Origin of the sequence: Streptomyces sp. NPDC049915 (assembly GCF_040656475.1) — a bacterium.
Classification (GTDB): domain Bacteria; phylum Actinomycetota; class Actinomycetes; order Streptomycetales; family Streptomycetaceae; genus Streptomyces.
Genome location: NZ_JBFAMH010000012.1, coordinates 55578 through 111784 on the forward strand (window position 1 = coordinate 55578; position 56207 = coordinate 111784).

A 56207-nucleotide genomic window follows, 5' to 3' on the forward strand; every position below is an offset into this window, starting at 1 on the left:
GTCGTCTTGCCCGTGCCGGGGGAGCCGGTGAAGACCAGATGCCGTTTGACGGAGGCCGCCTTCAGCCCGGCCTCCCGGCGGCGCCGGCCCACCTCGATCATGTCGGTGAGCGCACGGACCTCCCGCTTGACGCTCTCCAGGCCCACCAGCGCGTCGAGTTCACCGAGCACGTCCTTGCTGGTGCGCACCGGCTGCGCGGGGTGCTCGGCGGCGGGCGTCTCGGGGGCGGCGGCGCGCTGGTCCGGGACCGCGCCGAGCAGCCCGGTCGAGCCGCTCACCGACTGCACGGCCGCCTCCCGCACCACCGGCGGCCGCAGGCTCGCGCTCTCGTCGCTGGTGCAGTCCTCGACCAGCGGCCCCGTCCCCGAAGCGGCGTCCGGGCCGCCGTCGGCGAACTCGTAGCCCCCGCGCGCGCAGCGCTCCGTCCGGCACTTCTTCAGCGTCGTACGGCAGCCGTCGATCACATGGAAGCCGTAGCCGTCGCTGCCCGACACACGGCAGCCGAGGAAGCTGCCGCGGCCGCCCGCCGAAACGTAGAAACCGGCCTCGGCGGGGGAGTCGACCGTGCACCGCTCGATGGTCGGGTCCGCGCCCTTGGTGACGATCACACCGGTCTGGGTGCCCGCCACCGTGCAGGAGTTGAGCGTGCCACCGCTGCCGTGGTCGCGGAACCATGCCCCGGTCGCCGCGTCCCGGATCCGGCAGTCGTCGAGCTGCGCGGTGGCGCCGTCGCTGACCGACACGGCGGTGTTGCGCACTTGGAACAGGTCGCTGTCGACGACGTCGACGCGCGAACCCCGGTCGAGGACGAACAGCGCGTCGGGGACGTCGTGCACCCGGCAGGAGTCCAGCACGGCGGTCGCGCCGTCGCTGACCCACACGGCCGGGTAGTCGCCGGTGCTGTCGAAGATCTCGCACTGGTTGGCGTCCACTCGGGTGCCCGGGTCCCACACCGACAGGCCGTTGCGGCCGAACTGCCGCACCGATGTGCGGGTGAGCGTGAGCACCGAACGCGAGCGCAGATCGACCGCGTTCTCCGGGATGTCGTGCAGCCGGCAGTCGGCCAGGGTGACCACCGCGTCGGTGTCCAGCGTGACCCCGTCGGCGGTGGTGCGGTGCACGTCGCAGTCGGTGAGATGGGCGGTGGCCCGGCCGGTGATCTGCACCCCGGTGCCGCGCACCTCGTACACCTCGCACCCCACGGCCTCCAGGGCGGAGCCGTCGCCGGTGGCGGACAGCCCGGCGCCGGAGGCGTGGTGCACACGGCAGCGTTCCAGACGCGGATGGGCGCCACCGCGCACCGCGACGCCCGCCTGCCCGGCGGCGACCACCTCGCAGTCCTCGAACACCCCGCCGCCACCGTCGACGACGGCGATTCCGACACCGGCCGGGTTGTCCACGGTCAGCCGCCGCACCGTGGGCCGCGCGCCGCTGCGGACCTCCAGTCCGGCCGCCGAACGCGTCACGATCCGGATGTCCTTGAGCTCCGGCGTGCCCTCCTCCACCAGCAGGGCGGGCGCCGCCGCGTCCTGGCCCTCCACGTGCAGGTCCTGCACCACGGCCGAGGCCCGCACCGTCAACGGCACTCCGTCCACGGGCGCGATGCGCACACTGCCCGGGGAGCCCTCCGGACCGCGCAACGTCACCGCCCGCTGTACGACGAGGTTCTCCCGGTAGGTGCCGGGGGCGACGGTGAGGACGTCCCCGTCGGTCGCGGCCTCCAGGGCGGCGGCGAGCGACGCGTACTCACCCGTGCGGCGCCGCCACCGCGATGTGCCGGTGTGCGTCACCTGGACCGTGCCCTGTGCCATGGCGTTGCTGTGCCCCCACCTCGTCGTACCTGTGGCTCGTTCGCCGTCGGGGCGCGCCCCTGCGGCTCCCTCACACGCGGGATGTTGCCGAAGAGCTCGGCCGGTCCACCGTAGCGTGCGCGGGGCCGGTGAGTTGACCGCAGGCGGAACGCGGTCAGCTGCCGGCGCCCGTCCGGCCCCAGTCCGGGCCGGCCCGCAGCCAGGCCCGGTCCCAGTGGGCGTAGCGGCGTCGGACCATGCGCCAGACGATCAGCCGTCTGACCGCCTCGATGAGGCAGCCCACCGCCAGGGCCGTGCCGATGCCGGCGAGCACGGCGTGCGTGGTCGCGGTGGCGGAGTCGAGGGGACGGGCCGCGAGGTCGCCGTGCCGGTCCGTCCATATCGTGAAATGATCGCCGTGTTCCGGGGACTTCAGCGTCGTCATGATCGGGCCGTGGTGGTCGCTGCCGTCCGGGCCCCGCCACTCGGCGAGGACCCGGCTGCGGGTGTCGCGCCCGGCGGCCAGGTCCGGGTTCGCCTCCAGCGGGGAGCGCTCCACCTCGTGGTCCACGGTGGCCGCCACCTCGTAGCGCGTGTGCCGCTGGTCGCGGACCGACTGCTGCAGGGCGCCGTCGGCGGCCCTGCCGGCGAGGGTGCCGGCCACCGGCGCGGCGACAAGGATCAGCAGCAGGGCCGTCAGGGCCACCCAGCTCTCCGCCAGATCCGTCCCGCGGCGCAACGGATTGCGCCGCCAGCGCCACAGCCCGCGGATCGCTCGCACCATCGTCCCGCACCCCCTTCCCGCTCCGTGACAACTCCGTCCGGAGCCGTTCACCGGAGAACCCGGTGGAAGAGAGAGGGAAATCACCTCCCACCGGCGGTTCTCAGGAACCTCTCAGCCTCCCAACGAGCGGTCCCCGGCGAAGGGTTCCCCGCGGCGCGCCGGATCCAGGCGACGCGCACGGGGGACAGGGGGCGGGAAGGAGAGGCGGGAAGATCCGGGTCAGGAGGGCGAGTCGTCGAGCACACGGACCGGGTCGCCCACACGGATCGTGCCGGGGGAGAGGGGCACCAGGTTCTGGCCAAAGACCAGCTGCTTGCCGAAGCGGCGGTGCCGGCCGAGGGTGCGCAGGGGCTCCTTGCCGCGTACGGCGGTGTCCTGGTCGGTGGTGGTGACGACGCACCGTCCGCTCGGCTTGGCCACCCGCAGGACGACCTCGCCGATCGCGATGCGGGACCAGCCGTCCTCGGCCCATGGCTCGGTGCCCGCCACGACCACGTTGGGCCGGAAGCGGTTCATGGGCAGCGGGCCCTCGTGGGCGTGCGCGCCCTGCGCCAGCAGGGAGTTGAGGGCGTCCAGCGAGGCGGTGGTGGTGAGCAGCAGCGGGAAGCCGTCGGCGAACGAGACGGTCTCACCGGGCACCGCGTACTCGGGGTCGACCGGGCGGCGCACGGCCGGGTCGTCCATGTACATCAGCCGCACGTCGGCGCCGACGTAGGAAGTGCACCAGGTGTGGGCGGCGGCGCCGGCGGGCACGGCCTCCACCTCGGTGCCGAAGATGTCCACGGTCACCGTGTCGACGGCGGCCGGGACGGCGACCGTCAGCGGGTCGAGACCGGGCGCGGACAGCCGAAGGCCGCCGCCCGGCACGGGCTCGGCGGCGGCCAGGGCGAGGCGCGGGTGCTCGCGCTGGGTGACGACCTTTCCCCCGTCGTCGATCAGCACCCAGCGCCGGTCTCCGGCCAGCCCCCAGGGCTCCACGACGGCTTCCCGCAGCGCCAGGCCACGGAACGCCTTGACCGGATGGACGTGTATCGACTGCAGTTCCGCGTTCCCCATGGGGACATCCTGCCAGCAGGCGCCAACATCCCCCGGCGGGATCAGTAACCGCGGTACTGCTGGTTGTTGTACGGATCCTGGTAGGGCGCCGGGGCGGGCCGGGGAGCCGCGGGGCGCATCGCCTCGTAGCCCATGTTCTGCGGCACCGCCGGGCGCGGCTGCTGCGGCTGCGGACCGGGATAGCCGCGCGGCGCGGTGGCCTGCTGCGGGATGTAGGCCGTGGGCGCCTGCTGCATCGGGACGGGCTGCTGCATGTGCGGGTAGCCGTAGGAGGGCTGGGACGGCGCCGCCGGGAGGGCGGGCAGGGCGGACGGCAGCGCGGGCAGCTGGCTGCCGGGCATGTCGTACGCGGCGGGGACCCGGATCGGAGCGATCTGCGGAGTGCCCCGCTCGGCCACGAGCGAGTCGTAGATCGGGGTGTCCGGGAAAGAGGCGGAGTAGTAGCCGCCACCATAAGTGGAGCGGGGGGAGGTCATGGCACATAAGTTAAGCCCACGATGTGCTGGTTGGGGAGACCGATAAGAGGGTTGTTTTGCGTGCCCTGAGTGACCATGGATCCCCAATCCGAGCGAACACGGGGAAAAGGGGCATCAGCGATGGCGATTTTCCTGTAAAGCGCGAGTTCCCAAGGGGTTACCGGCGGTTGGCGGCTGTGCCGGACGGCCCGGGGTGCGACCCTGAGGTGCCGTGGCAGCGGCCGGAATACGACGATTGGATGACGCACCGTGGTCGCCGGTGAGCGGCGCGGAGCGGTGACAGGTGATGGGGGCGGACATGCCAATGGCCAAGGGATCGAACACGCCGGTGCCGACGACGGCGCTGCGCGTGGAACTGGGCTGGCGTCCCGGCCCCGGCGTGCCCGACGCGGACGCCTCCGCACTGCTCCTGGCCGGCGCGAAGGTGCGCTCCGACGGCGACTTCGTCTTCTACAACCAGCCCGCCCATGCCTCCGGCGCCGTCCGTCACGAGGGCAAGCGGCAGGCAGGCGACCGGGTGACCGATACGCTCCTGGTCGACCTCGCACGCGTGGAGGGCGCGATCGAGCGGGTCGTCCTCGCGGCGTCCGCCGACGGCGGCACCTTCGGTCAGGTTTCCGGCCTGTACATCGAGGTACGCGACGCCGCGCGGGGCGAGCTGGTCGCGCGCTTCGACAGCACGGGCGCGAGCGTCGAGACGGCCTTCGTGCTCGGCGAGTTCTACCGCCGCCAGGGCGCCTGGAAGTTCCGCGCCGTCGGGCAGGGCTACAGCAGCGGACTCGAAGGCCTCGCCACGGACTTCGGCATCACGGTGGACGAACCCCAGCGCACCCCGGCCCCGCAGGCCGCCCGGCCCGCGCCCCCGCCGCCGAGCCCCTGGGGTGCCCCGGCCATGCCCGCGCCCCCGGCACCCCCGGTGACCATGCCGCCGCCGGACACCGCACCCGCGCCCACCTACGGCACGCCTCCGCCACCGTCCACCTATGGCACCCCGCCGGCTCCGCCCGCCTACGGCACGCCGCCGCCCCCTGGGCCTCCCGCGGGCGCCGCGCCCGCGCAGCCCGTCCGGCTGAGCAAGGTGACGCTGACCAAGGCGGCGCCCGCCGTCTCGCTCGCGAAGCAGGGCGGTACCTCGGGGGCTCTGCGCGTCAACCTCAACTGGCAGATGCGCAAACAGTTCTCGGGGTGGGGCAGCAAGCGCGGCCGGGCCGTCGCCCTGCACAACGACCTCGACCTCGACCTGTGCGCCCTGTACGAACTCGCCGACGGCAGCAAGGGCGTCGTCCAGGCCCTCGGCAACGCCTTCGGCGACCTCCGCCGGCCGCCGTACATCCACCTCGACGGCGACGACCGCACCGGGGCCGTGGAGAGCGGTGAGAACCTCACCGTCAATCTCGACCACATCCGGGACTTCCGGCGCATCCTCGTCTTCGTCACCATCTACGAGGGCGCCCGCTCCTTCGCCGACCTGCACGCCACGGTCACGCTCCAGCCGCAGTACGGCGCACCGATCGAGTTCTTCCTCGACGAGTGCACCGTCCCCTCGCCCGTGTGCGCGCTCGCCCTGATCACCAACACCGGCGGCGACCTGGTCGTCCAGCGTGAGGCCCGCTACCTGGTGCCCGACCGGGGGGTGAGTCCGCAGCGGACCGTCGACCGCATCTACGGCTGGGGCATGAACTGGACTCCGGGGCGCAAGTAGGACGCCGGCAGGGTGTCAGCTCTCGTCGGGCACGGTGTCCGGGCGCGCGTAGGTGCGGCCCTTCCAGGCCGCACCGCGCCCGCGGTAGTGCTGCACCGCCGAATCGACCGTCATCAGCAGGTACAGGAACGCGGTGAACGGCAGCAGCGGAGCGAGCCACAGCGGCTGCCGGTAGTACCGCAGCATCGGCACGTACGTCCCCGTCATCACCAGCCATCCGCCGGCGCCGAGCAGCGTGAGCGCACCGTCGCCCGACGCCAGGCCCGCGATCAGCGCCACGGGCGGCACCAGGTAGACCAGGGCGAGCCCGGCGACCGTGCCGAGCAGCAGCAGCGGGTTGTGCCGCAGTTGCGCGTAGGCGCTGCGCGACACCATCCGCCACAGATCGTGCAGGCGCGGATAGGGGCGCACGCTGTCCACGGACTCCGCCAGACCGAGCCAGATGTGCCCGCCGGTCTTCTTCACCGCGCGCGCGAGGGCCACGTCGTCGATGACGGCGTGCCGGATGGCGTCCGGGATCCGGGCCCGCACGGCCGTCTCGGTGCGCAGCAGCACACAGCCGCCCGCCGCTGCCGCCGTACGCCCGCCCCGGCGGCCGATCCAACGGAACGGATACAGCTGGGCGAAGAAGTAGACGAAGGCGGGCACCACCAGCCGCTCCCACAGGCTCTCCACGCGCAGTCGCGCCATCTGTGACACGACGTCGAAGCCCCCGCTCAGCGCGGCGGAGACCAGACCGCGCAGGCTGTCCGGGCCGTGCGCGATGTCCGCGTCCGTCAGCAGCAGGTACTCGGGCTCACGCGCGCGTGCCAGCGCGATCCCGTGCCGCACCGCCCACAGCTTGCCCGTCCAGCCGGCGGGCGGCTCACCCGGTGAGCGGACGGTCAGCGGCAGCCCGCCGCAGCGCTCGGCCAGCTCCCGTGCCAGCTCTCCAGTGCCGTCCGAGCTGCCGTCGTCCACCAAGAAGACCTCCGCGCGCCCCGGATAGTCCTGCGTCAGCAGCGACGGCAGACTGCGCGGCAGCACCTCCGCCTCGTCACGCGCCGGTACGACGACGCAGACCGACGGCCACGCGCGTGGCTCCCGGCGCGGCGGCAGACGTACGTCCGTGCGCCAGAACATGCCCTGCGCCAGCAGCAGCCACAGCCAGGCGGCGAGAGATACGGCGGCGATCCACACGAAGGCGCTCACCTGCGCAGTGTGCCCCACCACGACGGCCCGACGGAGGCCATCGTCTATCGTGGCCGGGTGAAGATCGCGCTCATGGACTCCGGAATCGGGCTGCTGGCGGCCACCGCCGCGGTGCGGCGCCTGCGCCCCGACGCCGATCTCGTGCTCTCCCTCGACCCGGACGGCATGCCCTGGGGGCCGCGCACCCCGCAGGATCTCACCGCGCGCGCCGTCGCCGTCGCCGAGGCCGCGGCGGCCCACCGGCCCGACGCCCTCATCGTCGGCTGCAACACGGCGACCGTGCACGCCCTGCCCACGCTGCGGGCCCTCCTGGAGCCCGGGATCCCGGTCATCGGCACGGTACCGGCGATCAAGCCGGCCGCGGCCGGCGGCGGCCACGTCGCGATCTGGGCGACGCCCGCCACCACCGGCAGCGACTACCAGCGCGGACTCATCCGCGACTTCGCCGACGGCGTCCCGGTGGCGGAGGTGCCCTGCTGGGGTCTGGCCGAGGCCGTCGAGCACGCGGACGAGACGGCCATCGACGCCGCCGTCGCCGCGGCGGCGGCCCTCACTCCGGAAGACGTCACGACCGTCGTCCTGGGCTGCACCCACTACGAACTCGTCGCGGACCGCATCCGCACGGCCGTCCAGCGGCCCGGCCGTCCGAAGCCGGCGCTGCGCGGCTCCGCCGAGGCGGTGGCCGCGCAGGCGCTGCGCCGGATGGGGCAGCTCCCGGCGCCCGAGGCGCCGGCCGTCGGCACGCTCACCGTGCTGCTCAGCGGCCGCGAGGGCACCCTGCCGCAGGCCGCGCTGGCCTACGCGGAGGGCAGGCTGCTGCCGGAGGTCAGCCCGGCGTCGTAGGCAAAGCGTCCGACACCGGAAAGCGGACAGCCGACAGGGGGACAGGGACAGCGCACTCCGCCGGAGCAGTCACTGTGTGCGACCCGGTACCCGCAGAGCGAAACGTGAGTACCCTCAAGGCATGAGGGACGACCGCCTCCGCGACGCCGACGCCGACGCCCCGCCGCCCGTGGTCTGGCACGGACGAGCCACGAATCGCATCCAGTGGCTCCTGGCGCTGGTGGGTCTCGCCTGTGTGGCCCTCGGCATCGAGCTCGCCGTCGACTCGGCCTGGACCTCCGGGATCGCCGCGCTCGTCATGGCCGTCGTGGGCTGCATCGCGGCCGGGCTCCTCGTCGTCTTCGGCACCCTCGCCTTCGTGCACGTCGACCTCAAGCTCGACCGGGAATGCCTCGAAGTGCGCTGCGGCCACATCGGTCTGCCGCGCCGGCGCATCCCGCTGGACCTCATCGCCGGCGCCGAGGTCGCCCCGCACGTCACCCCCCGTCACTGGGGCGGCTGGGGCTACCGCTGGCTACCGGAGAAGGGCACGGCCGTGGTCGTGCGCCGGGGCGAGGGCGTGGTGCTGCGGCTGTGGGACGGGCACACGTTCACCATCACCGTGGACAACGCGGAGGCCGCGGTCCGCATGATCCGCGACCGGCTGCGGCCGACGTCCCCGGGGACGCTGTCGTGACGCTCCGCTGAGGCGGGCCGATCGGGCGCCGGGCTCTTGTCGAACCGCGCTCCACGCGCGCGTGGGTCCGGCTGTCGCTGCACGGGGCTCCACGCGCGTGCCCTTGCTGTCGTCGCCGGGTGTCCGTGATGCTCACCGGACCAGCCGGTCGCCCCGCGCGGGTACGGCGGGAGGGGTCCGCGCCGTGCCCTCCGCCAGGGGACGTGCCGTCGCCACTCCGGCGACCAGGCCCGCACCGACGGACACCGCCGTGAAGCTGAGCGCGTTGCTCACCGAGGCGATCACGGCGAGTGCGGTCAGTGTCGCGCCCGCGGTCAGGACGACGGCGGTGGACCTGCGCGAGCGCCACAACGCGAACAGCACCCAGCCGAACACCGCCGCCAGCAGCGCCATCCCGACCACGCCCTGCTCGGCCGCCTGCTGCAGCGACGCCGAGTGCGGCTTTCCGTCCGGCGGCAGCGCCTGAGCCGCCGCCTGGCTGACGTCCCCGAACCGGCCGGGGCCGACCCCCAGCAGCGCGTCGTCCCCCGCCAGCCCGAGGGCGTCCCGCCACAGCAGCACCCGGTGCCGGGTGAGCGGGCCCTCCAGGGCGGCGGCCGGTCCCGTCGGCAGCGCTCCCGCGGCGATTGCCCACACGGTGCCGGTCACCCCGGCGGCGGCCACGGCCAGACCGGCGACGCCCAGCCCCCGGTGCCGCATCCGGCCGGCGGCCAGCGAGGAGAGCAGCACGGCCGCACAGCCGAGCACGCCCGGGGTGGAACCGACCGCCGCCGCGGTCACCGCCGTCCCGGCCGCCAGCAGCCACAGCGCCAGCCGAACGGCCGGCGCACCGGCCGCCCAGGCGGCGCAGCACGCGGCGCCCGCGGACAGTGTCAGCACCGCGGACGTCGCGCCCGTGTGCCCGAGCGGCGCGCTGATCTGCGGGCTCGCCGCCAGGCCCGGCGTGGTCGCCACCAGGGCGAGACCGGCCACCGCCGCGGCACCGGGCGCGGCGACCGGCAGCAGGGCACCGCAGATCCGCCCGGCGGCACACCCCGCCGCCACGGCCAGCACCGCGAGCAGGACGCCCTCGGGACGCCCCTCGTGTGCGCCCGCCGTGATCAGCGACCACGCGGAGCAGGCACCGAGGAGAACCATCCCCGCCGCGTCAGAAACGTTTCGTCTGTCCTCGTCCGGTGCCGGACCGCCCCCGGATGAAGCTTTCGACGTGGACCCCACCCCGTCCCCCTGTACCGGTCGTCCCCGACCCGCGCCCGGCGGCGTCGCCGGGACCCGGGCACACCGTAACGGCTGGTGGCCGGTTTGTGGATGAGTTGTGCGCAGATACGTGGATACGCAGAGGAGCAGACGGGGAGAGGGGCACATGAGGAGGGAGGGAAGCGGGAGATGCGGAGAGGAGGCAGATGCGGAGAGGGCAGATACTCGGGAACGATGCCTCCCGGATGCCGGTACGAGCCCGGGGCCGGCCCCCGTCGGCCGCCCACCGGCCGGCCGGAGCTGTCAACGCCGAGGTCACCCGCCGTACACTCCCCGAGTGACCGTCACCGCAACATCCGTGGGCCAGGCGGACGAGCTGGAGCCCAGCAGCGCGTCCCCCGCTCGCGGTGCCCGCCTGAAACGCCTCGTTCCGGCCGTCGCGGCGGTGCTCTGCGGAGTACTGCTGTACGTCAGCTTCCCGCCCCGCACCCTGTGGTGGCTGGCCCTGCCGGCCTTCGCGGGCCTCGGCTGGGTGCTGCGCGGCCGCACCTGGAAGGCGGGGCTCGGCCTCGGCTATCTCTTCGGCCTCGGCTTCCTGCTCCCGCTGCTGGTGTGGACCGGCGTCGAGGTCGGCGCGCTGCCATGGGTGGCCCTGTGCGCGGTGGAGGCCCTGCTCGTCGCCCTGGTCGGCGCGGGCATCGCCGTCGTGTCGCGGTTGCCGGCCTGGCCCGTGTGGGCCGCGGCGGTGTGGATCGCGGGCGAGGCGGCACGCGCCCGTGCGCCGTTCGGTGGTTTCCCCTGGGGCAAGATCGCCTTCGGGCAGGCGGACGGCGTGTTCCTGCCGCTGGCGGCGGTGGGCGGCACTCCGGTCCTCGGCTTCGCGGTCGTCCTGTGCGGTTTCGGCCTGTACGAGGCCGTACGGCTCGTCCTGGACGGGCGACGCACGCGCGTGCTGCGGCGCGGCGCCGCGTCGGCGGCCCTGCTGAGCATGGCCGTCCCCGTCGCCGGGGCGCTGGCCGCGCGCACCCTGGTCAGCGACCGGGCCGAGGACGGCACGGCGACCGTGGCCGTCATCCAGGGCAACGTCCCGCGCCTCGGCCTGGACTTCAACTCCCAGCGGCGGGCCGTGCTCGACTACCACGCGCGCGAGACCGAGCGGCTCGCGGCCGAGATCAAGGCGGGCAAGCAGCCCAGGCCCGACTTCGTGCTGTGGCCGGAGAACTCCTCCGACCTCGACCCGTTCGCCCACGCCGACGCGGCCTACGTCATCGACCAGGCCGCCAAGGACATCGGCGTGCCCATCTCCGTCGGCGGCGTCGTCGAGCGGGACGGCAAGCTGTACAACGAGCAGATCCTGTGGGACCCCGCCAAGGGGCCGACGCAGACGTACGACAAGCGCCGCACCCAGCCGTTCGGCGAGTTCCTGCCCCTGCGATGGCTGGTCGGCGCCATCAACAGCGACTGGACCGAGATGGCCCGGCAGGACTTCACCCCCGGCACCAGGCCGGGCGTCTTCACCCTGCACGGCACCAAGGTCGGACTCGCCACCTGCTACGAGGCCGCCTTCGACTGGGCGGTGCGCGACACCGTCACGCACGGCGCGCAGATGATCTCCGTGCCGAGCAACAACGCCACCTTCGACCGCAGCGAGATGACCTACCAGCAGCTCGCCATGTCCCGGGTGCGGGCCGTCGAGCACAGCCGCACCGTCACCGTCCCGGTGACCAGCGGCGTCAGCGCGATCATCATGCCGGACGGCAGGATCACCCAGAGGACCGGCATGTTCGTCGCCGACTCGCTGGTGCAGAAGGTCCCGCTGCGCTCCTCCACGACGCCCGCGACCGACCTCGGGGTGCTGCCCGAGATCGCCCTGGTGCTCGTCGCGGCCGGTGGGCTCGGCTGGGGGATCGGCGCCGGTGCGCGTGGGACGCGCGCCGGTGAGGTGTCGCCGTACGCCCGCCGTACGTCCCCCGATTCCGGCCGGTGACGGGTGAGTCGACCCGTTAGGGTCGGCCCCATGGCTACACCCGACTTCATCCGCACGCTCCGGGCCTCGGCCGGAACCCAGCTGCTGTGGCTGCCCGGCGTCACCGCCATCCCGTTCGACGACGACGGCAGAGTGCTGCTGGGCCGGCGTGCCGACACCGGCACGTGGTCGGTGATCGGCGGTATCCCGGACCCGGGGGAGCAGCCCGCGGCCTGCGCGGTGCGCGAGGTGTACGAGGAGACCGCCGTGCGCTGCGTCGCCGAACGGGTGGTGCTCGTCCAGGCACTCGACCCGTTCACCTACCCCAACGGTGACATGTGCCAGTACATGGACATCACCTTCCGCTGCCGGGCCGTCGGCGGCGAGGCGCGGGTCAACGACGACGAGTCGCTGGAGGTCGGCTGGTTCGAGGTGGACGCCCTGCCGGAGCTGCACGAGTTCGCCCGCTTCCGGATCAAGCAGGCCATGTTCGACGCACCCACATGGTTCGACCCCAGCAACGCGCTGTGAAGTATGTGGGCTGACCACATGGGGTGGGGCGAGGGCGCCGCCTAGGGTCGTGCCATGACCGCGCCCAGCCCGCTCCCGGGTCCCCACGCCCCCTCGCTCGACCTCGGCGGCCGTACCGCCCTCGTCACCGGTGCCGCCGGCGGCATCGGCCGCGCCTGCGTGCTGCGGCTGGCCGCCGCCGGGGCCAAGGTCCGGGCGGTCGACCGGGACGCGGCCGGCCTGGCCGCGCTCGCCGAACCGGCCGCCGGTCTGCCCGGCACCGTCGAGCCGCACGTCCTGGACCTCACCGACCTGGACGCCGCCGAGCACGCCGCCGCCGGTACCGACATCCTGGTCAACAACGCCGGGATCCAGCTCGTCCGCCCGATCGAGGAGTTCCCGCCCGACGTCTTCCACACGGTTCTCACCGTGATGCTGGAGGCTCCGTTCCGGCTCATCCGGGGCGCGCTGCCGCACATGTACGGGCAGGGCTGGGGCCGGATCGTCAACATCTCCTCCGTCCACGGGCTGCGGGCGTCCGCCTACAAGTCGGCCTACGTCGCCGCCAAGCACGGCCTGGAGGGGCTGTCCAAGACCGCCGCCCTGGAAGGCGCGGCCCACGGCGTCACTTCCAACTGCGTCAACCCCGGGTATGTGCGCACCCCACTGGTCGAGCAGCAGCTCGCCGACCAGGCGGCCGCGCACGGGATCCCGGAGGAGCGGGTGCTGAGCGAGGTACTGCTGCAGGACAGCGCGGTCAAACGGCTGATCGAGACGGATGAGGTCGCCGAAGCCGTGGCGTACCTGTGCGGCCCGCACGCCTCCTTCGTCACCGGCACCTCGCTCGTCCTCGACGGCGGGTGGACCGCGCACTGAGCTGGGCGTCACCCGGGGGATCGCGTGCTGGCCCGGGTGCCGGCGGAGGATGGATGCCGGGCTCGGCGTCGTCGGGGGATTGCGCGTGCCGGCCCGGCGCCGGCGGAGGATCGATGCCGGCCCGGGCGTCGTCGGGGGGACCGAGCGCTGACCTGGTCGTCGTCGGGTTTTCCACAGGCCTGACGCGACGGCCGGGCGATGAGGAATCCTGTGACCATGTCCCGCGATCACGTCCCGTCGGACCGACACCCCGGACGGACCGACACCCCGCCCCGGCAACCCGGACGGCAGGCCGACGACGGCCCCCGACCGGGAGGCGAGGTCGGCGACGGCCTCCGCCTCTCGGGAGGTGAGGCCGGCGCCGCGCCCCCGCACGCTGAGGATGCCCTCCGGCGTGACGGAGGCCAGGGTGACGCCGCCTCCGGGCGCCCCGGGGGCGGGATCGCCGCCGCGCCCGCGCCGGCGGGTGAGCGGGCCGATGCGACGCCCCCGGAACTCGACGTCGAGGCGCCCTTCCTCTCACTCTTGGCCCGGGGTGCGGCCGCCGACGCCTACGAGCAGCCGGTGCTGCGTGCGCGCGCCGAGGGGTGGCCCGCGGAGCGGATCGCCGCGCTGGAGCACGCCAAGCTGCTCGCGCTGCGGGTGCGCGCCGAACTGGACGGCCGGCGCCGCCGCGAGGCGGAGCTGTCCGCGCTCTTCGAGACCGCCCACGACCTCGCGGGCCTGAGGGACCTGGACGCCGTCCTCCAGGCGATCGTGCAGCGCGCCCGCTCCCTGCTCGGCACCGACGTCGCCTACCTCAGCCTCAACGACCCCGAGCGCGGCGACACCTACATGCGGGTCACCGAGGGCTCGGTCGCGGCCCGCTTCCAGCAGCTGCGCCTGGGCATGGGCGAGGGCCTCGGCGGCCTCGTCGCCCAGACCGCCCGCCCCTACGTCACCGACGACTACTTCAAGGACGCGCGCTTCCAGCACACCACGACGATCGACACCGGCGTGCGCGACGAGGGACTGGTCGCCATCCTCGGCGTGCCCCTGATGCTCGGCCCGCACGTCATCGGCGTCCTCTTCGCCGCCGACCGCCGGGCCCGTGTCTTCGAGCGCGAGCAGATCGCCCTGCTCGGGTCCTTTGCCGCCCTCGCCGCGGCGGCCATCGACACCGCCAACCTGCTCACCGAGACCCGTTCGGCCCTGGCCGGCCTGGAGCGGGCCAACGAGATCATCAGGGACCGCAGTGCCGTCATCGAACGCGCCTCGGACGTGCACGACCGGCTCGCCGAACTCGTCCTGCGCGGCGGGGGAGTGCACGACGTGGCCGCCGCAGTCTCGCAAGTGCTCTCCGGCACCGTCGAGTTCGTGGAGGCCGACGCGGCGCCCGCCCGGGCCCTGGAGGCCTCCCGCGCGGACGGACACGCCGTACGGCACGGGGACGACTGGATCGCCGCGGTCGCCGCGGGCGGTGAACTGCTCGGGGCGCTCGTCCTGCGCGGCCAGCGGGGACTCGACCCGGTCGACCAGCGCACCCTGGAGCGGGCCGCCATGGTCACCTCCCTGCTGCTGCTGGCCAGACGCTCCGCCGCCGAGGCCGAACAGCGCGTGCGCGGCGAACTGCTGGACGATCTGCTCGACGCCCGCGACCGCGACCCGCGCCTGCTGCGCGAGCGTGCCGCACGGCTGCGTGCCGACCTCGACGCCACACACGTCGTGCTGGCCGCCCGCCTGGACGGGCCGGCGGCCGACGCCGACCGGGAGGCCGAGGCACGCCGACGGCTGTGGGCCGCCGCCTCCCACCTGGCCGCGACCCGGCAGGGACTGGCCGCCGCACGCGACGGCGGCACGGTCCTGCTGCTTCCGGTGCCACCCGGCGAGACGGCCACCGCCCTGGCCCGCTCCACCGCCCGCCATCTTGGCACCGCCGTCCACGAAGCGGTCACCGTCGGCGCCTCCGCGCCCGTCGACGACCTGGCCGCCCGCCCCGAGGCCGTGACCGCCGCCTACGGCGAGGCCCGCCGCTGCCTCGACGCGCTGCGCCTGCTGGGCCGTACGGGAGACGGCGCGGCCGCCGAGGACTTCGGCTTCCTCGGCCTGCTGCTGGCCGGCGACCGGGACATCGCCGGATTCGTCGAGCGCACGATCGGACGGGTCGTCGACTACGACGCCCGCCGCGGCACGGACCTGCTGCACACCCTGGAGGCCTACTTCGCCTGCGGCATGAGCCCGGCCCGCACCAAGGACGCACTGCACGTCCACGTCAACACGGTCGCGCAACGCCTGGACCGCGTCGCCCGCCTCCTCGGCAACGACTGGCAGGCCCCCACCCGCACCCTGGAGATCCAACTGGCCCTGCGCCTGCACCGGTTGTCCGCGGGAGCGGACGGGGCCTGAGGGGGAGCGGGGGCCCGTCCTCGTCCGGGAGATGTTGTCGACCGGGTCCACCGCACCATCGAGGAACCGGCCGGCCAGACCGGCAGCGGAGGCCAGCATGGTGGGAACACGCATAACCACCCCCAGAACTATGGTGCCCCACCACATGTCCGCCTGACCTGCGCGTTTCTACGGTGTGCCAGCACGTACCCGTCCCCACCGCACACGAGGAAGTGGCGCACATGGCCTCCGGAACGACCGCATCCCCGCCCCCGGCAAACCTCAAGCGCATCGTCGCCGCCAGCCTGATCGGGACCACCATCGAGTGGTACGACTTCTTCCTCTACGCGTCGGCCGCGGCGCTGGTGTTCAACAAGCTGTTCTTCCCCGGCTCCGACCCGCTCGTCGGCACGCTGCTCTCCTTCCTGACCTACGCCGTCGGGTTCGCGGCGCGGCCCCTGGGCGCGCTGGTGTTCGGACACTACGGCGACCGGCTCGGCCGTAAGAAGCTGCTCGTGCTGAGCCTGCTGATGATGGGCGGGGCCACCTTCGCCATCGGACTGCTGCCCACCCACGCGACCATCGGCACCGCGGCGCCCGTGCTGCTGACCGTTCTGCGGCTGGTCCAGGGCTTCGCGCTGGGCGGCGAGTGGGGCGGCGCCGTCCTGCTCGTGTCGGAGCACGGGGACGCGCGGCGGCGCGGGTTCTGGGCCTCGTGGCCGCAGACCGGGGCGCCCGCAGGGCAGTTGCTGGCGACCGGCGTGCTCTCCCTGCTGACCGCCGTGCTGTCGGACGACGCGTTCGGCAGCTGGGGATGGCGGATCCCGTTCCTGCTGTCGGGTCTGCTGGTGATGGTCGGTCTGTGGGTCCGGCTGTCGGTCGACGAGTCGCCGGTCTTCAAGGCCGCGCTGGCCGCGGCCGAGCAGCGCACGGCGGCGACCGGCGCCGTCGAGAAGATGCCGCTGCTGGCTGTGTTGCGCGACCACTGGAAGGACATCCTCGTCGCCATGGGCGCGCGGATGGCGGAGAACATCAGCTACTACGTCATCACCGCCTTCATCCTCGTGTACGCCACCACCTCCGCCGGACTGAGCAAGCAGACCGCGCTCAACGCGGTGCTGATCGGCTCGGCCGTGCACTTCGCGGTCATCCCCGCCTGGGGCGCGCTGTCGGACCGCATCGGCCGGCGGCCCGTCTACCTCATAGGCGCGGTGGGCGTCGGGCTGTGGATGTTCCCGTTCTTCGCGCTCATCGACAGCAAGAGCTTCGGCAGTCTGCTGCTGGCCGTGACCGTCGGGCTGATCCTGCACGGCGCCATGTACGCACCCCAGGCCGCCTTCTTCTCCGAGATGTTCGCGACCCGGATGCGCTACTCCGGCGCGTCGATCGGTGCCCAGTTCTCGTCGGTGGCCGCCGGCGCCCCGGCGCCCCTGATCGCCACCGCACTGCTGTCCGACTACGGCAGCTCCACCCCGATCGCGCTGTACGTCATCGCCGCCGCCCTGCTCACGGTCGTCGCGATCGCCTGTGCCAAGGAGACCCGCAGCCGGGACCTCGCCGACGTGGTCCCGGAGACACCGGCCCCGGTGCGCGCGGACGCCTGACCGGCGCCTGCCTGCCCACAACGCCCCCTCCGCCGCCGCGGAGGGGGCGTTGCCGCGTCAGCCGACCTGGATGTGCTTGTCCATGCCCAGTGCCTTGTGCCCGGGCACGGGGCAGTACAGGTCGTACGAGCCCTTCTTGAGGGTCACGGTCAGCGGGGCCATCTCACCGCCCTGGATGTTCTTGGTCCGGGCGTCCTCCACGCCGGGGCCGTCGACGGACAGGGCGTGCGTGATATGGCCGGCGTTGTCGGCGACGAAGGTGTAGGTGCCGGGTGTGAAGGACGTCCGGGACAGCTTCAGCCCGTACTCGGTCTCGGTGACGGTCACCCGGGTCCCCGAGCCGGTGGGCTTCGCGGCCGAACTGCCCGAGCTCTTCGACTGGCCGCCGCCCCCGCTGGAGCAGGCCGCCAGGATCAGCGCCGCCGTGAAGGCCGCCGCCGCGGTGCCGGCTGCCCGGCGGGTCGTGTGTGCCGAGATCGCCATGTGGTTCATCCCCTTAAGGTCGACCCCTTTGTGAGATACGTGGCGGAATGCCCGGCTGTTCAGGAGAGAGCCGGGCTGTTCAGGGGAGAGCCGGGCCGGGAGCGTACGTTCGTACACTCGCGAGTGTACGATCGTACGCATGATGCCGGACCACTTCGCGGGTGACCCGCGGACAAACCTGGAACGCATGCTCGCGGGCGACCTGTACATCGCCGACGACCCCGAGATCGTCCTGCGGCAGCAGCAGGCCGTGCGCCTGGCCGCCCGCTACCAGGCCGCCTACGTCGAGGACGCCGACGCCGCCCGGCCGGTCCTCGCGCAGCTCCTCGGCATCCTCGGTGACGACGCGCATGTGCGGCCGCCGCTGTACGTCGACTACGGCAGCAACATCACGATCGGCGCCCGCACCTTCGTCAACTACAACCTGACTGCCCTCGACGTCGCCGCCATCACCATCGGCGAAGACTGCCAGATCGGCCCCAACGTCCAACTGCTCACCCCCACCCACCCCTTGGAGCCGCAGCCCCGCCGTGACAAGCTGGAGGCCGCCCTGCCGATCACCATCGGCGACAACGTGTGGCTCGGCGGCGGCGCCATCGTCCTGCCGGGCGTGACCATCGGGGACAACTCCGTCATCGGCGCGGGAGCCGTCGTCACCAAGGACGTTGCCGCGAACACCGTCGCCGTCGGCAACCCCGCACGCCCCGTCCGGAGCCTGTGAGTACGCCGCCATGGCGACCGGACACACGGACCCGCAGCGCCGCGCACGCATCCTCGACGCGACCCTCGACGTCATCGCCGACGAGGGCATCGCCCACGTCTCCCACCGCAGGATCGCCGCGCGCGCCGGTGTTCCGCTGGGGTCGATGACGTACCACTTCAAGGGCATCGACCAGCTGCTGCGCGAGGCCTTCGGTCGCTTCACCGACCGCATGGCCGAGGTGTTCGACGACCGCCTCGGCGCCGCGGCGGACCGCGACCAGGCCCGGGAGGCCGTCGCCGACCTGGTGCACGCCCTGTCCGAGGGCAGCCGGCGCGACCTCGTGCTCGCCCAGGAGCTGTACACGCTCGCCGCCCGCGACCCGGCCTACAGGTCCCTCACCCAGGCCTGGATGCGGCGCAGCCGCGACCACCTGGAGAAGCACTTCGACCCGGACACCGCCCGCCAACTCGACGCCCTCATCGAAGGGCTGACCCTGCACCGGGCGCTGGCCGTCGAACCCCACGGGCGTGCCCTGACCGCCGAGGCGATCTCCCGCATCACGGCACCCGCTCCGGGCGGCCGCGCCCGGCCCTGACGCCCGGCTACGGCAGGACCTTCACCTCCACGGCCCCGATCCGGCCCACGGCGTCGAAGCGGACCTCGGCCGCGCTGCCGCCGGGCAGGCCGGCCATGATCCGGTCGTCCTCAGCGCGCTGAGGTACGTCGTGGTGGTCGAAGTACCCGCCGACCACGTGCCGGGCCGAACGGCCGATCAGGCCCGCGCCCGTGAGCAGGGTCCGCGGCAGCGTCACCGGGTCGAGACCGGCGCGCGGCACCCGCGGATCGTCGGGAAGGAAATAGACCCGCGTCGCCGGTCCCGCCGCGACGCCGATGTACCCGAGGGCCTCGGCCACCCCCATGCCGGTGAAGGCGAGCATCTCCGCCGCGTGCCGCGGGTCCGGGAAGCCGGACAAGTGCAAGTACGGATTCGGTCAGTTCTGGGATGCCGTGGGCGCGCCCGTAACGCTCCACCGCGCCGGTGAGCGCGACCGCCTCGGTGCCTTCCAGTCCCGGGTTCGCCCATCCCCACATCCAGGACTGTTCGTCCGTGTCATAGGTGCCGAGCACGGCCACGCGCAGCTCGACATCCCCCTGCCGGTAGCGGCAGGCCTCGAGATCGGCAGTCCACGGGGCCTCGGGCAGGAACGCGTTCATGGCCTCGAGCTGGGCCGCGCCCCAGGCGGCGTGCCGTTCGGCCTCCAGGAGGAACGCGTCGCTGAATTCACTCACCATGCCCCGAGCGTAGGCGCCGGCTGTGACGCACCCTCGTGGAGGTCCCCGGTCACGCGGGCCGAAGGGACAGACGGTACGAGTCGGCCAGGTCCCGTACTTCGACGGAGCAGACCACCTGCTCGGGGCCCGGAAGATGCCGGCTGAGGATCGCCAGGACGCTCTCGGCGAGCCGTGCCTTCAGCGCCTCGGAGCGGCCGGGCAGCAGACCCACCTCCGCGTGGACGAAGAGCGACTCCCCGGGCGCCCGGTCGCCGACGTATGTCTGCGCCGGGCGCAGGAACGTCTTGCAGACCCCCGTCGAGCCGGAGTCGGCGATCACGGTCGTGTGCAGTTCCTTCACGAGGGTCTCCCGGTCGAAGGAGCCGTCCAGCTGCGAGGAATAGTCGATGGTGATGTGCGGCACTGCGAGCCCTTCGCGCGACTGCTGGTTACTTCAGGCAACTATTTTCGCGCACCCTCTCGGACCGACGGCACAGGGGCCCTCCGGGAAACCGGGTTTCATGCCCACGCCGGCTCGTGAACACTGCCGCCATGGAATTCTTCGTCCACCACCGCGACCGGCCGGGCTCCCTTCCACTGCGCCTCGAACTGAGGGAGGAGCACTGGTCCTACATGGACGGGTACGAGAAGGAACTGATCGCGCGCGGTCCCACCTTCTGCGGCGACGTGCCCAGTGGGAGCGTGCACATCGTCGACCTGCCCGATGTGGCCGCCGCCCGCGCGTTCGCCTTCGACGAGCCCAACCAGCGGGCGGGCGTCTACCGGGACGTGCTGCTGCGCCGGTGGCGCAACATGCTCGGGCGCACGATGTGGGAGTTCCCCGGCGGTCCGGTCGACGAAGACGGCCACCTGGTGCTCGGGTTCGGCTCCGGCCGGGCGGCCGACGAGGACGTACCACCGCCCGACCGGGACCGCCTCGTCGCCTACGGCCCGCTGCTGTCCGACGACGGCACCCTCTGGCTGGGCACGGCGGCACTGGTCCGCGCCCCGGACGCCGACACGGCCCGCACCGTCCTCACCGCCGACCGGTACACCGCCATCGAGGTCCACTCCTGGGAGCCGGGCGGCCGCAGGTAGGCCGGTCGCGACGCGCGGCGCGGTCGGCGGGGGGTGCGCCGAGGGGGGGAAGCCGGGCGGTCCGTCCTCGGTCGGGCGCCGTGCGCGTCGTACAACTGCCGTCACACGAGCCGAAACCGTCCCTGTACCCGCGCCACAAAATTGAATCGTTCGTTTTTCTGTACCTCTCGTGTTTGGCGGAGTAGGTTGCCGCCATGAGCGCATCCCGGTCTCCGACCGTTGCCGAGGAGCTGCGCGGTGCCGGCCTGCGCGTCACGGCCGCCCGTGTGGCCCTCCTCGAAACCGTCCGTGCAGGCGACCACCTCGATGTCGAGGGGATCGCCGGCGGCGTGCGCGCCCGCGTGGGCCACATCTCCGTCCAGGCCGTCTACGAGGCCCTGCACGCGCTCACCGCGGCCGGGCTCATACGCCGTATCGAACCGGCCGGCAGTCCGGCCCGGTTCGAGGGGAGGGTGGGGGACAACCACCACCACGTCGTGTGCCGTTCCTGCGGGACCGTCGCCGACGTGGACTGCGGGGTCGGTGAGGCGCCCTGCCTGACCGCCTCCGACGACCACGGCTTCGTCATCGACGAGGCCGAGGTCGTCTACTGGGGCCTGTGCCCCGACTGCTCCACCGCACGCAGTTAGCACCACGATCCGCTTAGTTCGGAAGGACCCGAATGTCCGAGAACCCTGACGCAATCGTCACCGACCCCAAGACCGAGGGCACGGGTGGCTGCCCCGTCGCGCACGGACGCGCCCCGCATCCCACGCAGGGCGGTGGCAACCGCCAGTGGTGGCCTGAGCGGCTCAATCTGAAGATCCTTGCCAAGAACCCCGCCGTGGCCAACCCGCTCGGTGAGGACTTCGACTACGCCGAGGCGTTCCAGAGCCTGGACCTGGCCGCGGTGAAGCGGGACATCGCCGAGGTGCTCACCACCTCGCAGGACTGGTGGCCGGCCGACTTCGGTCACTACGGCCCGCTCATGGTCCGTATGGCCTGGCACAGCGCCGGCACCTACCGCATCAGTGACGGCCGCGGCGGCGCCGGTGCCGGTCAGCAGCGCTTCGCCCCGCTCAACAGCTGGCCGGACAACGCCAACCTGGACAAGGCCCGCCGTCTGCTGTGGCCGGTGAAGAAGAAGTACGGCAAGAGCCTGTCCTGGGCCGACCTGCTCGTCCTCACCGGCAACGTCGCGCTGGAGACGATGGGATTCGAGACCTTCGGCTTCGGCGGCGGCCGCGCGGACGTCTGGGAAGCCGAGGAGGACGTCTACTGGGGTCCCGAGACCACCTGGCTGGGCGACGAGCGCTACAGCGGTGACCGCGAGCTGGAGAACCCGCTCGGCGCGGTGCAGATGGGCCTGATCTACGTCAACCCCGAGGGCCCCAACGGCAACCCGGACCCGCTCGCCGCGGCCCGCGACATCCGTGAGACGTTCCGCCGCATGGCGATGAACGACGAGGAGACCGTCGCGCTGATCGCCGGCGGTCACACCTTCGGCAAGACTCACGGCGCCGGCCCGGCCGACCACGTGGGCAACGACCCCGAGGCCGCGTCCATGGAGGAGCAGGGCCTCGGCTGGAAGTCGACGTACGGCACCGGCAAGGGCGGCGACACCATCACCTCGGGCCTGGAGGTCACCTGGACCACCACCCCGACGCAGTGGAGCAACGGGTTCTTCAAGAACCTGTTCGAGTACGAGTACGAGCTGACCGAGTCCCCGGCCGGTGCGAAGCAGTGGGTGGCCAAGGACGCCCCGGAGATCGTCCCGGACGCGCACGATGCGTCGAAGAAGCACCGCCCGACGATGCTCACCACCGACCTGTCGCTGCGCTTCGACCCGATCTACGGGCCGATCTCCCGCCGGTTCTACGAGAACCCGCAGGAGTTCGCGGACGCCTTCGCCCGCGCCTGGTACAAGCTGACCCACCGCGACATGGGCCCGAAGGCGCTGTACCTCGGCCCGGAGGTCCCGGCGGAGACCCTGCTGTGGCAGGACCCGCTGCCCCAGGCCGAGGGCGAGCCCATCGGCGCCGCCGACGTCGCGGCCCTCAAGGCCAAGCTCCTCGACTCGGGTCTGACCGTGTCGCAGCTGGTCACCACCGCGTGGGCGTCGGCCTCGACGTTCCGCGGCAGCGACAAGCGCGGCGGCGCCAACGGTGCCCGCATCCGCCTCGCACCGCAGCGCGGCTGGGAGGCCAACGACCCCGACCAGCTCGCGCTGGTGCTGCGTACCCTCGAGGGCGTCCAGCAGGAGTTCAACTCCGGCTCCGCCCGCAAGGTCTCCCTGGCCGACTTGATCGTGCTCGGTGGCTGCGCCGCCGTGGAGAAGGCCGCCAAGGACGCCGGGTTCGACATCGAGGTGCCCTTCACCCCGGGCCGCGTCGACGCGGCCGAGGACCACACCGACGTCGAGTCGTTCGAGGCGCTGGAGCCGACCGCGGACGGCTTCCGCAACTACCTCGGCAAGGGCAACCGGCTGCCGGCCGAGTACCTGCTGCTCGACCGCGCCAACCTGCTCACCCTGAGCGCCCCCGAGATGACGGTCCTCGTCGGCGGCCTGCGCGTGCTGGGCGCCAACCACCAGCAGTCGCAGCTCGGTGTCTTCACCAAGACGCCGGGGGCCCTGACGAACGACTTCTTCGTCAACCTGCTCGACCTGGGTACGACGTGGAAGTCGACCAGCGAGGACCAGACCACGTTCGAGGGCCGTGACGCGGCCACGGGCGAGCTGAAGTGGGCCGGCAGCCGCGCCGACCTCGTCTTCGGCTCGAACTCCGAGCTGCGCGCGCTGGCGGAGGTCTACGCGAGCGACGACGCGAAGGAGAAGTTCGTCCAGGACTTCGTCGCGGCGTGGGACAAGGTCATGAACCTGGACCGGTTCGACCTGATCTGATCCGCCCCTGAGCACGCACAGTCCGGGCCGGCCCTCGTGGGCCGGCCCGGACTGCTGTACGGCCGGCGGCGGGGCCCGTCCGGTGCTTGCGGTGCCTGGTCCGGTCCGGGGTGCCCGGCGCCCCACCTGCCCTTTCCGTGTGGCGGGAAACCGCCTCCCGCGCGCCGGAGTTGACCGAGGCTGGCGGGAAGCGGCGCCTTCATGGCATTCGGTGGAGCGCGTCGGCCGTAGTAAGTTCCCTTTGGAAACTCACTCGATTCGAGTTGCAAGGGAGCCCGCCGTGTCCCAGGAAACCTGGACCGCCGTCGACGCCTACTTCAACGACCTGCTCGTGGAGGAGGACGCCGTCCTGCGCGCGGCCGTGGCCGATGCCGACGCGGCGCAGCTGCCCGCCATTCAAGTGGCGCCCAACCAGGGCAAGTTGCTGCACCTGCTCGCGCGGATCCGCGGTGCCCGCAAGGTCCTGGAGATCGGCACGCTCGCCGGCTACAGCACGATCTGGCTCGCCCGCGCCCTGCCCGCGGACGGACGCCTGGTGACCCTGGAGGCCGACGAGCAGTGCGCCGCTGTCGCCGCCGCCAATGTGGCCCGCGCCGGGCTCGACCACATCGTCGACATCCGTCTCGGCGTCGCCCTGGACACCCTGCCGCGGCTCGCGGAGGAGGGGGAGGGCCCCTTCGACCTCGTCTTCATCGACGCCGACAAGCCCTCCAACCCCGGCTACCTGGAGTGGGCCCTGCGACTCACCCGCCCGGGCAGCGTCATCGTCGGCGACAACGTCGTACGGGAGGGAGCCGTCACCGAACCCCACAGCTCCGACCCGCGCGTCCAGGGCGTGCGGCGCTTCACCGAACTGATCGCCGCCCACCCCCGGCTGACCGCCACGACCCTGCAGACCGTCGGCGAGAAGGGCTACGACGGGTTCACGCTGGCGGTCGTGACCGAGTGACCGGCAGGTCCTGGGCGGCCGGCCAGCCGCCGTAGGGGACCGTGATCAGTTCCAGGGCGTGCCCCGCGGGGTCCAGGAAGTACACCCCGCGGCCGCCGTCGTTGCGGTTGATCGTGTCCGGCTGCTGCTGGTGCGGATCGGCCCAGTGCTCGATGCCGCGCTCGGTGATCTTCGCGTACGCCGCGTCGAACTCCTTCTCGGAGTCGAGGAAGGCGTAGTGCTGCGGCGTGATCCGCTCCGCGGGAGCGGTGGCGAAGTCCAGCGTCACGCCGTTGGCGAGGCGGACCGCGACGAACGGGCCCCACTCCCCGGCGATCTCGAGCCCCAGCAACTCGGCGAAGAACTCGGCGGACTCCCGCTTGTCCCGTGCGTGGACGATGGTGTGATTCAGCTCGATGGACAAGGAATGCCTCCAGCAGGCATCTCCCGGCACCTCCATGCCCCACCCGGCCGGTGACCGGCACGCGATGCCGTCGGCGATGCTAGCCGACCGCAATCGAACGCGCGTGTCCATGCGGCGGTTTCAGTCACGCCATGGACATCCGGGCAGTCCGTCACGTCCCGAGGGCGGCCCGGAGGTGGTCGCGGATCTCGGCCCGCGCGGGCTCGGCCTGCTGCTCCACGCCCGGCATGCTGAGGGGCGCGTGCCGGGCGCCCGGGTATTCGGTGAGCCGCACGGAGGTCCCGGCCTCCTCCAGCCGCTCGGCGTAGCGGCACCCGTGATCGGTCACCGCGCCGGGCGGCGCCGGGGCCGGCCCGCTCAGGTCGCCGGCGTACGGCGGCGAGACTGCGCGCGCGTCGGCGAGCCGTAGGCGTGGCGGCCGTCGCGGTCACCCGCACGGCAGGCAGACGCTCACGCCACCGCTGGACGTGCCGGCCGCCCCACCACACCGCGGCGTGGATCGATCGCCGACAGGGGGAATGACCGCGTCCGGCAGGGGTACGCGTGGCCAGACCGTGCCCGGGAGCCGTCACCGAAAACGGCCCGTACGACCGCCGCTACCAGGGAAGACACCATGGACACACCCGAGAACGACAACACCGCCACGCCCGCGCAGCGCGCATTGGACGCACTCGCCCAGAACACCGAGGACACCGCGGCGCTGGACACCCTGGCGCACAGCGACGTGCTCGTGCCCGTGCCCGACGACGTCGCCGAAGAGGACGCCACGAACCCCTCCGCCGTGGCCCTGCCGGTGCTGGAGCAGCCGGGCGGGAACCCGGTGGTCCCGGTCTTCACCTCGGAGCCGGCGATGGCCGACCTCCTGCCCTACATCTCGCGCTACCGCCTGGTGCCGCTCGGCGCGCTGGCCGCCCAGTGGCCCGCGGACGACCTGTCGCTCACCATCGACGCGGGCTCGTCGCACCCGCTGACGCTCACCTCGGAAGGCGTACGCACTCTGCTGGTCCGGCCGTAGGAGCAGGACCAGAACCTCAAGCGGGCCGGCCGCCGAGCATCCGCTCCAGCACCTCCCGCTGGAGCGGTTGCACCTGCGTGTGCAGTTGGCGGCCCTTGTCGGTGAGGGCGACCCACACGCCTCGCCGGTCCTCGGCGCACACCGAGCGCTCGATCAGGCCGTCCTTCTCCAGGCGGCCGATGAGGCGGGACAGCGCGCTCTGGCTGAGATGCACCTGTCCGACCAGGTTCTGCACCCGGCACTGGTCGTCCGGGCCGTTCGAGGCGTTCGCCAGAATGTCGAGCACCTCGAAATCGCTGGCGCCCAGCCCGTGCGGGTGCAGGGCCCGGTCGATCTCGCACATCGTGCGGGCGTGCACGGACAGGATGTCCCGCCACCGCTCCTCGAGCCGGGCCTCGGCCGTCTTCGCTGCCATACCCGCACGGTACACCGAATCGGTCCATTTGTTGACTATGCAACTAGTGCAGGCGCATCGGGTCGTACGCCCCTCAGGACACCGGGTCCTGGAGCAGCCCCACCAGGTTGCCGTCGGGGTCCTTCACGGAGACGATCAGCCGGCCGTTGCCGACGTCGCGCACGTCCTGGACCACCTCCGCGCCCGCCGCCAGCAGAGCCGCGAGCCGCTCCCGCAGGTCGGTGACGTGCCAGAACGGCACCGGTCCGGTCAGGCCCTGGGCGTGCCCGTTCGGGTCGAGTCCCACGTCCTGGCCCTCGGCCTTGAAACCGACGTAGTAGGGCTCGTCGACGTACGGCTCGACGCCGAGCAGGGCCGCGAACACGGCCTTGGCCCGGTCCTTGTCCTTGACGGGGTAGATGATCGTCTGCACACCGGCGGTCATGGCACTCACTCCTCGAAAGGGCGGGACCCGACGGTTTTCCGTCGGTGCACCCACGCTAGGACGGCACGGAGGGTTGTGGCTTCTTCGATCCTGACCGGTCGGGGCCCCAGGGCCGCCGCGCACGGTGTGCGGGGCCTCCGGCGGTGTACGACGGCGGGGTGACGTCGACGCGGACGGCCGTACGGGCGAACGACCGCCGTGGCGCGTCATCCGAGCACCGCCCCGCCCCGCCCCCTCACGCAGAGGCGCGCTTGACCAGTTCCGTCGGCAGGATCACCGCAGCCGGGTCCTCGCCGCCGATCTGGGCGAGCAGGACCCGGACCATCTCGGCGCTGATCCGGTCCCACGGCTGCCGTATGGTCGTCAGCTCCGGGCTGGCGGACAGCGCGGCGGGCGAGTCGTCGAAGCCGCCCACCGCCACGTCCTCGGGCACCCGGCGCCCGGCCCGGTGCAGGGCGGTCAGCACGCCCTGCGCCATCAGATCGGACGCGACGAAGACGGCGTCCACATCGGGCGCCCGCTCCAGCAGCCGCTCGGCGGCGTCCTCACCGCTGGCCCGGCTGTAGTCGCCGGAGGCGATCAGCCGCTCGTCGATCGCGATACCCGCCTCGGTGAGCACCTCCCGGTACCCGGCGAGCCGTTCGACTCCGCCCGGGGTGTCCAGCGGACCGGTGACCGTGCCGATCCGGCGCCGCCCGAGGGAGAGCAGGTGCCGCACCATGTCCCGGGCGCCGTCCCGGTCGTCGGCGGCCACGTAGCTCACCTTCGACGCCAGGCCGATCGGCTTGCCGCACGCCACGAGCGGCACGCCCGCCTCGCGCAGCTCCTGGGCGACCGGGTCGCCGGAGTGGCTGGAGACCAGCAACACTCCGTCGACGTGCCCGGCGGTGATGTACCGCGTGATGCGCCGCCGCTCGTCCTCGTTGCCCGCCAGCATCAGCAGCAGCGGGACGTCGTGCGCGGCCAGCGCCTGGGTGCAACCGCGCAGCAGGACGTTGAAGTTGGGATCCTCGAAGAACCGCTCCTGCGGCTCGGTGAGCAGGAAGCCGACGGAGTCCGACCGTCCGGTGATCAGTGAGCGCGCGTGCCGGTTCACCACGTAACCGGTCTTGCGGATGGCCGCGTTGACCGCTTCCTGCGCGGCGGGACTGACGTAGTGGCCGCCGTTGAGCACGCGCGAGACGGTGCCGCGCGAGACTCCCGCCTCGCGCGCCACGTCGTGGATCGTCGGCGGCCTGCGTCGGCCCCCCGATGTACTCATGGTCATGACTTTACGGCCCCGGAGAGCAGGTCCAGGCTCCAGAACCGCTGGATGACCAGGAACAGGGCGACCAGCGGCAGCACCGCGAGGAACGCGCCCGTGATCACCAGCGTGTACAGCGCGGGCTGGTTGGAGCCCTGCTCCAGCAGCGTGTACAGACCGAGCGTGATCGGGAACCTCTCGTCGTCGCTGAGCATGATGTACGGCAGCAGGAAGTTGTTCCACACCGCCACGAACTGGAACAGGAACACCGTCACCATGCCGGGGATCATCATCGGCAGCGCGATCCGGGTGAAGATCCGCCACTCGCTCGCCCCGTCCATCCGGCCGGCCTCCACCACGTCCGCCGGGACCGCGGCGGCTGCGTAGATACGCGACAGATAGACGCCGTACGGCGAGAGGATCTGCGGCAGCAGGACCGACAGGTAGGAGTCGGTCAGGTTCGCCTTCGCCAGCAGCAGGTACTGCGGCACGGCGAGGATCACCGGCGGCATCAGCACACCGGCGAGCAGGATGTTGAACACCGTCTCGCGGCCGCGGAAGCGGTAGGTCGCCAGCGCGTAGCCGCTGAACGCGGACACGACCGTCGACAGCAGGGCGCCGACGCCCGCGTAGAGGGCGGAGTTGCCCATCCACTCCCAGTACACGCCGTCGCGGTAGGCGTTCAGATCATGCAGGTTGTCGGCGAAACCGCTGCCCGGCAGGAAGGTGAACGTGGAGAACAGCTCCTTGCCCGACTTGGTCGCGGCGATCACCACCCATGCGACGGGCAGCAGGCAGTACAGCGCGCCCAGCAGCAGCGTCGCCGTCGGCACCCGGGCGATCCGGCGGCGCAGCGGGGGCCCTTGGGCGGTCCCCGGCGTCGTACCGGCGGCCGGGGCGGCCTTGCGGAGGGCCACGGAACTCATCGGGTCGCCTCCTGCTTGTTGCGGCGGTTCGCGGCCCGCAGGAAGCCGAACGACAGCACCAGCGTCGCCAGAGCGATGATCACGGCTTCGGCGGCGGCCGCGTAGATGTCACCGGAGCCGAAGGCGTCCCGGTAGACCTTCATCAGCGGACTCCAGGTCGTGGAGACGGAGTTGGTGAGCGGCTTGAGCGTGGTCGGTTCGTTGAACACCTGCAGCGTCGCGATGATCGAGAAGAAGAAGGTGAGCACCAGCGACGGCGCCACCATCGGGATCTTGATCCGCAGCGCGATCTGCAGCGGCGTGGCGCCGTCCAGCTTCGCCGCCTCGTACACCTCGGCCGGGATGGCCCGCAGCGAGGTGTAGATGACGATCATGTTGAAGCCGGTGCCGCCCCAGACCGCGATGTTGGACAGGGCGAGGTAGAGCGGACCGCCGTCCAGCAGGTCCGGCTGCGGCAGGCCGAGCCTGTGCAGCACGTAGTAGAACGGGCTGACGTCCGGAAGGTAGAGGAAGCCCCACAGCAGCGCCGCGACGACACCGGGGATGGCGTACGGCAGGAAGATCGCGAGCCGGGTGAAGGGCGCGAGGCGCACCTTCTCGGAGTCGAGCATCAGCGCGAACAGCAGGGCGAGACCGAGCATGACCGGGACGACGACGCAGCCGTAGCCCAGCACGCGGAGCGCGCCGTGCAGCAGCTCGCTGTCGGTCAGCGCGTCCGTGTAGTTCTCCAGGCCCGCCCAGACCTCCCGCCGCGCGTGCGCCCCCAGACCGAGCCCGGAGACGTGCACCTTGCGGAAGCTGAGCCAGACCGCGTAGCCGATGGGCAGCGCGAAGAACAGCAGGAACAGGATCGTCGCGGGGAGAAGGAAGCCGTACGGGGCCGACCTGACCCCGTACGACCTCCGGTGTGCCGTGGTGCTCACCGGCCGACCTCGAAGCCCTGCTTCTTCAGGTCGGCGACCGTGTCCGCCTGCATCTTCTTCAGCGCGGCGACGAAGTCCGACTTGTTCTTGGCGGCGGCGCCGAAGGCGTCCTTGAAGGACGTGTAGGCGACGTTGACGTTCGGGCCCCAGGCGGAGGGCGCGGTGGTCTCGGCGATGTCGGCGGCCTTGGTGTAGAAGTCGACCTGGTTCGAGAAGAACTCCGGCGGATTCTGGAAGGCGCCGCTGAGCTGGGCGGACGTGGACGCCGGGTAGATGCCGCTCTCCTTGGCCAGCGCGTTGAGCGCCTCGGCGTCGGTGTTCAGCCAGGCGGCGAACGCGGCGGCGGCGTCCTTGTGCCTGGAGTCCGTGGTGACGGCGGTGGAGGAGCCGCCCCAGCTGCCGGTGCGGTTCTCGCTCTTGGACCACTGGGGGAGCGGGGCCATGGCCCACTTGCCCTTGGTGTCCGGCGCGGCCGTGGTCAGCGTGCCCGGCGCCCACACCGCGCTGACCCAGGCGATCTGCTTGCCGGTGTTCAACGCCTTGTTCCAGGCCGGGGTGTACATCGGCTGGTTGTCGACGGCGCCCTCCTTGACGAGGCCGCCCCAGAACGTGGCGACCTTCTGTGTCGCCGCGTCGTCGATGCCGACCTTCCACTGGTCACCGGACGTCGTCCACCACTTGGCGCCGGCCTGCTGGGCGAGGCCCGCGAAGAGACCGGAGTCGTTGGCGGAGAAGGTGGTCAGGGCCTTGCCGGGGGCCTTCTTCTTGAGCGCGCGGGCCGTCTGCGCGAACTCGTCCCAGGTGGCCGGGACCGTCAGGCCGTAACTCTTGAACAGGTCGGCGCGGTAGTAGAACATCATCGGCCCGATGTCCTGGGGTATCGCGTACACCGCGTCCGTGCCCAGCGTCGTCTGCTGCCAGACCCCGTCGGCGAACTTGGCCTTGACGTCGCCCACGTTCTTCGCGATGTCGGCCAGCGCGTCATTGCTGACGAGCGTCGGCAGTGCCTGGTACTCCGCCTGCACCAGGTCCGGGCCCTTGCCGGCCTTGTGCGCGGTGAGGATCTTGGTGACCAGCGTGTCGCCGGACGCCTGCTTCTTCACCGTGACGGAGATCTGCTGCTTCTTGCCCGGCCCCTTGTTCCACAGGTCCACGACCTTGTCCATACCGGGTGTCCAGGTCCAGTACGTCAGCGAGACGGGCCCGGACTGTGCGGCGCCCTTCGAGTCGTCGGACGAGCCGCAGGCGGCGAGGGCGGTGGCGCCGAGCGCGACGGCGACGGCGGAAGTCACGAGGCGGCGGCGCTTCGTGTACGGCATGGATCTCTCCCCTGACCTGGGTCTCCGCTCGACGCGGAGACCTGCCATGCAGATGTGTGCAGAGGCCGGCTTCCTGGGTTCTCGCCCGTCGCGAGGCCCTGCCATGCTTCTGTGAGCGTTCACAGTAGAGAAACATCCCGGACACTTGTCAATGGTTGAGACTGTGCGGTTATGTTGGGCTCGCACCGCCGTCAATGTGTGTGCACGTTCCCAAACGATCGACCGCACGGGAGACATCCATGCCGGACACCACCCCCAAGGGCCTCACCCGGCTCGCCTTCGGCGGGGACTACAACCCCGAGCAGTGGCCGGAATCCGTCTGGCAGGAGGACGTCCGGCTGATGCGCGAGGCCGGCGTGACCCTGGTGAGCGCCGGCATCTTCTCCTGGGCCCTGCTGGAACCCGCGCCGGGGGAGTACGACTTCGGCTGGCTCGACCGGGTCATCGACCTGCTGCACGCTGGCGGCATCCGCGTCGACCTCGGCACGCCCACCGTGGTCCCGCCCGCCTGGTTCTACCGCGCCCACCCCGAGGCCCTGCCGGTCACCGCCGACGGGCTGCGCCTGGAGTTCGGCTCCCGCGGCGCGATCTGCCACAGCAACGCCGACTACCGGGCCGCCGCCGCGAACATCACCACCCAGCTCGCCGAACGCTACGGCGACCACCCGGCGCTGGCGATGTGGCACGTGCACAACGAGTACGGCGTCCCCGTCTCCGCCTGCTACTGCGACTCCTGCGCCGCCCACTTCCGCCGCTGGCTCACCGACACCTACGGCACCATCGACGCCGTCAACGACGCCTGGGGCACCGCCTTCTGGGGCCAGCGCTACGCCGACCTCGACCAGATCAACCCGCCGCGCCGGGCCGCGACCGTCGGCAACCCCGCCCAGGCCCTGGACTACCGGCGCTTCGCCGACGCCACCATGCGGGAGAACTTCCGCGCCGAGCGCGACATCCTGCACCGCCTTTCACCCGGCGTCCCGGTCACCACCAACTTCATGACCGCGCTCAGCCAGTGCGACTCGGTCGACTACTGGGCCTGGGGCCGCGAGGTCGACCTCGTCAGCAACGACCACTACCTGATCACCGACGGCCGCCGCACCCACGTCAACCTCGCCATGGCCGCCGACCTGACCCGCTCCGTCGCCGGCGGCGCCCCCTGGCTGCTGCTGGAGCACTCCACCTCCGGCGTCAACTGGCAGCCCCGCAACACCGCCAAGGCGCCCGGGCAGATGGCCCGCAATTCCCTCGGCCACGTGGCCCGCGGCTCCGACGGCGCGATGTTCTTCCAGTGGCGGCAATCCCGGCGCGGCGCCGAGAAGTTCCACTCCGCCATGGTCCCGCACGGCGGCACGGACACGCGCGTGTGGCGCGAGGTCGTCGAACTGGGCGGATCCCTGAAGTCGTTGAGCGAGATCCGCGGCACCCGAACGCGGGCCGACGTGGCGATGCTGTGGGACTGGCAGTCCTGGTGGGCGCAGAACCTCGACTGGCGCCCCAGCGAGGACCATGACGCGCGCGAGCGGGCCGACACCTTCTACGAGGCGCTCTACGACCGCCACCTCACCGTCGACTTCGCCCACCCCGAAGCCGACCTGACGCGCTACCCGCTGGTCGTCGTGCCCGCCCTGTACCTGATGACCGAGGCCGCCGGGCGCAACCTGAGGGCGTACGTCGAGCAGGGCGGCACCCTGGTCGTGTCGTACTTCTCCGGCATCGTCGACGCGCACGACGCCGTCCACGAGGGCGCCTGCCCCGGCGTGCTGCGCGACACCCTCGGCCTGACCGTCGAGGAGTTCTCGCCGCTGCTGCGGGGCGAGCGGGTGCGGATCACCGGCCCCGACGGCTCGGAGCTGAGCGGCGACGTGTGGACGGAGTTCGTCGTGCCGCGCGGCGCCGAGACGGTGTGGACCTACGCCGACGGCCTGACCGCCGGCCGGCCCGCGATCACCCGCCACCGCCTCGGCGCGGGCATCGCCTGGTACGTCTCCACCCGCCTGGGCGCCGAGGGGCTGGACGCACTGCTCGGCCGGGCCGCCCACGACGCGGGCGTCGCCGTGCGAGCCGACCTGCCGCGCGACGTCGAGGTCGTCCAGCGCACCGGTGAGCAGGGCAGCTACCTGTTCGCCCTCAACCACACCGCCGCCGACGTCAAGGTGCCGCTGGACGCGCCCGGCACCGAGCTGCTGACCGGCGAGCGCGCCGCGGGCCTCCTGGCCGTGCCCGCGGGAGCCGTACGGGTCGTACGACTCGACGGCTGAACCGACCCCCCTCCGCCCGTGCGAGCCGAAGAGCCACGGGCGGAGGGGTCTCCTCCTCCACCCGGGGCTTCCAGGCCCGGCGTGGAGGTCCCCACCCACGTCGAAGGGACGACGGACGACGATGTTCCATCCCGGACGCACCATCAGGGCCGTGCTGCTGCCGCTCGTGGCGGGCCTCGCCCTCACCGCCCTGCCCGCCCAGAGCGCGCAGGCGGCCCCGGCCCTCACCAACGGCGGCTTCGAGGCCGACGGCACCGGCACCGCGACCCCGAGCGGCTGGTCGGAGTACGGCGACAGCGGCGCGAGCTACGTCGAGGCCGGCGGCCGCAGCGGTGGCTACCGGCTCAGCCACTGGTCGTCATCCGCCTACAAGGTGGAGACCTACCAGTACCTGTCAGGCCTGGCCCAGGGGTCCTACACCCTCACCGCCTGGGTCCGCTCCAGCGGCGGCCAGAAGACCGCCTACCTGGCCCTGAAGAACTGCGGCGGCACCGAGCAGCGCACCGACCTCCCCGTCTCCTCCAGCGGCTGGATCAGGATCGTCACGCCGGTCAAGGTCACCGGCAGCCAGTGCACGGTCAGCATCAACAGTGACGCGAACGCGGGCAACTGGATCAACGTTGACGATCTGACGTTCACGCCGGGCACGACCGGCCTGTCCGTCAAGGGCGCCGACATCTCCTCCCTCGCCAAGAGCGAGGCGTCCGGCGGCGTGTACAGGACCCCTTCCGGCACGACCTCGGACGCGGTCACCATCCTGAAGAACGCCGGCATGAGCTACGCGCGCCTGAAGGTCTGGGTGAACCCCGCCGACGGCTACAACGACAAGACCCGCGTGCTCGCCATGGCCAAGCGCGTCCAGGCCGCCGGCATGAAGCTGCTGGTCGACTTCCACTACTCCGACACCTGGGCCGACCCGGGTGCCCAGACCAAGCCGGCCGCCTGGGCGGGCCACACCTACGGTCAACTCAAGACGGACGTGTACCACCACACGTACGACGTCTTGAACGCCTTGAAGGCCCAGGGCACCGCCGCCGACATGGTCCAGGTGGGCAATGAGATCAATGGCGGCATGCTGTGGAGCGAGGGTTCCACCGACAACTGGACCCAGCTCGCCGGACTGCTCAACAGTGGATACAACGCGGCCAAGGCAGTCAACCCCTCCACCCTCGTGGCCCTGCACCTGGCCAAGGGCGGAGACCTGTCCGGCACCCGCTGGTGGTTCGACAGCGCCGTCGCGAACGGCGTGAAGTTCGACGCGATCGGCCTGTCGTACTACGGCTACTGGCACGGCCCGCTTGCCGACTTCCAGACCACCCTCGACGACGCCGCGTCCCGCTACGGCAAGCCGGTCTTCGTCGCCGAGACGGCCTACCCCTTCCGGCTCGACAGCGACGACGCTCTGACCAACCAGATCGACACCACCGGCGAGCTGGTGAACGGCTACCCGGCGAGCGTGGCCGGGCAGACCGCCTGGATGAACACCGTCGCGAATATCGTGGAGGCCGTCCCGAACGGCCGTGGCCTCGGCGTCTTCTACTGGGAGGCGACCTGGACCGCGGTGACCGGAAACGGCTGGGACCCCACCGACGCCTCCTCCGGCAACGGCTGGGAGAACCAGGCGCTCTTCGGCTACGACGACAAGGCGCTGGCGTCCATGTCCTGGTTCCGCCACCGCTGACCTCCCACGGACGCGGCGCACCGCACAGGGCCCGGCCACCACGACGGCGGCCGGGCCCCGCCCGTGCGTCAACTCCCGCCCCTGCCGAAGACGCCGGCCGACGCATCCCGGACAATGCGCGCCGACTGCGGTGCACGAGCGCTCACACCGGGGAACAGTGGGAAGGCGCGGTACGAGGCCCGGCTCAGCCACCCGAGGGGGACACGATGGTGAGGGCTCCCGTCAGCGAGAGGCGTCTGGAGATCCTGCAGTGGCTCGAGCACGCCCCCGCCCCCTTCCCGTCGGACGGGGACCCTTCGCCCGGCGGCGTCACGGCGGACGCGATCGCGGTCGCCCTCGGCGTGCCACCGAGCCTCCTGCAGTGCGATCTCGCCCTGCTGACCCGCGTCGGCCTGGTGCGCGCCCACCAGGCCGGACCGCACACGTACTACCGGCGGGACGAGGTACGGATGGCCGAGGTGGCCCGCATGTTCGAGAAGGGCTGGTGACCCGGCCGGCATGGACCGACCCACGACTCTGCGCCCGATCCGCCACGTCCGCCTGCCCGGTCACGGCCCCGAGGACGTGATCGCCGACCCGCGCGGCAGGATCCTCACCGGCGTGGCCGACGGCCGCATCCTGCGCCTCGACGGCCTGGCCGACCCCGGGGCGCCGCCCCGCGTCGAGACCCTCGCCGACACAGGCGGCCGGCCGCTGGGGCTGGAACTGCTCCCCGGCGGCGACCTCCTCGTCTGCGACGCGGAACGGGGACTGCTGCGCGCCGACCTCACCGCCGGCACCGTACGCGTCCTGGCCGACGAGGTGGCGGGGGAGCGGCTGCGCTTCGCCAGCAACGTGGTCGCCGGACCCGACGGCAGCCTCTTCGTCACCGTCTCCAGCCGCCGCCACCCCCTGCACCACTGGATTGCCGACATCGTCGAGGACACCCGCACCGGCCGCCTGCTCCGCCTCGCGCCCGGGAGCACCGCCTTCGAGGTGGTGCTGGAAGGTCTGCGCTTCGCCAACGGTCTCGCCCTGAGCGCCGACGGCACCTTCCTGGTGCTGGCCGAGACCAGCGCCTGTCGCCTGACCCGCTACTGGCTCACCGGACCGCGGGCCGGTGAGAGCGGACCCTTCGCCGAGAACCTGCCCGGCATGCCCGACAACCTGTGGCGCTCCGGCCCCGACGGCCCGATGTGGGTCGCGCTGGCGGGCCCCCGCGTCCCCGCTCTCGACGTCCTGCACCGTGCGGCCCCCGCGGCACGCCGCGCCGCCGCGCGGGCAGCGGTGCACGCACCCTTCCGCCCCACCGGCACCGCCGCCGTCCTCGCCGTCGACGACGACGGCCGTGTCGTCCATCACCTCGCCAGCCGCCGCTCCGCCTTCCGCATGGTCACCAGCGTCTGCACGACCGCCGGTCACCTGGTCCTCGGCAGCCTGTGGGAGCCGGGCGTCGCGGTCTGCGCCCCGCCCATCGGCGGGTGAGCCGCGCCGTGTCCCGGCGCTAGGCTGGTGTCGGCCGTGATCACCCGCGCGGCGAGCAGGAGACGTACGACATGACAGCCCCGGAAGCCGAGAGCCTCCGCATCCCCGCCGCCCCACGGCACCGGACCGCCTGGCGCGGTCAGCTGCCCGTCGTCGCGGTGGTCGCGCTCGGTGGCGGCTGCGGAGCGGCCGCCCGCTACGGCGCCGGGCTCGCCTGGCCCGCGGCCGGCGGCGGATTCCCGTGGACCACGCTGTGGATCAACATCACCGGCTGCGCGGTGATGGGCGTGTTCACGGTCCTGATCACCGAGGCCCTCGCCGCGCACAAGCTGGTGCGGCCCTTCTTCGGCACCGGAGTGCTGGGCGGCTTCACCACCTTCTCCACCTACGCCGTCGACGTGCAGCAGCTCATCGACCACGGCCACGCGCGTACCGCGCTGGTCTACCTCGCCGCGACCCCGCTCGCGGCACTCACCGCGGTGTGGCTCGCCGCCACGGCGACCCGCCGCGTCCTGACCCGGAGGCAGCGATGACCCGGCTGACCGGACGAGCCCTGCGTCTGACCGTCTTCGTCGGCGAGATGGACACCTGGCACCACAAGCCGCTGTACGCCGAGATCGTGCACCGCGCCCACGCGGCCGGTCTCGCCGGGGCCAGCGTCTTCAAGGGCATCGAGGGCTTCGGCGCCTCCTCCCTGATCCACACCTCGCGGCTGCTGTCGCTGAGCGAGGACCTGCCGGTCGCGATCGTGATCGTGGACACCGAGGACCGCGTCCGCGCCTTCCTTCCGCAGTTGGACGCACTGGTCACCGAAGGACTGGTCACCCTCGACGACTGCGAGGTCATCCGGTACGTCGGACGCGGCGCCGAATCCGGCGAATCGGACAGGAAGGGTAAGAAGTCGTTGTGAACTGGCTGCTCGTCGTCGCCGGCGGCATGGTCGGCGCGCCCTTGCGCTATCTCACCGACCGCGCGGTGCAGTCCCGGCACGACTCGGTCTTCCCCTGGGGCACCCTCGCGGTCAACGTCGTCGGCTGTGTGATCCTCGGACTGCTGACGGGAGCGGCGGCCGCGGGCGCCGTGGACTCCCACGTCCGGCTGCTGCTGGGTACGGGCCTGTGCGGGGTCCTGACGACGTACTCGACCTTCTCCTACGAGACGCTGCGTCTGACGGAGACCGGCGCCCGTCTGTACGCGGCGCTCAACGTCGCCGGGAGCGTGGCCGCCGGGCTGGGTGCGGCCTTCGCCGGGGTGGCGCTGGCTCAGGCTGTCTGGCCGTAGGCGCAGCCTCCAGCCCGCGTGTAGTAAGACTGTCCCGCCCCCCTGTACCCCCTGCCCCTCCAAGAACGGGAATCCATGAGCGTCATCAGCGTCGGCCAGGCCGTCGTCCTCGGAGCCGTCGAGGGAGTGACCGAGTTCCTCCCCGTCTCCTCCACCGGACATCTCAAGATCACCGAGGGGCTGATGGGCATCCCCGTCGACGACAACGCGGTCGTCGGGTTCTCGGCCGTCATCCAGGTCGGCGCCATCGCCGCCGTGCTCGTGTACTTCTTCAAGGACATCGTGCGGATCGTCTCCGCCTGGGGCCGCGGCCTGGTCGACAAGGAGGAGCGGTACCACCACGACTACAAGTTCGCCTGGTGGGTGATCGCCGCGACCGTCCCCATCGTGATCGTGGGCCTGGCCGCCAAGCCGCTGATCGAGGGCCCGCTCGCCTCCCTGTGGGTGGTGGCCGGGTCACTGATCGTCGGCAGTGGCGTGATGTGGGCGGCCGACCAGATGGGCCGGCACAAGCGCGGGGAGGACGACACCTCCTTCAAGGACGCGATGCTGGTCGGCTGCTCGCAGATCCTCGCGCTGCTCTTCCCCGGCTTCTCCCGCTCCGGTGCCACCATGTCCACCGCGCTCATCCTCGACCTGGACCGGGTCGCCGCCACCCGCCTGTCCTTCTTCCTCGGCATTCCGGCCCTGACCGGCGCCGGCCTGTACGAGCTGAAGGACGCGCTCGGCACCGGCGTCGGCGCGGCCCCGCTGGCCGTCGGCACGATCGTCTCCTTCGTCGTGGCCTACGCCTCCATCGCCTGGCTGCTGAAGTTCGTGGCCAAGCACTCCTTCAACGCCTTCGTGATCTACCGTCTCGTCGTCGGCGTGCTGCTGCTCGGCCTGCTCACCACGGGCGCGCTCGACGCCTGACCCCGCACCGCAAGGGGACGGAAAGCCGGCTTTCAGGCTTTCCGTCCCCTGAATTTTTCCTTCCAACCGCCTTGACACGGCCCGTCGGTCACCCGGAGTATCTCTCCCGTGAACCTGTCAGACAGCCGGACAGCCAGTCAGCCTCCCCGGCGCATCAGCGCCATGGAAGCCGTACTCGGCCATCTCCGCGGTGCCATCGAGCGCGGTGAGTACGCCATAGGCGACAAGCTCCCCAGCGAAGCGGAGCTGTGCCGCACCCTGGAGGTCTCCCGGCCCGTCCTGCGTGAGGCGCTGCGCGCCCTGCAGACGATGGGCCTGACGGTCTCCCGGACCGGCAAGGGCACCTTCGTGGTCGCGAACGCCGTCGAGGACCCCACCTTCGGCGACTACGCGGCCAGCGACCTGCTCGAGGTGCGCCGCCACATCGAGATCCCCGTCGCCGGGTACGCCGCCGTGCGCCGCACCCCGGAGAACCTGGACCACCTGGCGCATCTGCTGGACCGCATGGAGCGGGAGACGGACACCACCGCGTGGGTCGCGATGGACACCCTCTTCCACCTCGCCGTGGCCGAGGCCGCCCAGAACCCGGTCTTCCGCCGGGTCATCGAGGAGATCCGCGACGCACTGGCGCGTCAGTCGGCCTTCCTCAACGAGCTGGGCGGCCGACGCGAGCAGTCCAACCGCGAGCACCGGGCCATCGTCGAGGCGCTGGTCGACGGCTGCGAGAACGACGCGATCGAGGCCATGGCCCACCACCTCGACCGCGTCGAGACCACCCTCACCGACATCGTGCGCCCCGCGCGCGCGGCACAACCCACGGAAGGTGGACCCGAGGCGTGAGCGAACAGCACATCAAAGACGAGACGCGCCCCTCGACCCGTCACACAGACGCCGGAGACGCGGGCTACAGCAAGTCCCTGAAGTCCCGGCACGTCAACATGATCGCCATCGGCGGTGCCATCGGCACCGGCCTGTTCCTCGGCGCCGGCGGCCGCCTCGCCGACGCCGGCCCCTCCCTCTTCATCGCCTATGCGGTCTGCGGAGTCTTCGCCTTCCTGGTCGTGCGCGCCCTGGGCGAACTCGTCCTGTACCGCCCGTCCTCCGGCGCGTTCGTGTCGTACGCCCGCGAGTTCCTGGGGGAGAAGGGCGCGTACACCGCGGGCTGGATGTACTTCCTCAACTGGGCGACCACCGGCATCGCCGACATCACCGCGGTCGCCACGTACACCCACTACTGGGGCATGTTCTCCGACATCCCCCAATGGTTGATCGCGTTGATCGCCCTGGCGGTCGTCCTGACCGTCAACCTGATCTCCGTCAGGATCTTCGGTGAGCTGGAGTTCTGGTTCGCGATCATCAAGGTGGCCGCGCTGGTGATCTTCATGTGCATCGGCATCTTCCTCCTGGTGACGCGGCACCCGGTGGACGGGACGACCCCCGGACCGTCCCTGATCACCGACCACGGCGGCGTCTTCCCCAACGGCCTGCTGCCCATGCTGCTGATCATCCAGGGCGTCGTCTTCGCCTACGCCTCCGTCGAACTGGTCGGCGTCGCCGCCGGCGAGACCGAGAGCCCCGAGAAGATCATGCCGAAGGCGATCAACTCGATCATGTGGCGGGTGGGCCTGTTCTACGTGGGCTCGGTCATCCTCCTCTCCATGCTCCTGCCCTGGAACAAGTACACGGCCGGCGAGAGCCCCTTCGTCACGGTCCTGTCGAAGATCGGCATCCCCGCGGCCGGCGGCGTGATGAACCTCGTCGTCCTCACGGCGGCCATGTCGTCCCTCAACTCGGGCCTGTACTCGACGGGCCGCATCCTGCGCTCCATGGCTGTGAGCGGGTCGGCCCCCAAGTTCACCGCGCGGATGAGCCGCACCCAGGTCCCTTACGGCGGCATCCTGCTCACCAGCGGTATGTGCGTCCTCGGCGTCGCCCTCAACTACGTCGTCCCGGCGGACGCCTTCGAGATCGTCCTGAACTTCGCGGCGATCGGCATCCTCGCCACCTGGGGCATGATCATGGTCTGCCACCTGCGCTTCTGGCAGAAGACCCAGAGCAACGAACTGACCCGCCCCGGCTACCGTCTGCCGGGCTCCCCCTGGACCGAACTCGTGACGCTGGCGTTCCTCGCCTCCGTCCTGGTCCTCATGTACGCCGACGGCGGCGCCGGACGCACCACCGTGCAGTGCCTGCCGCTGATCGTCGGCGTCCTGGTCGCGGGCTGGTACGCCCTCCGCGGCCGCCTCGACCGCACCGGGGCCGGCGCGTGAACAGCGCACCCGGCCGCATCCACCCACCACCGAACCAGGCAGAGATGTACAGCAGTTCCCTTGCGGACGCACCCCAGATCCGCGAACCCCTCCACGTCCCCGTGGCCCACCTCATACGCGGCGGCGTCATAGAAGGCATCCACTACGGCTCCGTCGCCGTACTGGGCTCCGACGGCGCCCCCGTCTTCCAACTCGGCGACATCGAGGCGGCGTTCTACCCCCGCTCGGCGATCAAGCCGCTGCAGGCGGTGGCCATGGTCCGGGCGGGCCTGCCGCTCGAAGGAGACCTCCTCTCCCTGGCCGCCGCCAGCCACTCCGGCGAAGAGGTCCACCTGGAGGGCACCCGCCGCATTCTCGACCTGGCCGGCCTCACCGAGGACGACCTGCGCAACGTGCCCGACCTCCCCTTCGACCCCGTCGTCCGGGACGCCTGGATCCGCGCGGACCGCGGCCCGTCCCGCCTGGCCCAGAACTGCTCCGGCAAGCACGCGGCCATGCTGTACACCTGCAAGCTCAACGGCTGGTCCTTGGAGGACTACCTCGACCCCGGCCACCCCCTCCAGAAGGCGATCGCCGAGATCGTCGAGGACCTCACCGGCCAGCGGATCGCCCAGACCACGGTGGACGGCTGCGGCGCCCCCCTCTTCTCCGTCTCCCTGCACGGCCTGGCCCGCGCGGCGGCCCGCATCACCACCGCGGCCCCCGGCACCCCCGAGGCCCACGTGGCCGACGCGATGCGCGCCCACCCCGAGATGGCCTCCGGCTCCGGCCGCGACGTGGCCGCCCTGATGCGGGCGGTGCCGGGGCTGCTGGCGAAGGACGGCTTCGAGGGCGTCCAGGTCGCCGCCCTGCCCGACGGCCGCGCGATCGCCGTCAAGATCGCCGACGGTGCGAACCGGGCGCGCATCCCGGTCGCCGCGGCAGCACTGGCCCGCGCGGGGGTCGCCCCGTCACTCCTCACCGACTTCACGGGCGAGCCGCTGCTGGGCGGCGGCGCGCCCGTCGGCGAGGTCCGCACGGCCCGAGCACTGGACCCCCTGCCGCGGTCCTGACGAACCGGCGCCCCCGGCGGCCGACGTCGGGCCACGCGCCCGGCGCCGACTGCGCTGAACGCCGGCGGTGGCCGCGGATGGGCTGCCCCGGCGCCGCTGCGCCCACCCGTGCCGCACTGGGAGTCCCCCTGTTTGAAGAGCTTGGGGAAGGCACAACTGCCCGCAGCCATATCAGCAGTTGCCCGCACACGAGCGGCGGCCCGCACCCACGGCGGAAGACGCGACGGGCCGCAGCCGCCGGCGGCGGGGAGGGGGCGGGGTGGGGGGTGTCCGCCCGCAGCGGCCGGCACCGGGCAAGGGTGCCGTCGTCGGGGACGGGCGGCCGGACCGAGGGCGGACACCCCCCACCCCGGCCCCGACTCACAGACAACCGCAGGCGCGAACACCAGCCACCCACCCACCGCAACGGGCCGCCGCAGGCCCAAAAGGGGCGCGGGGAACGGCGCGACCAGCCACAACACAACCCGCACGCACCCACAAGGAAGAGACCCATGCGCACCGAACACGACCTCCTCGGCAACCGAGACATCCCCGCAGACGCCTATTGGGGCGTCCACACCCTCCGCGCCACCGAGAACTTCCCCATCACCGGCACCCCCATCTCCACCTACCCCCACCTCGTCAACGCCCTCGCCGCCGTCAAGGAGGCAGCCGCCCGCGCCAACGAGGAACTCGGCCTGCTGAACCCCGAGAAGGCCGCCGCGATCGTCGCCGCCTGCCAGGAGATCCGCGCCGGCAAGCTGCACGACCAGTTCGTCGTCGACGTCATCCAGGGCGGTGCCGGCACCTCGACCAACATGAACGCCAACGAGGTCGTCGCCAACCGCGCGCTCGAACTGCTCGGCCACGCCAAGGGCGAGTACACCCACCTGCACCCCAACGAGGACGTCAACCTCGGCCAGTCCACCAACGACGTCTATCCCACCGCAGTCAAGGTCGCGACGGTCTTCGCGGTCCGTGGACTGCTCAAGGCGATGTCGGTCCTCCAGGACGCCTTCGCCCGCAAGGCCGTGGAGTTCCGCGACGTACTCAAGATGGGCCGTACACAGTTGCAGGACGCGGTCCCGATGACGCTCGGTCAAGAGTTCTCGGCGTACGCCGTGATGATCGAGGAGGACCGCAGCCGTCTCGCCGAGGCCGTCGAGCTGGTCCATGAGATCAACCTCGGCGCCACGGCCATCGGCACCGGCCTCAACGCCCCCGCCGGCTACGCCGAGGCCGCCCGCCGCCACCTCGCCGACATCACCGGCCTGCCGCTCGTCACCGCCGCCAACCTCGTGGAGGCCACCCAGGACTGCGGTGCCTTCGTCCAGATGTCCGGCGTCCTGAAGCGCATCGCCGTCAAGCTCTCCAAGAGCTGCAACGACCTCCGCCTGCTCTCCTCCGGCCCGCGCGGCGGCCTGGGCGAGATCAACCTCCCCCCGGTGCAGGCGGGTTCGTCGATCATGCCCGGCAAGGTGAACCCGGTGATCCCCGAGGTCGTCAACCAGGTCGCCTTCGAGGTGATCGGCAACGACGTCGCCATCACGATGGCCGCCGAGGCCGGCCAGCTCCAGCTGAACGCGTTCGAGCCGATCATCCTGCACTCCCTCTCGGAGTCGATCACGCACCTGGAGCGCGCCTGCCTCACCCTCGCCGGCCGCTGCGTCGACGGGATCACCGCGAACACCGAACGCCTGCGCGCGACGGTGGAGAACTCCATCGGCCTGGTCACCGCCCTCAACCCGCACATCGGCTACACGGCGGCAACGGACATAGCCAAGGAGGCCCTCGCCACCGGCCGCGGAGTCGCCGAGCTGGTCCTGGAGAAGGGCCTGCTCCCCGCCGACCGCCTCGCCGCCCTGCTCCGCCCGGAGGTCGTGGCCGGCAACGCGGCACCCGTGGCCTGACCTGCCGAAGAATGCCGAAGCGCACCGGGGCCGGCCCCGAGGGAGAATAATGATCATGACGTCGTCGAAGACCTTCGCCCCGGTTCTGGAGCGCATCGCCGAGGAGATCGAGCACACCCCCGGCCGCGGCCGCCCCGCCGACTACATCCCGGCGCTGGCGGCCCGCGACCCGCGCCGCTTCGGCATGGCCGTGGCGGAGCCGGACGGCACGGTGTACGGCGTGGGGGACTGGCGTGAGCCGTTCTCCACGCAGTCCATCACCAAGGTCTTCACCCTCGCCCTGGACCTCGCCCGCGAAGGCGACGAGCTGTGGGAGCACGTGGGCCGCGAGCCGTCCGGCAACCCGTTCAACTCCCTGGTGCAGCTGGAGTACGAGAACGGCATCCCGCGCAACCCGTTCATCAACGCCGGCGCCCTCGTCGTCACCGACCGCCTGCACACCCGTACCGGCGACGCGGCGGCCGAACTGCTGGCCTTCCTGCGGGCCGAGAGCGGCAACCACGACTTGGCCTTCGACGAGGAGGTCGCCGCCTCGGAGTCCGCGCACGGCGACCGCAACGCCGCTCTCGCCCACTTCATGGCGTCCTACGGCAACATCGACAACCCGGTGCCCGAACTGCTCGACCAGTACTTCCGACAGTGCTCGATCAGCGCCTCGTGCGCCGACCTGGCTCTGGCGACCGGATTCCTCGCCCGCCACGGGGTCCGCGCCGACGGCTCACGCCTGCTCACCCGCAGCCAGGCCAAGCAGGTCAACGCGATCATGCTGACCTGCGGGACCTACGACGCGGCGGGCGACTTCGCCTACCGCGTCGGCCTGCCGGGCAAGAGCGGCGTCGGCGGTGGCATCATCGCCGTGGTCCCCGGCCGCTGCACGCTGTGCGTGTGGAGCCCTGGCCTGGACGAACGCGGCAACTCCGTCGCGGGCGTGGCGGCGCTGGACCGTTTCACCACGCTCACGGGCCTGTCGGTCTTCTGACAGCACGGCTTGCGGCTTCGGCTCCCGCTGACACTCGCCTGAACGCGCTTGTCGTAAAGCAGTTGAGGCGGATGTGACCGGTCGGTCAAGCTCGACGGCATGTTCTCGCGGAAGAATCGCCGACCGAAGTCCCCGGAAGCGCTGAAGGCCTGGGAGTCCCTGGAGGCCGGCGACATACCCGGCGCCCTGCGCGTGCTGCGGACCGTGGCCGAGACGCTGCCGCTGGGCGAACTCGCCCCCGTGGTGGGCAGGGCCGCGGCGGCGGCCGGCTTCGACGACCTCCGGCAGACCGCCGACGCGCTCGCCGCCCACCCCGAAGGGGCCCAGGAGCAGTACGACTTCGGATACGCCTGTGTCGAACGGGGCGTGTCCTACCTCGCGGTCCCCGCCCTGCGCGAGGCACTGCGCCAGGTGCCGGCCTCGGCCGCGGCGCTGCGTGAACTGGTCTCCGCCTACGAACGCGAGGGCCGCCACCGTGAGGCCGTCGAGGTGCTGAACGCCCGCGAGAGCGACCTCGCCGCCTGGCCGGACCGCTACCTGCTGGCGTACAACGCGCTCATGGCCGGCGACGTGGCCCTCGCCCGTACGCAGCACAACCGGCTCCCCGACCCCGAGGACGCCATCTGGCTCCCCGCCCGCGACCGTCAGCGCGCGATGCTGGAACGCGCCGCGAGCGCCGCGCCGGTGAGCCCGCTGGACGGCACCGACCTGCGGGGATGGCAGTACGTCATGGGCGGATGCGTGCTCGGCACGCTGTCGCCGTACGGCTTCGACGCGGGGATGAACGGCCGGTTCGCCTGGCTCCAGGACACCACCGACCTGTGTCTGCAGGGACTGCTGCGTCTGAAGGCGGTGCTCGCGGCGGCCGAGGTGCGGCCGGGCGCGGTGGCGCTGCTGCCCGACCGCGACAGTCACATCCTCGGCCTGGCCGCCGCCGAGATCCTGGAACTGCCGGCGCGGCCGTACGCACCCGGCGAGCCCGGCACCGTCGTCGTCGCCTACGACCTGAACGACCTCGCCGACACGGACCAGGGCCCGGACATCGTGGCGCAGCTCCTCGACAGGGCCCCGGGACAGGTGCTGCACGAGCACGCCAGTTGCTGGACGGACCCGCCGGTCGTCGCCGCCGACAGCGTCGGCCTGCTGCACCAGCAGGTCACCGCGCCGTGGGCGGAGCGGATGCGGGTCGACGACGACGGCGAGGTGGGCCGGTCGCCGGCCGACGACCGGCCGCCGGCCGAGATCGCGGCGGAGATCGTCGGCGCCGATCCCACGCCGGACGAGGGCGACGGCACGAGCCCGGCCGACCCGGTCGAGAAGCTGACGGATTTCGTCACGGCCGTCCACGGCACCTGGCTGCGAGCCCAGCGCTCGGGCCTGCGCTCGTCAGGACCGGTCACCAGCGGACGTTTCCACTGACGCCTGACGCCTGACGCCTGACGCCTGACGGCCACCGGCCACCCGGCACCGGCCACCCGGCACCGGCCACCCGGCACCGGCCACCCGGCACCGGCCACCCGGCACCCGGTATCGGCCACCCGCCATCAGGCAGCGGCACCCGCCCCCCGCAGGCAGGACGACCCTGCGCTCACACGCCGTCCACACCCACGCCCCCGCCCCGAGGCCGGAGTGTCGCCTTGCGGCCATCCGGCCTCGGCACGCTGGCCCGGTGCTGGCCATGGCTTTCCCCGTCGATCTACGTCGCTGCCAGGTGCTCGGCCTGACCGGAACCGCCTTCCTCGCCCTGGGCGGGGAGACGGCAGGTGCCCTGCCGACGCCGGACCTCCCGGCGCCGGCCTCGGCCCGGGCGGCGCTCGGGCTGGTCGCCGTGTACTTCGGTGTCGTTCTGCTGATCGCCGCCTGGGCGCTGCTGGGCCGGCTGGTTCGCGGCCCGCGCCCGCCGTCCCCGCGCGCCCTGCTGCTGGTACTGGCCGTCTGGGCGACCCCGCTGCTGCTCGCACCGCCGCTGTTCAGCCGTGACGTCTACAGCTACCTCGCCCAGGGCGCCATGGTCGACGCCCACCTCGACGTCTACGCACACGGCCCCGCTCTGCTCGGCGGCCCGCTCGCCGACGAGGTCGCCCCGCTGTGGCGGCACACGGGCGCGCCGTACGGCCCGGTGTTCCTCGCGGCGGCCTCCGGGCTGTTCGGGCTGACCCGGGGTCAGCTGCCCGCCGGACTGCTCGGCATGCGGCTGCTGGCGCTGTTCGGTGTCGCCCTGATGGCGGCCGCGCTGCCGCGTCTGGCCCGGGCCGGCGACGCCGACCCGGCCGCCGCGCTGTGGCTGGGCGCGCTGAACCCGCTGGTCCTGCTGCACCTGGTGGCGGGTGCCCACAACGACGCTCTCATGCTCGGCCTGCTGGGCCTCGGCCTGGTCGCGGCCCTCGGCCGGCGCCCCCTGCTCGGCGCCGTACTGATCACGCTCGCCGCCCTGGTCAAGGCCCCCGCCCTGCTGGGTCTTGTGGCCGTCGTGGTCCTCCAGGTCCGCGCGGGCCGCCGCCTGCTGCCGGCCACCCTGTCGACACTGGCCGCGGCCGCCGCCGCGACCGTCGTGGCGACCGCCGTCGCGGGCACCGGCTACGGCTGGATCGGCGCCCTCGACACCCCGGTCTCCGCACACAACTGGGCCCCCACCAGTCTGCTCGGCCGTGCCACCGGCGCGCTGCTGGGCCGGCTCGGCAGCGACCTGGCGCCGCTCGCCGTCCCGGCCTGGCACACGCTCGGCCTCGCCGTCGCCGCCATCGCCCTGGCGGCCATATGGTGGCGACGGCACCCCCGCCCGGTGTACGCCCTCGGCCTGAGCCTGGCCGTGGTGGCCGCGTTCGGCCCGGCGATCCGGCCCTGGTACGCGCTGTGGGGCCTGTTCCTCATCGCGGCCGCGGCGCCCAGCGCTTCGGTCCGCCACCGGACGGCGGCCGTCACGGCGGTCCTCGCGCTCGCCGTCCTGCCCGGCGGTGGGCCGGCCGACACCGGTCAGCTCGTTCTGGCCGTCTCCGGCGGGGCGCTGGCTCTGGTCGTGCTGTTCCAGGCCCACCAGGTGGCACACCTGCCGGCGCTGGAGCGCACCGCGTGAGCCGGCCGACGCCGGACCGCCGCCCCCGCCCGTCGTTCACCCCTGCCACCGACCGAGGCCGGCTGCTGCTGCTCCTGGCCGTGGCCGCCGGGGTGACGGTGTTCACGGCGACCGTGCCGTTGCTGCGCGACTGGTTCGACCTGCGGGTCTACTACGGCGCCGTACACACGTGGGTCCACCACGGCGGGCGGGTCTACGACTACCGGGTGCCGGACACGGCGTACGGCTTCACCTACCCGCCGTTCGCGGCGGTCGCGATGCTGCCCATGGCCCTGCTCGGCCGCCCCGCCGCCCTCGCCGGGGCGCTGCTGCTGGACGCGGTGGCGCTGGCGGTCGTGCTGCGGGTGCTGGCGGGCCGGGCGTGGCGCCGGCCCGGCTGGTTCGGCTGGGGCCTGATCCTGTGCGCTCTCGCCCTGTTCGAGCCGCTGCGGGACACCGTGAGTTTCGGTCAGGTGAATCTCCTCCTGCTGGCGCTGGTCCTCGCCGACGCCTGGCTGCTGACCTCCGCCCCGGGCCGGGAGCAGGACGCCGACGGAGAGGGCCGCCGAGGGAGCCGGGCCGCCGCACTCGCCGGTGCCGGGATCGGGCTCGCGGCGGCGATCAAGCTCACGCCCGCGCTCTTCATCGGCCTGCTCCTGCTCGCCCGCCGCCGGCGCGCCGCGGCCGTCGCGACAGCGGTCGCCCTCGCGGCGACGGCCCTGGCGGCGCTCGTCGCGCCCGGTCCGTCCCGCTTCTACTGGACCGAGGCGATGTGGGACACGACGCGCGTGGGCCGTCTCGACTACGTCTCCAACCAGTCACTGCAGGGCGTGCTCGCCCGTCTGGGGGAACCGCAGCGCGGGCTGTGGGCGCTCGCCGTGGTGGCCGTGCTCGGCGTGTGGGCGTGGCGGACACGCCGGGCGGCCGCCGCGGGGGACCTGCCGGCCGCCTTCGCGCTGACCGGGCTCGCCGCGTGCCTGGTCAGCCCGATCACCTGGGTGCACCACCTGGTGTGGCTGCTGCCGTCCTTCGCGGTCCTGCTGCGTGCCGGGCACGCGCGCGTGGCGGGCGCCCTGTACGCGGTGCTGTGCACCAGCGTGGTCTGGCTGTGGGCTCACGACGCGTCCGGCGTGGCCGCCTTCGCCGGTTCCAACGCCTACACCTGGATCACGCTCGGTCTGCTGTTGTGGCTGCCGTACGGTCACCCGCGTGCGGCGGCGCGTTTCTTGGCGCGCAGCGACAGCGCGACGGTGGCGGCGCCCGCGGCGGCGGCGGAGGCGATCGCGGCAGCGTCCGTCCAGCCGAAGCCGCCGTGCGAGGCGGGAGCGGGAGCGGAGACGGCCGCGGCGACGGGTGAGGTGTGCGGCCCGTGCGGCGGAGGCGGTGCGCCGTGCGCGGCTGCGTCCAGCGAACCGACCGGATCGACCCGGCCCGCCGCGCCGAATCCCCAGTCCAGCAGCGCCCGTGCCTCCTCGTAGACGGCGTACCCGCCGCCCGCCTGAGGGTTCATCACCGTCACGACGAGCGTGCGGGCGCCCCGCCGGGCGGCGGCGACCAGCGTGTTGCCGGCCTGGCTGGTGTAGCCGTTCTTGATGCCGATGAGCCCCGGGTAGGCCTCCACCCCGTCGGCGCCGGTGAGCAGCCGGTTGGTGTTGCGGATGCCGTACGTCCATCCGCCGCCGCCCGGGAAGCTGGCCTCGGCCGTGCGGCAGTACTGCGCGAAGTCGGGGTCGCGCAGCCCTTCCCGCCCGAACACCGCGAGGTCGTACGCCGAGGAGACCTGGCCGGGCGTGTCGTAGCCGTCGGGGGAGACGACGTGCGTGTCAAGGGCGCCGAGGGCGCGCGCCTTGGCCTGCATCCGGGCCGCCGTCGCCGACCAGCCCCCGTTGAGTGCGGCCAGCACGTGCACGGCGTCGTTGCCGGAGTTGAGGAAGACACCGCGCCACAGGTCGGCGACGGTGTACGTGTGGCCCTCCGCGACCCCCACCCTGCTGCTGCCCGGCCCGATCCCGGCGAGCTCCTCCTCGCTGACCCGGTGTTCCAGGCCGGCCGGCAGGGCGGGCAGCACCGTCAGCGCGAACAGCGTCTTCAGGGTGCTGGCCGGCGGCAGCTTGCGGTGTGCGTCGTGCGCGGCGAGCACCTCGCCGGTGTCGGCGTCGGCCACCAGCCATGACAGCGCAGAGACGGCCGGCAGACGCGGGGCGCCCGCGCGCAGCCGTACCTCGGTGCCGTATGCCTGGAGCAGGGACGGCTGTGCCGCCCGCGGGCCGCCGGGCGTGGGCTCCGCTCCGCCCGCGGCGGCCGCCGCGGCGGGGGAGAGCGCGAGGACGCCCGCCACCGTGAGCGCACAGGTCGACAGGGCGACCCGGGAAGGAAATCCGATGGGCATACGATCAGCCTAGGAATCTCCGGGAGATTCCCCCTGCTGCCCGGGCCGAACGGGTCACGCGAGCACTCGTATGCCGCACGCCTTGCTGCGTACGGGCCCGATCGCCCGCCCGGCGCCCTGGTCGTGCAGGGCTGTCAGACCGACGGCAGGGTGGGCTGGACACGGCGCAGGAACGCCGCGTTGCCGGGGGTCTCGCGCAGCCGCTGCAGCAGCGTCTCCAGCCCCGCGGGCCCGCTCTGCGCCGCCAGGGCCCGGCGCAGTCCGCGCGTGGCGCCCAACTCCGCGGCGGGCAGCAGGAGTTCCTCGCGCCGGGTGCCCGAGGCGGGCAGGTCGATCGCCGGGAAGAGGCGGCGGGAGGCCGCTTCGCGGTCCAGCCGCAGTTCCATGTTGCCGGTGCTCTTGAGCTCCTCGAAGAACAGGTCGTCGGCGCGCGAGCCGGTCTCGACGAGGGCAGTGGCGAGAATCGTGAGCGAACCGCCCTCCTCGGCCAGCCGTGCGGCGCCGAAGAACCGCTTCGGCCCCTGCAGCGCTGCCGAGTCGACACCGCCGCTGAGGGTGCGGCCGCCGGCGGAGGCCGCGTGGTTGTGGGCCCGGCACAGCCGGGTGAGCGAGTCGAGCAGGAGTACGACGTCCTCGCCGTCCTCCACCCGCCGCCTGGCCCGCTCGATCACCAGGTCGGCCAGTGCGATGTGCTGGGCGGGCGAGCGGTCGAACGTCGAGGCGTACACCTCGCCCCGCACCGAGCGGCGCATGTCGGTGACCTCCTCGGGCCGCTCGTCGAGCAGCAGCACCATGAGGCGGCACTCGGGGTGGTTGCCCGCGATGGCGGCCGCGATCTGCTGCAGCAGCACGGTCTTGCCGGTCTTGGGCGGGGCGACGATCAGCCCGCGCTGGCCCTTGCCGACGGGTGCGAACAGGTCGACGACCCGTCCGGCGGCCCCGGCCGCCGGGTGCTCGAGCCGCAGCCGCTCCCGCGGGTGCAGCGGCGTCAGCTCACGGAAGTGACGTCGGCCGCGCGCCGCTTGAGGCGTACGGCCGTTGACGTGCCGTACCTCGGTCAGGCCCTGCCGTCCGCCACGCACGCCCTCGACGAGGTCGCCCTTGCGCAGGCCGTGCCGGCGGATCAGATCGGGGGCGACGGGCGGGTCGGTGGGCGCGGGCATGCAGTGGGCGCCGCGCAGGTGCCCCTTCCCGCTGCCGTCGATGTCCAGGACGCCGCTGACGAGCAGGCCGGACGGGGTCTGCCCGGCCACCGGCGGGCGTTCGAGTGTGGTGGTCATGGGAGTTCGGTCCTTTCGTGGAGGCCGAGATGAGACAAGCGAAGAAGAGGGGAGATGCCGCAGAACGGGGGGCGCGGAGGAGCGCGGCCCGGCGGAGGAAACGTCGTGCCTCGGCGGGGAAGATCCGCAGGCATCAGGCGTACGACGGAGAAAGCACCGAAGACGCAGAAAGAGGAGAAGATGCACCGACGCCCTCGACGGGGCGTACACACGTGCTGTTCGCACTGTAGCACCGGATGTCCGCAGTGCAACGGCAAAAGGGCGCCACCACGGCCAACGCGGTGACGCCCCGGGCTATTCCGGAAGGGTGTTCTGCCAGGTCAGACCGACCGGGCCGCGGCCTCGGCGGCGATTTCGTCGAACTTGGCGCCCATCGCCTCCGCCAGTGCCTGTGCGCCCGACAGGGGGCGCACCATGACCATGAACTCGTCGATCAGCCCGTTGTCGTCGAGGTGGATGAAGTCGCAGCCGGTCAGCTCGCGTTCGCCCACGCGGGCGGTGAACACCAGCGCGTGGTCGCGCTCGTCGGCGCCGGTCAGCTCACGGACGTACCGGAAATCCTCGAAGACCCGAACGACGCCGCGCAGGATCGCCGCCGTGATGGCCTTGCCGGCGTACGGCTTGAAGACCACCGGGGACGTGAAGACGACGTCGTCGGACAGCAGTGCCTCGACGGCGTCGAGATCGCCCGCCTCGACCGCCTCGCGGAACGCACGCATCGGGATCACCTCATACTCAATTATTTGAATAGGTGCGGAGGAGAATAGTCACCTGCTGTTAGCGTGTCCATATGTCGCTGAAGTTCGCGGTGCTGGCAGCCCTGCTGGAGGGCGAGGCCTCGGGGTACGAGCTGTCCAAGGTGTTCGACGTCTCGCTCGCCAACTTCTGGCCCGCCACACCGCAGCAGCTCTACCGCGAGCTGGACCGTCTCGCCGCCGACGGGCTGATCGAGGCACGGCTGGTCCAGCAGGAGCGCCGCCCGAACAAGCGGATGTTCTCCCTCACCGACCAGGGCCGCGCACAGCTGCGCGCCTTCGCGGTCGCGCCGCCGCGCAGGCCCACCGCCATCCGCGACGAACTGCTGATCAAGATCCAGGCCATGGACGGCACCGACCCCGCCGCGACCCGCGCGCTGATCGAGGAACGCAGGTCCTGGGCGCGCGGCAAGCTCGACCGCTACCGACGGGTGCGCGAACGCCTGCTGGACGGCCGTGACGAGGAGGAGTACCTGCGCGAGGCCGACCGGGTCGGCCCGTATCTGACCCTCATGGCGGGCATCTCCTTCGAGGAGGAGAACCTGCGCTGGTGCGATCGCGCACTCGCCGTCCTGGAACGGCGCGTTCCCCTAGGCTGACCCCGTGTTCAGCCCCGAAGGCCCCACCCTGCGCGAACTCGCCGTCCAGGCGCTGTCCTCCGTCGAGCACGGATACGACCTGCTCGCTCCCAAGTTCGACCACACACCGTTCCGCACCCCCCGCTCCGTCCTCGACGCCGTCGCCGAGCAGCTCGCCCCGCTCGGTCCCTACGACGACGGCCTCGACCTGTGCTGCGGCACCGGAGCCGGCCTCGATGTGCTCGCCCCGCTGTGCCGGCGCAGCGTCACCGGCGTCGACTTCAGTGCCGGGATGCTGGATGTCGCGCGGCGGCGCGCCCGGCCGGCCGGGCCGCGCGTGTCCTGGGTGCGCGCCGACGCCCGCGCGCTGCCCTTCGCCGGGGCCTTCGACCTGGTGGTGAGCTTCGGCGCGTTCGGCCACTTCCTGCCCCGCGAACTGCCCGGCCTCTTCGCCCAGGTGTACGCCGCGCTGCGCCCGGGCGGACGCTTCGCGTTCCCCGTCGTCGCTCCGCCCCGGGCCACCGAGCCGGCCTACTGGATGCTGCTCGGCTTCGACGCGGCGATGAGGGTGCGCAACGCTCTGTGGCGTCCGCCGTTCGTGATGTACTACCGCGCCGTCGGACTCGCGGACATGCGCCGGGAGTTGGAGCGCGCCGGGTTCGGGGTGGAACTGTACGCCCTGCCCGCGTTCGGGCGCCGCCGCGACGGCAGCCCCCGGGTGCGGGCGGTCGTCGCCCGGCGTCCCGCCTGACTCGACCTCTCAGCTTTCGACGCCTCCTCGCGCGCACTGTTGGCAGCGATAACAAGCTGTGCCATAGTTCGGGCCGCTACAGCCATTCAGTGCATGTTAGCGATCTCAAGGAGGAGGAGTCGTGCCCACTCCCCCCGCAAGACGAGCCGCAACCGTCGTCGCCGCCGTCCTGGCCCTGTGCGGCGGCGGACTGGCGGCGGGCCCCCCGGCCGCCGCCGCCAACTACACCGTGACCGTCGGCGCGACGGGGTCCTGGACCAACCCGGACGACACCCCGGCCGCGCCGTACCTCGACAAGGACGGCACCTTCTACTACCAGCAGGCGCACGCCCTCTACGGCGCGGACGACCCCCGCGAGTGGAGCTTCTACACCGGCAAGGACTTCGACAGCGCCACCCGTTCGAGCGCCCTGAGCGACGCCGTGAACCCGGCCGACCCGAACGACCGGAACAACGACACCACTTCACGCTGCAACAACAGCCCCACCGGCAAGGAAGCCACCTACGCGCCCACCGGCTCCCCCTACGCGCAGAAGAACTACTGCGACCTGGCCGGCGTGTGGGTCGATCCGGACACCGGCGACTGGTACGGCCTGGTGCACAACGAGTTCACCCCACAGCCCTTCGCCGACGGGCTGCACTACGACGCCATCGACTACGCCGTCTCCCACGACCGGGGCCGCACCTGGACCATCAAGGACCACGTGATCACCTCGCCGTACAGCACGCGGCGTGGCGACACGGCCGCCTTCCCGCAGCAGACGTACCACTACGGCGACGGCGACCCGCGCCTGTACGTGGACACCGCCTCCGGCTACTTCTACGTCTTCTACGGCTCCCGCATCGTCGACAAGGGCGGCAGCTGGCGCACCTTCCACGCGCACGTCGCCCGGGCGCCGATCGCCGGGAAGATGGCGCCGGACAGCTGGCGCAAGTGGTACGACGGCACCTGGTCCGAACCCGGCACCGGCGGCCGGGAGAGCAACATGGTCCCGGTCGACTCCGCCCACCCCACCGGCTACACACCGGCCGGCCAGGAGTACGACCCGGCCACCCCCGGCACCGCGGGCCAGCAGGTCGCCGCGGGCAAGATGCCGCCCACATCCCCGCTGTTCGTCATGGACATCACCTACAACGCCTACCTGGGCCTCTACATCGGCGAACCGCAGGCCGCCGACCAGAGCGGCAAGGCGCCGCAGCAGTTCTACGCCACCGACGACCTCGCCTCGCAGAAGTGGCGGCTGATCGGCGACACCGGCAGCCACACCAACGCCTCCTGGTACCGCTGGTTCCTCGACCCCGCGAACCGCACCAGCAACCGGATCGTCGGCAAGTCCTTCCGCTCCTACTGCTCCTTCGGCTGCTCGAACGACTCCTCCGGCGAGTACGTCGACATCACCATCGGTGCCTTGGCCCCGGCCGCACCCGTGCGCAGCGGCACCCCCTACCGGATCGCGAACGGTGACGGACGCGTCCTCGCCCAGGCCGCGGGCGTCAGCACGACGTCCCTGGCCGTCCCGAGCGGCTCCCGCCGGGAAGCGTGGACCTTCACGGCGAACGGCGACGGTTCGTACCGGATCGTCAACGCGGCCACGGGCCGGCTGCTGGGCGTCGACTCCGCCGCCACGGCCCAGCGCGCCTGGGGGACGCGTCCGACGGTCACCGCCGCCGGCCCGGGCGGGCCGACCGTCGGGCAGCAGTGGTTCGTCGTCCCGGGCCGCACCGCCGACGGCACGCCCACGGGGGCCTACCGGCTCGTCAATCGCTACAGCGGCCTGGTCATCGGTCTGTCCGCGGCGCGCGGCAGGCTCGCCGAGACCACACCGCTGCGCGGCTGGACGGACACCGGCGGCAGCCCGGTCGGCGCCTCCCGCACCGCCGCCGAGCAGACCCTGACCCTCACCCCGGTCCGCTGACCGCGGTGTGTGAGCGGCCGGGATCCGCCTCCACGGGTCCCGGCCGCGCTGCGTTGTCAGCCGGCGGCCGGCAGCGTGAACTCGTAGACCAAGGCCTCCTGCTGGGCGTCCACCACCAGGTCGGTGATCTCCAGCGGGCGGGCGTACTGGTCGTGCACATGGCGCGTCACGCGCATCGACGGGCCGTCGTCGGGGCGGACGATGGCGTCACGGTGGTGCAGGGTCAGCCCGGCGCGGCGCATCCAGTCGTAGACCCGGCGCAGCTCCGCCGAGGCGGTGCCGTCGGCGCGGTCGCGGTACCGGGCGAGTTCCTCGACCTCGTTCAGCGCCACCGCCGAGAAGGACGTCACGGCCGTACGCCGGCCGCGCCCGTCGGCCGCGGTGGAGTGGTAGCGGTGCACCAGGGTCGGCCGGTGCGGGGCGAGACCGAGCGCCTCGGCGTGCTGCGGCGGGGGCGGCTGCCAGGCGACCGTGGCCCGCTGCAGGCCGCCCCGGTCCGTGCCGCGGGCGCCGACCGGGAAGGTCAGCGCCGGGGTGAGTCGCGGGGCCGGGCCGGGCAGGGTGGCGTGACTGCCGCGCCGGTCGGTGGCGACCAGGCCGCGGTCGCGC

Annotated in this window: 53 protein-coding genes and 3 pseudogenes (2 of these 56 cut by a window edge); 34 read left to right on the forward strand and 22 right to left on the reverse strand. The window is 72.4% G+C overall.

The features are described 5' to 3' along the window. The 4 genes from AB0J12_RS21785 to AB0J12_RS21800 all read right to left on the reverse strand — a co-directional run. Positions 1–1811, reverse strand: partial view of a right-handed parallel beta-helix repeat-containing protein gene (locus AB0J12_RS21785; RefSeq protein ID WP_363265984.1) — the 5' portion only. Its footprint begins 625 nt before the window's first position; only the first 1811 of its 2436 coding nucleotides appear in the window; it begins with the start codon at positions 1809–1811; the stop codon falls past the left edge of the window. Positions 1812–1965: 154 nt separating this feature from the next. Continuing rightward, entirely contained in the window at positions 1966–2571 is a 606-nt protein-coding gene (locus tag AB0J12_RS21790; RefSeq protein WP_363266144.1) for a hypothetical protein, read from the reverse strand. Positions 2572–2793: 222 nt separating this feature from the next. Further along, entirely contained in the window at positions 2794–3630 is an 837-nt protein-coding gene (locus AB0J12_RS21795) for an MOSC N-terminal beta barrel domain-containing protein (protein WP_363265985.1), read from the reverse strand. A gap of 41 nt (positions 3631–3671) precedes the next feature. After that, positions 3672–4106, reverse strand: a complete 435-nt coding sequence (locus AB0J12_RS21800; RefSeq protein ID WP_363265986.1) for a DUF6643 family protein — start codon at positions 4104–4106, stop codon at positions 3672–3674. 304 nt (positions 4107–4410) lie between these two features. Between AB0J12_RS21800 and AB0J12_RS21805 the strand changes: the two genes are divergently transcribed. Beyond that, positions 4411–5808 carry a TerD family protein gene (locus tag AB0J12_RS21805; protein ID WP_363265987.1) on the forward strand — a complete coding sequence of 466 codons (1398 nt, stop codon included), beginning with the start codon at positions 4411–4413 and terminating at the stop codon, positions 5806–5808. A gap of 15 nt (positions 5809–5823) precedes the next feature. Here AB0J12_RS21805 and AB0J12_RS21810 read toward each other — a convergent pair whose 3' ends face one another. Next, positions 5824–6999 (reverse strand): glycosyltransferase, encoded by a 1176-nt coding sequence (locus AB0J12_RS21810; RefSeq protein ID WP_363265988.1) that lies wholly within the window; start codon positions 6997–6999, stop codon positions 5824–5826. Between the two features lie 57 nt (positions 7000–7056). On the opposite strand from AB0J12_RS21810, the gene AB0J12_RS21815 reads away from it, so the two are divergent. Continuing rightward, on the forward strand, positions 7057–7842 hold the full coding sequence (locus tag AB0J12_RS21815) for an aspartate/glutamate racemase family protein (protein WP_363265989.1): 786 nt from the start codon (positions 7057–7059) through the stop codon (positions 7840–7842). 121 nt (positions 7843–7963) lie between these two features. After that, the gene (locus AB0J12_RS21820) at positions 7964–8518 is read left to right on the forward strand and encodes a hypothetical protein (protein WP_363265990.1); all 555 of its coding nucleotides are present in this window, start codon (positions 7964–7966) and stop codon (positions 8516–8518) included. Between the two features lie 132 nt (positions 8519–8650). On the opposite strand, the gene AB0J12_RS21825 is transcribed toward AB0J12_RS21820, so the two are convergent. Beyond that, positions 8651–9655: a hypothetical protein gene (locus AB0J12_RS21825; protein ID WP_363265991.1), complete on the reverse strand. Its 1005-nt coding sequence runs from the start codon at positions 9653–9655 to the stop codon at positions 8651–8653. 397 nt (positions 9656–10052) lie between these two features. Between AB0J12_RS21825 and lnt the strand changes: the two genes are divergently transcribed. The 5 genes from lnt to AB0J12_RS21850 all read left to right on the forward strand — a co-directional run bounded on the left by lnt (position 10053) and on the right by AB0J12_RS21850 (position 17035). Further along, positions 10053–11702, forward strand: coding sequence for an apolipoprotein N-acyltransferase (lnt, locus tag AB0J12_RS21830; RefSeq protein WP_363265992.1), 1650 nt, complete (start codon positions 10053–10055; stop codon positions 11700–11702). 30 nt (positions 11703–11732) lie between these two features. Beyond that, positions 11733–12212 carry an NUDIX domain-containing protein gene (locus AB0J12_RS21835; protein WP_363265993.1) on the forward strand — a complete coding sequence of 160 codons (480 nt, stop codon included), beginning with the start codon at positions 11733–11735 and terminating at the stop codon, positions 12210–12212. Between the two features lie 54 nt (positions 12213–12266). Next, positions 12267–13067, forward strand: a complete 801-nt coding sequence (locus tag AB0J12_RS21840; RefSeq protein WP_363265994.1) for a 3-hydroxybutyrate dehydrogenase — start codon at positions 12267–12269, stop codon at positions 13065–13067. A 441-nt stretch (positions 13068–13508) separates the two neighbouring features. Further along, positions 13509–15452, forward strand: a complete 1944-nt coding sequence (locus AB0J12_RS21845) for a GAF domain-containing protein (protein WP_363266145.1) — start codon at positions 13509–13511, stop codon at positions 15450–15452. A gap of 221 nt (positions 15453–15673) precedes the next feature. Further along, entirely contained in the window at positions 15674–17035 is a 1362-nt protein-coding gene (locus tag AB0J12_RS21850) for an MFS transporter (RefSeq protein ID WP_363265995.1), read from the forward strand. Positions 17036–17092: 57 nt separating this feature from the next. Here AB0J12_RS21850 and AB0J12_RS21855 read toward each other — a convergent pair whose 3' ends face one another. Continuing rightward, on the reverse strand, positions 17093–17518 hold the full coding sequence (locus AB0J12_RS21855; protein WP_363265996.1) for a plastocyanin/azurin family copper-binding protein: 426 nt from the start codon (positions 17516–17518) through the stop codon (positions 17093–17095). A 139-nt stretch (positions 17519–17657) separates the two neighbouring features. Between AB0J12_RS21855 and AB0J12_RS21860 the strand changes: the two genes are divergently transcribed. Together AB0J12_RS21860 and AB0J12_RS21865 are read left to right on the forward strand one after the other, a co-directional pair. After that, positions 17658–18239, forward strand: coding sequence for a sugar O-acetyltransferase (locus tag AB0J12_RS21860; protein WP_363265997.1), 582 nt, complete (start codon positions 17658–17660; stop codon positions 18237–18239). 10 nt (positions 18240–18249) lie between these two features. Further along, positions 18250–18816, forward strand: coding sequence for a TetR family transcriptional regulator (locus AB0J12_RS21865; protein ID WP_363265998.1), 567 nt, complete (start codon positions 18250–18252; stop codon positions 18814–18816). A gap of 7 nt (positions 18817–18823) precedes the next feature. Here the strand turns inward: AB0J12_RS21865 and AB0J12_RS21870 are convergent, their stop codons facing one another. From AB0J12_RS21870 to AB0J12_RS21880, 3 genes and pseudogenes are all read right to left on the reverse strand, one after another. Then, positions 18824–19201: a hypothetical protein gene (locus AB0J12_RS21870; protein ID WP_363266156.1), complete on the reverse strand. Its 378-nt coding sequence runs from the start codon at positions 19199–19201 to the stop codon at positions 18824–18826. A 58-nt stretch (positions 19202–19259) separates the two neighbouring features. Then, positions 19260–19514, reverse strand: a pseudogene (locus tag AB0J12_RS21875) (DUF6882 domain-containing protein); the annotation flags it as partial. 49 nt (positions 19515–19563) lie between these two features. Next, entirely contained in the window at positions 19564–19917 is a 354-nt protein-coding gene (locus tag AB0J12_RS21880; RefSeq protein ID WP_363265999.1) for a 5-carboxymethyl-2-hydroxymuconate delta isomerase, read from the reverse strand. A 128-nt stretch (positions 19918–20045) separates the two neighbouring features. Between AB0J12_RS21880 and AB0J12_RS21885 the strand changes: the two genes are divergently transcribed. The 4 genes from AB0J12_RS21885 (at position 20046) to AB0J12_RS21900 (ending at position 24421) form a co-directional block, all read left to right on the forward strand. Beyond that, positions 20046–20591: a YciI family protein gene (locus AB0J12_RS21885; protein ID WP_363266000.1), complete on the forward strand. Its 546-nt coding sequence runs from the start codon at positions 20046–20048 to the stop codon at positions 20589–20591. Positions 20592–20785: 194 nt separating this feature from the next. Beyond that, a complete protein-coding gene (locus tag AB0J12_RS21890) occupies positions 20786–21220 on the forward strand; it encodes a Fur family transcriptional regulator (protein WP_363266001.1) in 435 nt (144 codons plus the stop codon). 32 nt (positions 21221–21252) lie between these two features. Next, positions 21253–23472 (forward strand): catalase/peroxidase HPI, encoded by a 2220-nt coding sequence (katG, locus tag AB0J12_RS21895; RefSeq protein ID WP_363266002.1) that lies wholly within the window; start codon positions 21253–21255, stop codon positions 23470–23472. 280 nt (positions 23473–23752) lie between these two features. Then, entirely contained in the window at positions 23753–24421 is a 669-nt protein-coding gene (locus AB0J12_RS21900; protein WP_363266003.1) for an O-methyltransferase, read from the forward strand. Here the strand turns inward: AB0J12_RS21900 and AB0J12_RS21905 are convergent. Then, positions 24396–24824, reverse strand: coding sequence for a VOC family protein (locus AB0J12_RS21905; protein ID WP_363266004.1), 429 nt, complete (start codon positions 24822–24824; stop codon positions 24396–24398). The two genes, AB0J12_RS21900 and AB0J12_RS21905, sit on opposite strands and share 26 nt — an antisense overlap. A 151-nt stretch (positions 24825–24975) precedes the next feature. After that, positions 24976–25224, reverse strand: a pseudogene (locus AB0J12_RS21910) (alpha/beta hydrolase); the annotation flags it as partial. Between the two features lie 213 nt (positions 25225–25437). On the opposite strand from AB0J12_RS21910, the gene AB0J12_RS21915 reads away from it, so the two are divergent. Then, on the forward strand, positions 25438–25839 hold the full coding sequence (locus AB0J12_RS21915; protein ID WP_363266005.1) for an SseB family protein: 402 nt from the start codon (positions 25438–25440) through the stop codon (positions 25837–25839). Between the two features lie 16 nt (positions 25840–25855). Here AB0J12_RS21915 and AB0J12_RS21920 read toward each other — a convergent pair whose 3' ends face one another. The 6 genes from AB0J12_RS21920 to AB0J12_RS21945 all read right to left on the reverse strand — a co-directional run bounded on the left by AB0J12_RS21920 (position 25856) and on the right by AB0J12_RS21945 (position 31089). Then, entirely contained in the window at positions 25856–26254 is a 399-nt protein-coding gene (locus AB0J12_RS21920) for a MarR family transcriptional regulator (RefSeq protein ID WP_363266006.1), read from the reverse strand. Positions 26255–26327: 73 nt separating this feature from the next. Beyond that, on the reverse strand, positions 26328–26678 hold the full coding sequence (locus AB0J12_RS21925) for a VOC family protein (RefSeq protein ID WP_363266007.1): 351 nt from the start codon (positions 26676–26678) through the stop codon (positions 26328–26330). Positions 26679–26913: 235 nt separating this feature from the next. Then, positions 26914–27945, reverse strand: coding sequence for a LacI family DNA-binding transcriptional regulator (locus AB0J12_RS21930; RefSeq protein ID WP_363266009.1), 1032 nt, complete (start codon positions 27943–27945; stop codon positions 26914–26916). Beyond that, on the reverse strand, positions 27942–28847 hold the full coding sequence (locus AB0J12_RS21935) for a carbohydrate ABC transporter permease (RefSeq protein ID WP_363266011.1): 906 nt from the start codon (positions 28845–28847) through the stop codon (positions 27942–27944). Before AB0J12_RS21935 ends, AB0J12_RS21930 begins: the two co-directional genes overlap by 4 nt. After that, positions 28844–29770 (reverse strand): sugar ABC transporter permease, encoded by a 927-nt coding sequence (locus AB0J12_RS21940; RefSeq protein ID WP_363266012.1) that lies wholly within the window; start codon positions 29768–29770, stop codon positions 28844–28846. Before AB0J12_RS21940 ends, AB0J12_RS21935 begins: the two co-directional genes overlap by 4 nt. Beyond that, positions 29767–31089, reverse strand: a complete 1323-nt coding sequence (locus AB0J12_RS21945; RefSeq protein ID WP_363266013.1) for an extracellular solute-binding protein — start codon at positions 31087–31089, stop codon at positions 29767–29769. The genes AB0J12_RS21940 and AB0J12_RS21945 overlap by 4 nt, the downstream gene beginning before the upstream one ends. 239 nt (positions 31090–31328) lie before the next feature. Here AB0J12_RS21945 and AB0J12_RS21950 point away from each other — a divergent pair, with 239 nt between their 5' ends. From AB0J12_RS21950 to AB0J12_RS22025, 16 genes are all read left to right on the forward strand, one after another. Further along, on the forward strand, positions 31329–33350 hold the full coding sequence (locus AB0J12_RS21950; RefSeq protein ID WP_363266014.1) for a beta-galactosidase: 2022 nt from the start codon (positions 31329–31331) through the stop codon (positions 33348–33350). A gap of 121 nt (positions 33351–33471) precedes the next feature. Continuing rightward, positions 33472–35031 (forward strand): glycosyl hydrolase 53 family protein, encoded by a 1560-nt coding sequence (locus AB0J12_RS21955; RefSeq protein WP_363266015.1) that lies wholly within the window; start codon positions 33472–33474, stop codon positions 35029–35031. A gap of 206 nt (positions 35032–35237) precedes the next feature. Then, positions 35238–35519: a winged helix-turn-helix domain-containing protein gene (locus tag AB0J12_RS21960; RefSeq protein ID WP_363266016.1), complete on the forward strand. Its 282-nt coding sequence runs from the start codon at positions 35238–35240 to the stop codon at positions 35517–35519. Positions 35520–35529: 10 nt separating this feature from the next. After that, positions 35530–36495, forward strand: coding sequence for an SMP-30/gluconolactonase/LRE family protein (locus AB0J12_RS21965; protein ID WP_363266017.1), 966 nt, complete (start codon positions 35530–35532; stop codon positions 36493–36495). A gap of 71 nt (positions 36496–36566) precedes the next feature. Beyond that, positions 36567–37028, forward strand: coding sequence for a fluoride efflux transporter CrcB (gene crcB / locus AB0J12_RS21970; protein ID WP_363266018.1), 462 nt, complete (start codon positions 36567–36569; stop codon positions 37026–37028). After that, positions 37025–37405: a DUF190 domain-containing protein gene (locus AB0J12_RS21975; RefSeq protein ID WP_363266019.1), complete on the forward strand. Its 381-nt coding sequence runs from the start codon at positions 37025–37027 to the stop codon at positions 37403–37405. Before crcB (AB0J12_RS21970) ends, AB0J12_RS21975 begins: the two co-directional genes overlap by 4 nt. Next, positions 37402–37776 carry a fluoride efflux transporter CrcB gene (gene crcB / locus AB0J12_RS21980; protein ID WP_363266020.1) on the forward strand — a complete coding sequence of 125 codons (375 nt, stop codon included), beginning with the start codon at positions 37402–37404 and terminating at the stop codon, positions 37774–37776. The genes AB0J12_RS21975 and crcB (AB0J12_RS21980) overlap by 4 nt, the downstream gene beginning before the upstream one ends. A gap of 75 nt (positions 37777–37851) precedes the next feature. Further along, a complete protein-coding gene (locus AB0J12_RS21985) occupies positions 37852–38688 on the forward strand; it encodes an undecaprenyl-diphosphate phosphatase (RefSeq protein ID WP_363266021.1) in 837 nt (278 codons plus the stop codon). Positions 38689–38850: 162 nt separating this feature from the next. Next, a complete protein-coding gene (locus AB0J12_RS21990) occupies positions 38851–39528 on the forward strand; it encodes a FadR/GntR family transcriptional regulator (RefSeq protein ID WP_363266022.1) in 678 nt (225 codons plus the stop codon). Continuing rightward, positions 39525–40958: an amino acid permease gene (locus AB0J12_RS21995; protein ID WP_363266023.1), complete on the forward strand. Its 1434-nt coding sequence runs from the start codon at positions 39525–39527 to the stop codon at positions 40956–40958. Before AB0J12_RS21990 ends, AB0J12_RS21995 begins: the two co-directional genes overlap by 4 nt. 44 nt (positions 40959–41002) lie before the next feature. Then, positions 41003–42010: an asparaginase gene (locus tag AB0J12_RS22000; RefSeq protein WP_363266146.1), complete on the forward strand. Its 1008-nt coding sequence runs from the start codon at positions 41003–41005 to the stop codon at positions 42008–42010. A gap of 491 nt (positions 42011–42501) precedes the next feature. Beyond that, positions 42502–43899 (forward strand): aspartate ammonia-lyase, encoded by a 1398-nt coding sequence (aspA, locus tag AB0J12_RS22005; protein ID WP_363266024.1) that lies wholly within the window; start codon positions 42502–42504, stop codon positions 43897–43899. Positions 43900–43954: 55 nt separating this feature from the next. Then, on the forward strand, positions 43955–44878 hold the full coding sequence (locus AB0J12_RS22010) for a glutaminase (protein WP_363266025.1): 924 nt from the start codon (positions 43955–43957) through the stop codon (positions 44876–44878). Positions 44879–44977: 99 nt separating this feature from the next. After that, a complete protein-coding gene (locus AB0J12_RS22015; protein ID WP_363266026.1) occupies positions 44978–46297 on the forward strand; it encodes a hypothetical protein in 1320 nt (439 codons plus the stop codon). 163 nt (positions 46298–46460) lie between these two features. Beyond that, the gene (mptB, locus tag AB0J12_RS22020; protein ID WP_363266147.1) at positions 46461–47951 is read left to right on the forward strand and encodes a polyprenol phosphomannose-dependent alpha 1,6 mannosyltransferase MptB; all 1491 of its coding nucleotides are present in this window, start codon (positions 46461–46463) and stop codon (positions 47949–47951) included. Then, on the forward strand, positions 47948–49408 hold the full coding sequence (locus tag AB0J12_RS22025; RefSeq protein ID WP_363266027.1) for a glycosyltransferase 87 family protein: 1461 nt from the start codon (positions 47948–47950) through the stop codon (positions 49406–49408). Before mptB ends, AB0J12_RS22025 begins: the two co-directional genes overlap by 4 nt. 35 nt (positions 49409–49443) lie before the next feature. On the opposite strand, the pseudogene AB0J12_RS22030 reads toward AB0J12_RS22025, so the two are convergent. The 3 genes and pseudogenes from AB0J12_RS22030 to AB0J12_RS22040 form a co-directional block, all read right to left on the reverse strand. Continuing rightward, positions 49444–50319: pseudogene (locus tag AB0J12_RS22030) on the reverse strand (serine hydrolase); the annotation flags it as partial. Positions 50320–50453: 134 nt separating this feature from the next. Further along, positions 50454–51599: a transcription termination factor Rho gene (gene rho / locus AB0J12_RS22035; RefSeq protein ID WP_363266028.1), complete on the reverse strand. Its 1146-nt coding sequence runs from the start codon at positions 51597–51599 to the stop codon at positions 50454–50456. Between the two features lie 320 nt (positions 51600–51919). Further along, the gene (locus AB0J12_RS22040; RefSeq protein ID WP_363266030.1) at positions 51920–52318 is read right to left on the reverse strand and encodes a nuclear transport factor 2 family protein; all 399 of its coding nucleotides are present in this window, start codon (positions 52316–52318) and stop codon (positions 51920–51922) included. 71 nt (positions 52319–52389) lie between these two features. Between AB0J12_RS22040 and AB0J12_RS22045 the strand changes: the two genes are divergently transcribed. The 3 genes from AB0J12_RS22045 to AB0J12_RS22055 all read left to right on the forward strand — a co-directional run bounded on the left by AB0J12_RS22045 (position 52390) and on the right by AB0J12_RS22055 (position 55598). Continuing rightward, complete coding sequence (locus tag AB0J12_RS22045) at positions 52390–52953, forward strand: PadR family transcriptional regulator (protein WP_363266031.1); 564 nt, start codon at positions 52390–52392, stop codon at positions 52951–52953. Between the two features lie 4 nt (positions 52954–52957). Then, positions 52958–53683 (forward strand): class I SAM-dependent methyltransferase, encoded by a 726-nt coding sequence (locus AB0J12_RS22050; protein ID WP_363266032.1) that lies wholly within the window; start codon positions 52958–52960, stop codon positions 53681–53683. Between the two features lie 229 nt (positions 53684–53912). Further along, positions 53913–55598 (forward strand): RICIN domain-containing protein, encoded by a 1686-nt coding sequence (locus AB0J12_RS22055; protein WP_363266148.1) that lies wholly within the window; start codon positions 53913–53915, stop codon positions 55596–55598. A 56-nt stretch (positions 55599–55654) separates the two neighbouring features. On the opposite strand, the gene AB0J12_RS22060 is transcribed toward AB0J12_RS22055, so the two are convergent. Further along, positions 55655–56207: the 3' portion of a GntR family transcriptional regulator gene (locus AB0J12_RS22060; protein ID WP_363266033.1), read on the reverse strand. The gene runs 197 nt beyond the window's last position; the window shows 553 of its 750 coding nt (coding positions 198–750); its start codon lies off the right edge, out of view — the gene reads right to left on this strand; it ends in the stop codon at positions 55655–55657.

Coding starts and splice junctions, on each gene's coding strand:
- AB0J12_RS21795 (WP_363265985.1), bottom strand. CDS start 3,630: ATGGGGAACGCGGAACTGCAGTCGATACACGTCCATCCGGTCAAGGCG.
- AB0J12_RS21800 (WP_363265986.1), bottom strand. CDS start 4,106: ATGACCTCCCCCCGCTCCACTTATGGTGGCGGCTACTACTCCGCCTCT.
- AB0J12_RS21805 (WP_363265987.1), top strand. CDS start 4,411: ATGGCCAAGGGATCGAACACGCCGGTGCCGACGACGGCGCTGCGCGTG.
- AB0J12_RS21820 (WP_363265990.1), top strand. CDS start 7,964: ATGAGGGACGACCGCCTCCGCGACGCCGACGCCGACGCCCCGCCGCCC.
- AB0J12_RS21825 (WP_363265991.1), bottom strand. CDS start 9,655: ATGGTTCTCCTCGGTGCCTGCTCCGCGTGGTCGCTGATCACGGCGGGC.
- AB0J12_RS21835 (WP_363265993.1), top strand. CDS start 11,733: ATGGCTACACCCGACTTCATCCGCACGCTCCGGGCCTCGGCCGGAACC.
- AB0J12_RS21840 (WP_363265994.1), top strand. CDS start 12,267: ATGACCGCGCCCAGCCCGCTCCCGGGTCCCCACGCCCCCTCGCTCGAC.
- AB0J12_RS21850 (WP_363265995.1), top strand. CDS start 15,674: ATGGCCTCCGGAACGACCGCATCCCCGCCCCCGGCAAACCTCAAGCGC.
- AB0J12_RS21855 (WP_363265996.1), bottom strand. CDS start 17,518: ATGGCGATCTCGGCACACACGACCCGCCGGGCAGCCGGCACCGCGGCG.
- AB0J12_RS21860 (WP_363265997.1), top strand. CDS start 17,658: ATGATGCCGGACCACTTCGCGGGTGACCCGCGGACAAACCTGGAACGC.
- AB0J12_RS21865 (WP_363265998.1), top strand. CDS start 18,250: ATGGCGACCGGACACACGGACCCGCAGCGCCGCGCACGCATCCTCGAC.
- AB0J12_RS21885 (WP_363266000.1), top strand. CDS start 20,046: ATGGAATTCTTCGTCCACCACCGCGACCGGCCGGGCTCCCTTCCACTG.
- AB0J12_RS21890 (WP_363266001.1), top strand. CDS start 20,786: ATGAGCGCATCCCGGTCTCCGACCGTTGCCGAGGAGCTGCGCGGTGCC.
- katG (WP_363266002.1), top strand. CDS start 21,253: ATGTCCGAGAACCCTGACGCAATCGTCACCGACCCCAAGACCGAGGGC.
- AB0J12_RS21915 (WP_363266005.1), top strand. CDS start 25,438: ATGGACACACCCGAGAACGACAACACCGCCACGCCCGCGCAGCGCGCA.
- AB0J12_RS21920 (WP_363266006.1), bottom strand. CDS start 26,254: ATGGCAGCGAAGACGGCCGAGGCCCGGCTCGAGGAGCGGTGGCGGGAC.
- AB0J12_RS21925 (WP_363266007.1), bottom strand. CDS start 26,678: ATGACCGCCGGTGTGCAGACGATCATCTACCCCGTCAAGGACAAGGAC.
- AB0J12_RS21930 (WP_363266009.1), bottom strand. CDS start 27,945: ATGACCATGAGTACATCGGGGGGCCGACGCAGGCCGCCGACGATCCAC.
- AB0J12_RS21935 (WP_363266011.1), bottom strand. CDS start 28,847: ATGAGTTCCGTGGCCCTCCGCAAGGCCGCCCCGGCCGCCGGTACGACG.
- AB0J12_RS21945 (WP_363266013.1), bottom strand. CDS start 31,089: ATGCCGTACACGAAGCGCCGCCGCCTCGTGACTTCCGCCGTCGCCGTC.
- AB0J12_RS21950 (WP_363266014.1), top strand. CDS start 31,329: ATGCCGGACACCACCCCCAAGGGCCTCACCCGGCTCGCCTTCGGCGGG.
- AB0J12_RS21955 (WP_363266015.1), top strand. CDS start 33,472: ATGTTCCATCCCGGACGCACCATCAGGGCCGTGCTGCTGCCGCTCGTG.
- AB0J12_RS21960 (WP_363266016.1), top strand. CDS start 35,238: ATGGTGAGGGCTCCCGTCAGCGAGAGGCGTCTGGAGATCCTGCAGTGG.
- AB0J12_RS21965 (WP_363266017.1), top strand. CDS start 35,530: ATGGACCGACCCACGACTCTGCGCCCGATCCGCCACGTCCGCCTGCCC.
- crcB (WP_363266018.1), top strand. CDS start 36,567: ATGACAGCCCCGGAAGCCGAGAGCCTCCGCATCCCCGCCGCCCCACGG.
- AB0J12_RS21975 (WP_363266019.1), top strand. CDS start 37,025: ATGACCCGGCTGACCGGACGAGCCCTGCGTCTGACCGTCTTCGTCGGC.
- AB0J12_RS21985 (WP_363266021.1), top strand. CDS start 37,852: ATGAGCGTCATCAGCGTCGGCCAGGCCGTCGTCCTCGGAGCCGTCGAG.
- AB0J12_RS21990 (WP_363266022.1), top strand. CDS start 38,851: ATGGAAGCCGTACTCGGCCATCTCCGCGGTGCCATCGAGCGCGGTGAG.
- AB0J12_RS22000 (WP_363266146.1), top strand. CDS start 41,003: ATGTACAGCAGTTCCCTTGCGGACGCACCCCAGATCCGCGAACCCCTC.
- aspA (WP_363266024.1), top strand. CDS start 42,502: ATGCGCACCGAACACGACCTCCTCGGCAACCGAGACATCCCCGCAGAC.
- AB0J12_RS22010 (WP_363266025.1), top strand. CDS start 43,955: ATGACGTCGTCGAAGACCTTCGCCCCGGTTCTGGAGCGCATCGCCGAG.
- AB0J12_RS22015 (WP_363266026.1), top strand. CDS start 44,978: ATGTTCTCGCGGAAGAATCGCCGACCGAAGTCCCCGGAAGCGCTGAAG.
- rho (WP_363266028.1), bottom strand. CDS start 51,599: ATGACCACCACACTCGAACGCCCGCCGGTGGCCGGGCAGACCCCGTCC.
- AB0J12_RS22040 (WP_363266030.1), bottom strand. CDS start 52,318: ATGCGTGCGTTCCGCGAGGCGGTCGAGGCGGGCGATCTCGACGCCGTC.
- AB0J12_RS22045 (WP_363266031.1), top strand. CDS start 52,390: ATGTCGCTGAAGTTCGCGGTGCTGGCAGCCCTGCTGGAGGGCGAGGCC.